The 52463-nt window shown below is 67.4% G+C and carries 55 protein-coding genes, 2 tRNA genes and 1 pseudogene (1 of these 58 running past the window's edge); 31 read left to right on the top strand and 27 right to left on the bottom strand.

All coding sequences use genetic code 11. The features are described 5' to 3' along the window. From ACLBV5_RS09550 to ACLBV5_RS09530, 5 genes and pseudogenes are all read left to right on the top strand, one after another. Positions 1 to 162 (top strand): annotated as a pseudogene (locus tag ACLBV5_RS09550) (DUF72 domain-containing protein); its annotated part reaches 246 nt to the left of the window's first position; the annotation flags it as partial. A 5-nt stretch (positions 163 to 167) separates the two neighbouring features. Next, complete coding sequence (locus ACLBV5_RS09545) at positions 168 to 1238, top strand: NAD(P)-dependent alcohol dehydrogenase (RefSeq protein ID WP_447605508.1); 1071 nt, start codon at positions 168 to 170, stop codon at positions 1236 to 1238. A gap of 102 nt (positions 1239 to 1340) precedes the next feature. Continuing rightward, positions 1341 to 2066 carry an acetoacetyl-CoA reductase gene (gene phbB, locus ACLBV5_RS09540; protein ID WP_025977742.1) on the top strand — a complete coding sequence of 242 codons (726 nt, stop codon included), beginning with the start codon at positions 1341 to 1343 and terminating at the stop codon, positions 2064 to 2066. Between the two features lie 48 nt (positions 2067 to 2114). Then, positions 2115 to 2957, top strand: coding sequence for a DUF4908 domain-containing protein (locus tag ACLBV5_RS09535; RefSeq protein ID WP_447605507.1), 843 nt, complete (start codon positions 2115 to 2117; stop codon positions 2955 to 2957). Between the two features lie 53 nt (positions 2958 to 3010). Continuing rightward, a complete protein-coding gene (locus ACLBV5_RS09530; RefSeq protein WP_447605506.1) occupies positions 3011 to 4033 on the top strand; it encodes an isopenicillin N synthase family dioxygenase in 1023 nt (340 codons plus the stop codon). Between the two features lie 177 nt (positions 4034 to 4210). On the opposite strand, the gene ACLBV5_RS09525 is transcribed toward ACLBV5_RS09530, so the two are convergent. From ACLBV5_RS09525 to ACLBV5_RS09515, 3 genes are all read right to left on the bottom strand, one after another. Continuing rightward, positions 4211 to 6103 carry a pilus assembly protein TadG-related protein gene (locus ACLBV5_RS09525; protein WP_447605505.1) on the bottom strand — a complete coding sequence of 631 codons (1893 nt, stop codon included), beginning with the start codon at positions 6101 to 6103 and terminating at the stop codon, positions 4211 to 4213. Between the two features lie 176 nt (positions 6104 to 6279). After that, positions 6280 to 6987 (bottom strand): monofunctional biosynthetic peptidoglycan transglycosylase, encoded by a 708-nt coding sequence (gene mtgA / locus ACLBV5_RS09520; protein WP_447605504.1) that lies wholly within the window; start codon positions 6985 to 6987, stop codon positions 6280 to 6282. Positions 6988 to 7027: 40 nt separating this feature from the next. Then, positions 7028 to 7993: a WD40 repeat domain-containing protein gene (locus ACLBV5_RS09515; RefSeq protein ID WP_025977747.1), complete on the bottom strand. Its 966-nt coding sequence runs from the start codon at positions 7991 to 7993 to the stop codon at positions 7028 to 7030. Positions 7994 to 8079: 86 nt separating this feature from the next. On the opposite strand from ACLBV5_RS09515, the gene ACLBV5_RS09510 reads away from it, so the two are divergent. Next, positions 8080 to 8772, top strand: a complete 693-nt coding sequence (locus ACLBV5_RS09510) for an alpha/beta fold hydrolase (RefSeq protein WP_447605503.1) — start codon at positions 8080 to 8082, stop codon at positions 8770 to 8772. 8 nt (positions 8773 to 8780) lie between these two features. Here ACLBV5_RS09510 and ACLBV5_RS09505 read toward each other — a convergent pair whose 3' ends face one another. From ACLBV5_RS09505 to ACLBV5_RS09480, 6 genes are all read right to left on the bottom strand, one after another. Then, positions 8781 to 9098, bottom strand: a complete 318-nt coding sequence (locus ACLBV5_RS09505) for a type II toxin-antitoxin system RelE/ParE family toxin (protein WP_447605502.1) — start codon at positions 9096 to 9098, stop codon at positions 8781 to 8783. After that, positions 9095 to 9334, bottom strand: a complete 240-nt coding sequence (locus tag ACLBV5_RS09500; protein WP_025977750.1) for a type II toxin-antitoxin system ParD family antitoxin — start codon at positions 9332 to 9334, stop codon at positions 9095 to 9097. The genes ACLBV5_RS09505 and ACLBV5_RS09500 overlap by 4 nt, the downstream gene beginning before the upstream one ends. 58 nt (positions 9335 to 9392) lie before the next feature. Continuing rightward, positions 9393 to 9605, bottom strand: a complete 213-nt coding sequence (locus ACLBV5_RS09495) for a DUF2093 domain-containing protein (protein WP_025977751.1) — start codon at positions 9603 to 9605, stop codon at positions 9393 to 9395. Continuing rightward, positions 9602 to 10696, bottom strand: a complete 1095-nt coding sequence (locus ACLBV5_RS09490) for a CobW family GTP-binding protein (protein WP_447605501.1) — start codon at positions 10694 to 10696, stop codon at positions 9602 to 9604. Before ACLBV5_RS09490 ends, ACLBV5_RS09495 begins: the two co-directional genes overlap by 4 nt. Positions 10697 to 10880: 184 nt before the next feature. Beyond that, positions 10881 to 11831: a cation diffusion facilitator family transporter gene (locus ACLBV5_RS09485; RefSeq protein ID WP_447605500.1), complete on the bottom strand. Its 951-nt coding sequence runs from the start codon at positions 11829 to 11831 to the stop codon at positions 10881 to 10883. A gap of 91 nt (positions 11832 to 11922) precedes the next feature. Further along, a complete protein-coding gene (locus ACLBV5_RS09480; protein WP_191743602.1) occupies positions 11923 to 12591 on the bottom strand; it encodes a hypothetical protein in 669 nt (222 codons plus the stop codon). 294 nt (positions 12592 to 12885) lie between these two features. On the opposite strand from ACLBV5_RS09480, the gene rplU reads away from it, so the two are divergent. The 11 genes from rplU to ptsN all read left to right on the top strand — a co-directional run bounded on the left by rplU (position 12886) and on the right by ptsN (position 20359). Beyond that, positions 12886 to 13374 (top strand): 50S ribosomal protein L21, encoded by a 489-nt coding sequence (gene rplU / locus ACLBV5_RS09475; protein ID WP_025977755.1) that lies wholly within the window; start codon positions 12886 to 12888, stop codon positions 13372 to 13374. Between the two features lie 96 nt (positions 13375 to 13470). Further along, a complete protein-coding gene (gene rpmA / locus ACLBV5_RS09470) occupies positions 13471 to 13755 on the top strand; it encodes a 50S ribosomal protein L27 (RefSeq protein WP_134581630.1) in 285 nt (94 codons plus the stop codon). 177 nt (positions 13756 to 13932) lie between these two features. Then, positions 13933 to 14466: a GNAT family N-acetyltransferase gene (locus tag ACLBV5_RS09465; RefSeq protein ID WP_447605499.1), complete on the top strand. Its 534-nt coding sequence runs from the start codon at positions 13933 to 13935 to the stop codon at positions 14464 to 14466. 124 nt (positions 14467 to 14590) lie between these two features. After that, a tRNA-Leu gene (locus ACLBV5_RS09460) sits at positions 14591 to 14677 on the top strand. Positions 14678 to 14851: 174 nt separating this feature from the next. After that, positions 14852 to 15466 carry a ribonuclease D gene (locus tag ACLBV5_RS09455; protein ID WP_447605498.1) on the top strand — a complete coding sequence of 205 codons (615 nt, stop codon included), beginning with the start codon at positions 14852 to 14854 and terminating at the stop codon, positions 15464 to 15466. 21 nt (positions 15467 to 15487) lie between these two features. Next, entirely contained in the window at positions 15488 to 16150 is a 663-nt protein-coding gene (lptC, locus tag ACLBV5_RS09450) for an LPS export ABC transporter periplasmic protein LptC (protein ID WP_025977759.1), read from the top strand. Further along, positions 16147 to 16644, top strand: a complete 498-nt coding sequence (locus ACLBV5_RS09445) for an LptA/OstA family protein (RefSeq protein ID WP_024354496.1) — start codon at positions 16147 to 16149, stop codon at positions 16642 to 16644. Before lptC ends, ACLBV5_RS09445 begins: the two co-directional genes overlap by 4 nt. Before the next feature lie 6 nt (positions 16645 to 16650). Next, positions 16651 to 17451: an LPS export ABC transporter ATP-binding protein gene (gene lptB, locus ACLBV5_RS09440; protein ID WP_447605497.1), complete on the top strand. Its 801-nt coding sequence runs from the start codon at positions 16651 to 16653 to the stop codon at positions 17449 to 17451. Between the two features lie 113 nt (positions 17452 to 17564). Beyond that, on the top strand, positions 17565 to 19091 hold the full coding sequence (gene rpoN / locus ACLBV5_RS09435; RefSeq protein ID WP_447605496.1) for an RNA polymerase factor sigma-54: 1527 nt from the start codon (positions 17565 to 17567) through the stop codon (positions 19089 to 19091). Between the two features lie 76 nt (positions 19092 to 19167). Beyond that, positions 19168 to 19815 carry a ribosome hibernation-promoting factor, HPF/YfiA family gene (gene hpf, locus ACLBV5_RS09430; RefSeq protein ID WP_025977763.1) on the top strand — a complete coding sequence of 216 codons (648 nt, stop codon included), beginning with the start codon at positions 19168 to 19170 and terminating at the stop codon, positions 19813 to 19815. Positions 19816 to 19894: 79 nt separating this feature from the next. Then, on the top strand, positions 19895 to 20359 hold the full coding sequence (ptsN, locus tag ACLBV5_RS09425; protein ID WP_025977764.1) for a PTS IIA-like nitrogen regulatory protein PtsN: 465 nt from the start codon (positions 19895 to 19897) through the stop codon (positions 20357 to 20359). Positions 20360 to 20412: 53 nt separating this feature from the next. On the opposite strand, the gene ACLBV5_RS09420 is transcribed toward ptsN, so the two are convergent. Then, positions 20413 to 20667 carry a DUF1150 family protein gene (locus tag ACLBV5_RS09420; RefSeq protein ID WP_003169641.1) on the bottom strand — a complete coding sequence of 85 codons (255 nt, stop codon included), beginning with the start codon at positions 20665 to 20667 and terminating at the stop codon, positions 20413 to 20415. A gap of 59 nt (positions 20668 to 20726) precedes the next feature. After that, positions 20727 to 21149 carry an Hsp20 family protein gene (locus ACLBV5_RS09415; protein ID WP_025977765.1) on the bottom strand — a complete coding sequence of 141 codons (423 nt, stop codon included), beginning with the start codon at positions 21147 to 21149 and terminating at the stop codon, positions 20727 to 20729. A 222-nt stretch (positions 21150 to 21371) separates the two neighbouring features. On the opposite strand from ACLBV5_RS09415, the gene ACLBV5_RS09410 reads away from it, so the two are divergent. Beyond that, positions 21372 to 22046 carry an OmpA family protein gene (locus ACLBV5_RS09410; protein ID WP_025977766.1) on the top strand — a complete coding sequence of 225 codons (675 nt, stop codon included), beginning with the start codon at positions 21372 to 21374 and terminating at the stop codon, positions 22044 to 22046. Between the two features lie 139 nt (positions 22047 to 22185). After that, positions 22186 to 22308 carry a hypothetical protein gene (locus tag ACLBV5_RS09405; protein WP_268750894.1) on the top strand — a complete coding sequence of 41 codons (123 nt, stop codon included), beginning with the start codon at positions 22186 to 22188 and terminating at the stop codon, positions 22306 to 22308. 10 nt (positions 22309 to 22318) lie between these two features. Here the strand turns inward: ACLBV5_RS09405 and ACLBV5_RS09400 are convergent, their stop codons facing one another. Beyond that, positions 22319 to 23635, bottom strand: a complete 1317-nt coding sequence (locus ACLBV5_RS09400; protein WP_447605495.1) for a UDP-glucose dehydrogenase family protein — start codon at positions 23633 to 23635, stop codon at positions 22319 to 22321. A 174-nt stretch (positions 23636 to 23809) separates the two neighbouring features. After that, a complete protein-coding gene (locus ACLBV5_RS09395; protein ID WP_064108297.1) occupies positions 23810 to 24964 on the bottom strand; it encodes an OmpA family protein in 1155 nt (384 codons plus the stop codon). A gap of 201 nt (positions 24965 to 25165) precedes the next feature. Here ACLBV5_RS09395 and ACLBV5_RS09390 point away from each other — a divergent pair, with 201 nt between their 5' ends. Further along, positions 25166 to 25312, top strand: coding sequence for a hypothetical protein (locus tag ACLBV5_RS09390; protein WP_447605494.1), 147 nt, complete (start codon positions 25166 to 25168; stop codon positions 25310 to 25312). Positions 25313 to 25385: 73 nt separating this feature from the next. Here ACLBV5_RS09390 and ACLBV5_RS09385 read toward each other — a convergent pair whose 3' ends face one another. From ACLBV5_RS09385 to otsB, 3 genes are read right to left on the bottom strand one after another with little or no spacing between them, the layout of a single operon-like run. Then, positions 25386 to 26762, bottom strand: a complete 1377-nt coding sequence (locus ACLBV5_RS09385; RefSeq protein ID WP_253121829.1) for an alpha,alpha-trehalose-phosphate synthase (UDP-forming) — start codon at positions 26760 to 26762, stop codon at positions 25386 to 25388. Beyond that, positions 26759 to 28543 carry a glycoside hydrolase family 15 protein gene (locus ACLBV5_RS09380; protein WP_447605493.1) on the bottom strand — a complete coding sequence of 595 codons (1785 nt, stop codon included), beginning with the start codon at positions 28541 to 28543 and terminating at the stop codon, positions 26759 to 26761. Before ACLBV5_RS09380 ends, ACLBV5_RS09385 begins: the two co-directional genes overlap by 4 nt. Beyond that, positions 28533 to 29318, bottom strand: a complete 786-nt coding sequence (otsB, locus tag ACLBV5_RS09375; RefSeq protein WP_253121839.1) for a trehalose-phosphatase — start codon at positions 29316 to 29318, stop codon at positions 28533 to 28535. The genes ACLBV5_RS09380 and otsB overlap by 11 nt, the downstream gene beginning before the upstream one ends. A gap of 203 nt (positions 29319 to 29521) precedes the next feature. On the opposite strand from otsB, the gene ACLBV5_RS09370 reads away from it, so the two are divergent. From ACLBV5_RS09370 to ACLBV5_RS09350, 5 genes are all read left to right on the top strand, one after another. Beyond that, positions 29522 to 30517: a KpsF/GutQ family sugar-phosphate isomerase gene (locus ACLBV5_RS09370; protein ID WP_025976611.1), complete on the top strand. Its 996-nt coding sequence runs from the start codon at positions 29522 to 29524 to the stop codon at positions 30515 to 30517. Next, positions 30517 to 31782 carry a glycosyltransferase family 4 protein gene (locus tag ACLBV5_RS09365; RefSeq protein WP_025976612.1) on the top strand — a complete coding sequence of 422 codons (1266 nt, stop codon included), beginning with the start codon at positions 30517 to 30519 and terminating at the stop codon, positions 31780 to 31782. Before ACLBV5_RS09370 ends, ACLBV5_RS09365 begins: the two co-directional genes overlap by 1 nt. 35 nt (positions 31783 to 31817) lie before the next feature. After that, positions 31818 to 32963, top strand: coding sequence for a polysaccharide biosynthesis/export family protein (locus tag ACLBV5_RS09360; RefSeq protein WP_312444692.1), 1146 nt, complete (start codon positions 31818 to 31820; stop codon positions 32961 to 32963). A 6-nt stretch (positions 32964 to 32969) separates the two neighbouring features. Next, the gene (locus ACLBV5_RS09355; protein ID WP_312444689.1) at positions 32970 to 33494 is read left to right on the top strand and encodes a hypothetical protein; all 525 of its coding nucleotides are present in this window, start codon (positions 32970 to 32972) and stop codon (positions 33492 to 33494) included. A gap of 115 nt (positions 33495 to 33609) precedes the next feature. Continuing rightward, positions 33610 to 34350, top strand: coding sequence for a class I SAM-dependent methyltransferase (locus ACLBV5_RS09350; protein WP_025976615.1), 741 nt, complete (start codon positions 33610 to 33612; stop codon positions 34348 to 34350). On the opposite strand, the gene ACLBV5_RS09345 is transcribed toward ACLBV5_RS09350, so the two are convergent. The 6 genes from ACLBV5_RS09345 to rpmH form a co-directional block, all read right to left on the bottom strand. After that, on the bottom strand, positions 34347 to 35348 hold the full coding sequence (locus ACLBV5_RS09345; RefSeq protein ID WP_447605492.1) for an LLM class flavin-dependent oxidoreductase: 1002 nt from the start codon (positions 35346 to 35348) through the stop codon (positions 34347 to 34349). The genes ACLBV5_RS09350 and ACLBV5_RS09345 overlap by 4 nt on opposite strands. Before the next feature lie 84 nt (positions 35349 to 35432). Then, positions 35433 to 35942, bottom strand: coding sequence for a DUF3617 domain-containing protein (locus ACLBV5_RS09340; protein ID WP_392354451.1), 510 nt, complete (start codon positions 35940 to 35942; stop codon positions 35433 to 35435). 75 nt (positions 35943 to 36017) lie between these two features. Beyond that, positions 36018 to 36686, bottom strand: coding sequence for a ribosome biogenesis GTP-binding protein YihA/YsxC (yihA, locus tag ACLBV5_RS09335; RefSeq protein WP_447605491.1), 669 nt, complete (start codon positions 36684 to 36686; stop codon positions 36018 to 36020). Between the two features lie 4 nt (positions 36687 to 36690). Further along, a complete protein-coding gene (gene yidC, locus ACLBV5_RS09330; protein ID WP_447605490.1) occupies positions 36691 to 38493 on the bottom strand; it encodes a membrane protein insertase YidC in 1803 nt (600 codons plus the stop codon). 5 nt (positions 38494 to 38498) lie between these two features. Next, positions 38499 to 38939: a ribonuclease P protein component gene (gene rnpA / locus ACLBV5_RS09325; RefSeq protein ID WP_025976620.1), complete on the bottom strand. Its 441-nt coding sequence runs from the start codon at positions 38937 to 38939 to the stop codon at positions 38499 to 38501. A gap of 34 nt (positions 38940 to 38973) precedes the next feature. Next, positions 38974 to 39108 (bottom strand): 50S ribosomal protein L34, encoded by a 135-nt coding sequence (gene rpmH / locus ACLBV5_RS09320; RefSeq protein ID WP_024354913.1) that lies wholly within the window; start codon positions 39106 to 39108, stop codon positions 38974 to 38976. Between the two features lie 179 nt (positions 39109 to 39287). Here rpmH and ACLBV5_RS09315 point away from each other — a divergent pair, with 179 nt between their 5' ends. The 3 genes from ACLBV5_RS09315 to ACLBV5_RS09305 all read left to right on the top strand — a co-directional run bounded on the left by ACLBV5_RS09315 (position 39288) and on the right by ACLBV5_RS09305 (position 42121). Beyond that, complete coding sequence (locus tag ACLBV5_RS09315; RefSeq protein WP_447605489.1) at positions 39288 to 40016, top strand: TVP38/TMEM64 family protein; 729 nt, start codon at positions 39288 to 39290, stop codon at positions 40014 to 40016. Continuing rightward, positions 40013 to 41473, top strand: a complete 1461-nt coding sequence (locus ACLBV5_RS09310; RefSeq protein ID WP_447605488.1) for a sensor histidine kinase — start codon at positions 40013 to 40015, stop codon at positions 41471 to 41473. Before ACLBV5_RS09315 ends, ACLBV5_RS09310 begins: the two co-directional genes overlap by 4 nt. Before the next feature lie 96 nt (positions 41474 to 41569). Beyond that, positions 41570 to 42121: a cell wall hydrolase gene (locus ACLBV5_RS09305; RefSeq protein WP_447605487.1), complete on the top strand. Its 552-nt coding sequence runs from the start codon at positions 41570 to 41572 to the stop codon at positions 42119 to 42121. A 75-nt stretch (positions 42122 to 42196) separates the two neighbouring features. Here ACLBV5_RS09305 and ACLBV5_RS09300 read toward each other — a convergent pair whose 3' ends face one another. From ACLBV5_RS09300 to ACLBV5_RS09290, 3 genes are all read right to left on the bottom strand, one after another. Further along, positions 42197 to 43240 (bottom strand): ribonucleotide-diphosphate reductase subunit beta, encoded by a 1044-nt coding sequence (locus ACLBV5_RS09300; protein ID WP_025976624.1) that lies wholly within the window; start codon positions 43238 to 43240, stop codon positions 42197 to 42199. Positions 43241 to 43409: 169 nt separating this feature from the next. Beyond that, the gene (locus ACLBV5_RS09295) at positions 43410 to 44729 is read right to left on the bottom strand and encodes an acetyl-CoA hydrolase/transferase family protein (RefSeq protein WP_447605486.1); all 1320 of its coding nucleotides are present in this window, start codon (positions 44727 to 44729) and stop codon (positions 43410 to 43412) included. 82 nt (positions 44730 to 44811) lie between these two features. Beyond that, positions 44812 to 45549 carry a phosphatase PAP2 family protein gene (locus tag ACLBV5_RS09290; RefSeq protein WP_447605485.1) on the bottom strand — a complete coding sequence of 246 codons (738 nt, stop codon included), beginning with the start codon at positions 45547 to 45549 and terminating at the stop codon, positions 44812 to 44814. Positions 45550 to 45802: 253 nt separating this feature from the next. Here ACLBV5_RS09290 and ACLBV5_RS09285 point away from each other — a divergent pair, with 253 nt between their 5' ends. Then, positions 45803 to 47686 (top strand): ribonucleoside-diphosphate reductase subunit alpha, encoded by a 1884-nt coding sequence (locus ACLBV5_RS09285; RefSeq protein WP_303705063.1) that lies wholly within the window; start codon positions 45803 to 45805, stop codon positions 47684 to 47686. 161 nt (positions 47687 to 47847) lie between these two features. Next, complete coding sequence (locus ACLBV5_RS09280; protein WP_025976628.1) at positions 47848 to 48711, top strand: lipid A-modifier LpxR family protein; 864 nt, start codon at positions 47848 to 47850, stop codon at positions 48709 to 48711. A gap of 13 nt (positions 48712 to 48724) precedes the next feature. Here the strand turns inward: ACLBV5_RS09280 and ACLBV5_RS09275 are convergent, their stop codons facing one another. After that, complete coding sequence (locus tag ACLBV5_RS09275; RefSeq protein ID WP_447605484.1) at positions 48725 to 50452, bottom strand: gamma-glutamyltransferase family protein; 1728 nt, start codon at positions 50450 to 50452, stop codon at positions 48725 to 48727. Positions 50453 to 50645: 193 nt separating this feature from the next. Here ACLBV5_RS09275 and ACLBV5_RS09270 point away from each other — a divergent pair. Then, positions 50646 to 50722: transfer RNA gene (locus ACLBV5_RS09270), tRNA-Arg, on the top strand. 970 nt (positions 50723 to 51692) lie between these two features. Here the strand turns inward: ACLBV5_RS09270 and ACLBV5_RS09265 are convergent. After that, entirely contained in the window at positions 51693 to 52145 is a 453-nt protein-coding gene (locus ACLBV5_RS09265) for a surface-adhesin E family protein (protein ID WP_155800718.1), read from the bottom strand. Positions 52146 to 52463 lie beyond the last annotated feature (318 nt).

The following is a 52463-nucleotide window of genomic DNA, read 5'->3' as shown; positions in this document are numbered from 1 at the left end:
GAGGACGAACCGACGGGCATGACCTCGGGCGAGTTGGACGCCGTGGCCAAACAGGCGCGCGGCTGGGCCGGGCGGGGGGACGTCTTCGCCTACTTCATTTCGGGGGCCAAGGTGCGGAACCCCGCGGCGGCCCAGGCGCTGATCGCCAAGTTGAAGGACTGAATCCCATGCCCATTCCCACACGCGCCTTCGCCGCCACCGCCGCCGACCAGCCGCTGAGCCCCTATAGCTTCGAACGGCGCGATCCGGGGCCGGACGACGTGGCGATCGAGATCAAATACTGCGGCGTCTGCCACTCGGACCTGCATGTGGTGAAGAACGACATGGGCGGGACGCGCTATCCCATCGTGCCGGGCCACGAGATCGCCGGGGTGGTGACGGCGGTGGGCGCGAACGTCACGCGCTTCAAGGAAGGCGACCGCGTCGGCGTCGGCTGCATGGTCGACAGCTGCCGCACCTGTTCGGCCTGCCGCGAGGGGCTGGAGCAGTATTGCGAACCGGGCATGACCCAGACCTACGGCTCGCGCGATCCGAAGGGCGCAGGCGTCGGCCAGACGATCACCCAGGGCGGCTATTCCGATCGCATCACCGTGGACCAGGCCTTTGTGCTGAAGATCCCTGACAGCCTGCCGCTGGATGCGGCGGCGCCGCTGTTGTGCGCCGGGGTGACCACCTGGTCGCCGCTGAAGACCTGGGGCGTGGGACCGGGGTCGAAGGTGGCGGTGATCGGCCTGGGCGGGCTGGGCCATATGGCGGTCAAACTGGCCGCCGCCCTGGGCGCCGAAGTGACGGTGCTGTCGACCTCGGACCGCAAGAAGGCCGACGCCGAGCGGATGGGCGCCCGGCATTTCCTGATCAACTCGGACGCCGACGCCATGAAGGCGGCGGCCGAGCAGTTCGACCTGATCATCAACACCGTCTCGGCCACGCATGAGATCGCCAGCCACGTCAATCTGCTGGCGCGCGACGGGACCATGGTCATGCTGGGGCTGACGACGGAGGGGCTGCCGGTCTTCGCCATGCCCCTGCTGTGGCGGCGCCGCCGCATCGCCGGCTCGCTGATCGGCGGAATCGGCGAGACGCAGGAGATGCTCGACTTCTGCGGCGAACACGGGATCGTGTGCGATATTGAAGTGATCGCCCCCGACCAGATCAACGAGGCTTATGAACGGATGGAGCGGTCGGACGTGCGCTATCGCTTCGTCATCGACATGGGCCGCCTGGCCGCGACGGCGTAACCCTGTCTTCTCGTTCGACGCGCGCCGCGCTAAGGCTGGCGTCCAAGGGAGGCGGACGGCGTCGCGCCCGCGACGGCCGCCGCACAGGATCAGGGAGACGTCATGACGCGTACCGCATTCGTCACCGGGGGCACCCGGGGCATCGGCAAGGCGATCGTTCAGCGACTGAAGGAAGACGGGCTGCAGGTCGCGGCCGGCTATTCCGGCAACACCGAGGCCGCAGAGGCCACCGCCCGCGAGCTGGGCGTCATGGTGGTGAAGGGCAACGTCGGCTCGTTCGAGGACTGCGAACGGGCGGTCAAGGAAGTGGAGGACCGCTTCGGCCCCATCGACGTGCTGGTCAACAACGCCGGCATCACCCGCGACGGCTTCTTCCACAAGATGAGCGCCGATCAGTGGTCCGACGTGATCCGCGTCAATATGGACAGCGTGTTCAACATGACGCGCCAAGTGATCAACGGCATGCGCGACCGGGGCTTCGGCCGCATCGTCAATATCTCCTCGATCAACGGGCAGAAGGGCCAGATCGGCCAGACCAACTATTCCGCCGCCAAGGCCGGGATGATCGGTTTCACCAAGGCGCTGGCGCTGGAAAACGCGCGCAAGGGCGTGACCGTCAACTGCATCGCGCCGGGCTATATCGACACCGAAATGGTGGGGGCGATGGACCAGAAGGTGCTGGACGCCATCGTGGCCCAGATTCCCGTCGGCCGCCTGGGCAAGGGCGAGGAGATCGCCGACATGGTGTCGTGGCTGTCGGGCGAGCGTGCCGGATATGTCACAGGGTGCACCCTGTCGCTCAACGGCGGGCAGTACCTGGTTGGATAAGCTGCGTTCGCCCAAAATCCGCCGTGCGGGCATATCACCTCTGAAGGCATGAGGTCTGCGGTCCAAGCCGTGGCGGAGAAGCCGCCTGTCGTCCTCGCGACGCCTCGTGTCGCGGGGAGCGTCTGCGCGCGCTCCTGGCGCCGTAGCGGGGCCACGGCCGGGCTGGCCGTCATCCTGGCCTGCGGCATGGCGCCGGGCGAAGCCGAGGCCCAGCTGCGCTCCAACGCCCAGGCCGAGCAAAGCCGGGCCATCCGCGACCAGTCGGTCATCCGCACCACCCCGCCGCCCGGACGCTATGTCTCCGAATCGGGGCAGGCCTTTGTGCTGGATCAGGCAGGGTCGCTGACCCTCCTGCGGTTCGAGCGTTCGACGGAGACCTGGGCCCTGCGCCCGTCCTCGGCGCCGCGCGGCGACACCATCTATCGCAACGACGCCGGCGATCAGGTGCTGCGCGTCACCGCCGGCGGCGGCATCACCGTCTATACGACGCGCGCGCCGGGCGGCTCGCCGGTGTCGCTGGCCGGGCCGCCGGTCAGCCTGGCCCCGCCCTCGCTGGGGCCGGTGCAGATGTTCAACCTGATGGCGCGCCGCAGCGGCCTGGTGTCCGAGGCCATGGGTCGGCTGGTCCGCATCAATGTGGACGGCCAGGAGTCCGAGGCCCTATGCATCGAGGCCCTGATCGTCACCACCGACGCCGTGGTGCGCATCGCCCGTTCGCCCAGCGCCCGCCCCTTCCTGGAGCGGCTGCGCAGCATCACCGTCGTCGAAGGGCAGCGGTCGTCGGTGACCTATTCCGGCGGCGACCTGCGCGTGGTGGTCGATCCGCGCCGGGGCATCGCCGGGCGGCCGTCCTCGGCCCGCGTCATCCGGGCCGTGATCCCGCAGGACTGACCTGGGACCAAAGGCCCAACCTCGCCATCTGCCCTTTCGCCTCCATTGGGCGTATGAGGGCGGCCATACTCACCATCACAGAGGCTGATTTCACAGTGACCTCTCCCCTCACCGCCGTCTCCGCCGAGGACCAGGCCAAGACCCGCGCCATCGTCCCGGTGTCGATGAAGGCCTATGACGCCGACTTCCAGGCCTTCTCGGACGCCCTGGGCGCCTCCTTTTCCCGCTACGGCTTCGCGGTCATCGCCGACCATGGCCTGGATCAGGGGCTGATCGACGCCGCCGTCAACGACGCCAAGGCCTTCTTCGCCCTGCCCGAAGACGTGAAGCGCCAGTATCATCAGCCCGGCGCCGGCGGCGCGCGCGGCCTGACCCCCTTCGGCGTCGAGGCGGCCAAGGGCGCCAAGGCGGTCGACCTGAAAGAGTTCTGGCACACCGGCCGCGAACTGCCCGCCGACCATCCCTATCGCCAATACATGCGCGACAACGTCTGGCCGACCGAGATCGAAGGCTTCCGCCAGCACGTCTATGGCCTGTACGAAGGTCTGGACGAACTGGGCCGCCGCATCCTGAAGGCCATCGCCCGCTATCTGAAGCTGGACGACGCCTATTTCGAGGACAAGGTCCAGCTGGGCAACAGCGTGCTGCGTCTGCTGCACTATCCGCCGATCCCGGCCGACGCCGAGGGCGTGCGCGCGGGCGCCCATGAGGACATCAACGTCATCACCCTGCTGCTGGGCGCCGAAGAGGCCGGGCTGCAGCTGAAGGACTCCGACGGCGAGTGGCTGGACATCGCGCCGCCGCCGGGCGCCCTGGTGGTCAACATCGGCGACATGCTGCAGCGGCTGGTCAACCACGTCCTGCCGTCGACGACGCACCGCGTGGTCAATCCGGCGCCCGAGCGTCGCGGCTTCGCCCGCTATTCGACGCCCTTCTTCCTGCACTTCAACCCGGACTTCCCGATCGAGACCCTGCCGTCGACGGTCACCCCGGAAAACCCGGACCGCTATGTCGGCAAGACTATCCTGGCCGAGGACTTCCTGACCGAGCGGCTCAAGGAAATCCGCCTGATCTGATTGGGGGAGGCGCGGGTATGACCGAGGTTTTTCCTCCCCATGCCCATGGGGAGGGGGACCGCGAAGCGGTGGAGGGGCGTCGCGACAGCCGAACCCAGCGGCCCCTCCGTCTCGGTCGCTGACGCGCCCGATCCACCTCCCTATTGCATGGGGAGGAGAAATCCGCCCCGCCCCGCCTTAGCGGGCGATGCGCAGGCGGGTGATGTCGCGGCCGATGGCGCGGAAGGCTTCCTTCAGATCGGCGCCGCTGTTGGCTTCGAAGAAGTGGGTTTGCTCACTGGTGGCGCACTGGCGCATCACGTCCAGAGCGCTGTCGACCACATTGGGCTTGCCGGTGTCGCTGCCCAGGTCGAAGCCGACCGTATAGACGACCACCCCCCTGGCCTGCATGGCCCGGCACAACTCGACCGACTGAATGAAGGGGTCGCCGTTGGAGGAGTTCAGGTTGATGTGGGTGTTCAGGCCGCCGCTGCCTGATCCCGCGTCCAGAGCGATGACGCCGTCCCGGAAGGGGGTGTTGAACTCGCCGTCGGTCATCAGGATGGCCACCTTCAGCGTCTCCGAAGGCGCGTATTCGCCGGGCTTGCCCGCCCCGTCGAACAGGGAGGCGAAGTTGGGCGACAGCATGTACCAGGCCCACCCGATGCCGATCTGGCCCGCCGTCGAGCCGCTTTTGCGCAACTGGTCGATCTTGGCCTTCAGGGTGGTGGCGCTGGCCGTCAGCGGGGTGATGGCGGCGCTGGGGCAGGCGTTGTCCGAGCCCAGATAGCTGCGGCCGACATAGGCGGTGGACGGCCGCGCCTCTGTATAGCGTTCGACGCCGACGCGCTCGCTGACGCAGGTGCTGGAGGGCAGCACGTTGATGTAGCCGTCCGCCGTGGAGAAAACGCGCCATTCGGCGCCGTCGCGCCCGTTCATCAGCTGACCGCCGCCGGAATAGGAGACGCCGCCCTTTGAGGTCTGGGCCAGACCCAGGCTGCGCGTCGAATTCAGAATCAGTTGCGATCCGCTGACGCTCGCGACGCGGAACCCCGCCTCGTTCAACTGGGCCAGGCCGCCCATGCTGGTCAGGCGGACATGGTCGTTCACCGAAAGGCCGTGACCGCCGACCGTGACCGTCAGGCCGCAGTCGCTGCGCACGCATTTGGCGACATAGGCCGATTTCGTCGTGCTGGTGGACGAGCCCTGATAACTGGAGGCTGCGCCGGACGCCGACAGCGTCCTGAGCTGGAACTGGTTGTTGGAGATCCTCGCCACCTCATAGGGAACGCCGTTCAGAGCGGGGATGTCCTGGACGTTCCACAGCACCACCCGGTCGCCGGTGGCGAAGCCGTGGCCGTTGGAGGTGATCGTCGTCGGCGAGGCCCGCGAAATGTTCGAGATGGTGCGCACCGTCCCGCTCACCCACGTCGCGGCCGTGACGGAACGGGTCGTGCTGTCCAGCGGCCCGCGCGCCTGCGCCGCCAGCGATCCGACGTTCACACCCGCAGCATAGGGGACCAGCGCCACCTTGGAGTAGAAGGGCGTCTGCTGATCCTGGACCACGATGTCGATCAGATCCTTGGCCGCCGCCTGCAGGTCCTGGAGCTTGGACGTCGGCGGGCAGTTGCGCGTGCAGTTGTCCATCGACCCGGTGATGTCCAGCGCCATCGCCACCTCGACGTTGCGCGAGGCGCGCAGGACTTCGGAGCGGCTGCCGACCGGCAGGTGGTCGTCCAGCAGCTTGCCGTAGGGCGGCAGGAAGATGTTGGCGACCAGCACCTTCACATTGACGCGCGCCTCGCCGGTGACGCGGTTGTTGGCCAGGACAAAGGTCGCGGTGTCGTCAGAGCCCGCCTGAAAATAGCGCGGCATATTGGCCTTCAGCGCGGCCATGCCGACCCGGTTGATATTGACGTTGTCGCTGTAGACCGAACGGGCGGCGGCCAGGGCGGCGGCGTCCAGCGCGTCCTGAAGCTCCGCCTTCACCTTGGAGGCCTGGTGCAGGTCGACGGCGCCCAGGGTGATCATCATCAGGATCGGCAGGGCGATGGCGAACATCAGGGCGACATTGCCCTGGGTCTGGCGCATCAGGCGGCGGACGAAGAGGCGAAGGCCTCGTCCTGCTCGTTTCAGACCGTGTTTCACCGTGAAATCCCGCCGTGTCGCGCGCGGACGCACCGGCCCGCAGTCGATCCCAGCATGACGCGGGTGCGTTAAGGCTTGGCCCCAAGTTCACGGTTAACGGCGGGTTGCCGCGGCTGGCGTCAGCGGCGGTCGACGCAGGCGTCCAGACCCTGCTGCCGCACCGTGCCCATGGCCGCCTGGATGCGCGCGGCGCGGCGGCGGACGTAGGGGCCGGAGTTGGCCGCCTTGTAGCGGCGCGGGCTGGGCAGGATGGCGGCCAGGCGGGCGGCCTCGCTGGCGGTCAGCTTGTCGGCGCTCTTGTTGAACCAGTGGCGCGAGGCGGCCTCGGCGCCATAGACGCCCGGCGCCCATTCGGCGACGTTCAGATACATCTCCATGATCCGCCGCTTGCCCCAGCCGATCTCGATCAGGCCGGTGTAGCCCGCCTCCAGGCCCTTACGGACCCAGTCGCGGCCGGGCCACAGGAAGACGTTCTTGGCGGTCTGCTGGCTGATGGTCGAAGCGCCGCGCCTCTTGTCCGAGCCGCGCTGTTCGGCGCGTTCGTTGGCCTCCATCGCCTTCTGGATGGCCTCGACGTCGAAGCCGTGGTGCTGGCAGAAACGGGCGTCCTCGGCGGCGATCACCGCCTCGACCAGACGCGGAGAGATCCGGTCCAGCGAGCGCCAGCGATAGTCCATGCCGTGCCCGGCGGCCGCCTGCTTGACCATCAGGATCGTCGCCAGCGGCGGCAGAAAGCGATGCACCGCCACCCCGGCCAGCGGGAACAGGGCCAGGATCAGCAACAGGGTCAGAAGCGGGCGGCGCTTGCGGTGTTTCGCGCGGGTCATGCCGTCATCCTGACTCAGCCAAGCTTCAGCGCAAGGCCGATCAGAGCGAGGCCACGCCCGCGTGGCCGTCCTCGTCCGCCCAGGCGATGCGGGCGGCGCCGGAACTCATGGCCAGGGCGGTGATGGGGGCGCCCTTGTCCTGCTTGACGAACTGAAGGCCGCGCCCGGCCGGATCGGCCCACCAGACGCGCCCGTCTTCCAGCCCCGCCGCCAGACGGCCGTGGGCGGGGGCGGCGGCGACCTGGGCGATCAGGGTCGTCTCGTCATAGCCGATCTCGGTCGCCTCGCGGCCCATCGGCCCGTTGGCGCCGACGAAGGGCCACAGCACCACCCCTTGCGCGCCCGAGGTGGCCAGCAGCTGCCCCTTGGCCAGGAAGGCGAAGCTCTTGATCTTGGACGGATAGCCGCCCATCCGCATGTTCTTCTGATCCTTCAGACGCCAACCGTGCAGTTGGTTGTCCTGCATCGCCGTGACGACGAAGGCGCCGTCGGTGGAGAAGCCGACCGCCAGGTGCGACCCGGCCCAGGCCAGCTTGGTCGGCTGCTGCTGCTCGATGCGGGCGTACCACAGCCAGGCGCCGCCATAGGTCGAGGCGGCGATACGGCGGCCCTTGGGGTCGAAGGCCACGCCCGAGACGGTGCGCTCGTGCTGGAACGCGCGGCGGAAAGCCACGTCCTTGCTGTCCAGCACGCTCAGCGTCCGGCCCGACGAGAAGGCGATCAGGCCGGACTCGGCCGAGGCGGCGACGGCGTCGATCCATTGGCCCTTGGTCTGGGCCAGCAGCACGGCCTCGCCCTCGCGGCTCCACACCAGCTTGCCGTCGTCGCCGCCGGTGACGATCCCCTCGCCCGAGGGGTGGACGCAGGCGCACAGGACGGCGCCGTCATGGACCTCGCTGCGGGCGCCGCTCTCGAACCGCACCGAGCCGTCGCCCAGGGCGAAGATCGCGCCGGTCTTGTCGAACAGGGCGGCGGTGACCTGGGCGTCGAAGGAGAAGGTCGTCATGGCGGCTCACGAAAAGCGAGAAAAGTCAGACCGGCCTCATAGCGTCCTGCGTCGCGTCTGTCGCGTGGCGGGTCTATGAGGATGGCATGACCCTGCTGCTCATTCCCGGCTTCATGGCCGATGCGACCCTGTGGGACGCCATGACGGACGACCTGGCCCCGTTCGGCCCGCTGGTCGCCACCGACCTCAGCCGGGGCGAGGATATCGAGAGCATGGCCGCCGCCATCCTGGCCGATGCGCCCGAGCGGTTCGTCGCCGTGGGCTTCTCCATGGGCGGCTATGTGGCGCGGGAGCTGGCGCGGATCGCGCCGGAGCGGGTCGAGGCCCTGATCCTGATCGCCACCTCGGCGCGCGGGGATACCGAAGAGCTGATCCGCCAGCGGCGCTCGGCCCTGAAGGCGCCGCCGAGGGCCTTCAAGGGGTTGAGCCGCCCGGCCATCGTCTCGTCCCTGCACCCTGATCTGGCGAACGACGAGGCGATGATCGCGCGGGTGCGCGACATGGGCTTGCGGCTGGGCGGCGAGGTGTTTCACCGCCAGTCGGCGATGGCGCGGGCGGGCGATCTGGAGCGGCTGGGCGAGATTGCTCAGCCGACGCTGATCGTGGCGGGGGATACTGATCGGCTGCGCAGCCGCGAGGAGGCGGAGGAACTGCGGCGGGGGATTTCCGGCTCGACGTTGGAGACCGTGACGCACAGCGGCCACATGATCCCGCTGGAACAGCCGAAGGCGCTGGCGCGGGTGATGACCGAGTGGCTGGCGGAACGATTGGCGTCCTAAGCCTGACTTTACGCTCGCATCCAGACCGGCAGGTCGCGCTCGCCATGCAGAACGCGCCACAGGTCGATGTGGTCTTCGCGTTCTACATAGAACAGCAGATAGGGATAATCGCGGACCCGCCAGCAGCGCAGTGCCGGCAAATCAAGCTCATGAGCATATCGAAGCGAACCGGAGGCCGGATGCCGCGCGACGTGGTTCAGAGCCTGTTCAAGCGCATCAACGAAAGCGCTGGCGACGACATCGCCCGCTGCCTCGAGATAGTATTCCAACGCCTCTTCGATATCGTGTGCGGCCTGTTCGCGCGGAATGACAGCCTTGGTCTTCACGCCGGGCGACGGCTGGCGATACGCGCTCTCAGGCTTTCGAAATAGGCTCCATCGGCCGGCCCGGTCGGGCCGGATTCAGCGCCGACTAACAACAGACTACGCAGCTTCTGCCGATCCCCGTCTTTGCGGATCAGATCACGGACATACTCGCTCGAGGAGCCATAACCTCGCTCCGCGACCTGTTCGTCGACGAAGGCCTTCATCGGATCGGGCAGCGAGATATTCATCGTGCTCATGCGGGGAGCCTACGCTGATGGCAAAAAATGGCAAGCGCGGCGGTGCGCCCGAAATAGCCTACGACTTCTGCGTCTCGACCCAGCGCTTCGTCATCAGTTCGCCGGACGCATAGGCCTCCTGAAGCTCGACGCTCCAGTAGTTGAGGGCCTCCAGCGGGATCGGCGCGCCCGAGACGGCGCAGCGGACGTGGTCGCCGTGCTGCACGATCTCGAACTCGGGCGTGCCGTAGATCAGCTTGGCTTCTGCGCGCGGGCGGGGCGGCGGGTTCATGCCGCGCAGGCCTCGAACCCGGCCTTGAGTTCGGCCTCGTTCAGGTCGCGGCCGATGAAGACGGCGCGGCTCCAGCGGCGCTCCTTCTCGCCCCAGGGCTGCTGAAGGTCGCCTTCCAGGATCATGTGCACGGCCTGGAAGACCAGACGGCGGTCCTCGCCCTGAACGTCGATGATGCCCTTGGCGCGCAGGATGTTCTGCCCCTGCTCGCCAAGCAGACGGTCGAGCCAGGCGGTGAATTTGGCGCCGTTCAGCGGACGGTCCAGCGTCAAGGAAACGCCCTTGATGTCGTCCTCGTGGGCGTGGCCGCGCGGGCCGTGCGCGTGATCGTGGTCATGGTCATGACCGCAATGCTCGTCGTGGACATGGTCCTCGGCATGGTCATGCCCGTGGCCGCAGTGTTCGTCGTGGACGTGGCCCTCGGCGCCGTGGGGCGGGTTCACGAAGTCCGGCTTGACCTCGAGGATGCGGTCCAGGTCGAAGGCGTGCAGGCCCAGCACCTGGTCCAGCGGCACGTTCGAGCGCTCGGCGCGGACGATGGGGGCCAGGGGGTTGAGCGCGCGCAGACGGGTCTCGACGGCGGCCAGTTGGGCCTCGTCCACCAGGTCGATCTTGTTCAGGATGATGCGGTCGGCGAAGGCGACCTGCTCGCGCGCCTCTTTAGAATCGTCCAGACGCGCCATGACGTGTTTGGCGTCGACCAGGGCGGTCACGCTGTCCAGCTGGGTCTTGGCCTTGACCTCGTCGTCGACGAAGAAGGTCTGGGCCACCGGGCCGGGGTCGGCCAGACCGGTGGTCTCGACGATGATGGCGTCGAAGGCCGGCTTGCCGGGACGCTGGCGCTTCATCAGGCCGTTGACCACGCGGATCAGGTCGCCGCGCACCGTGCAGCAGACGCAGCCGTTGTTCATCTCGAACACGTCCTCGTCGGCGCCGACCACCAGGTCGTTGTCGATGCCGACCTCGCCGAACTCATTGACGATGACGGCGTAGCGCTTGCCGTGGTCCTCGGTGAGGATGCGGTTCAGCAGGGTGGTCTTGCCGGCGCCGAGGTAGCCGGTGAGGACGGTCACGGGTGTCTTCTGGGTCATGGCTCGCTAGATGGCGCGTCGAAGGCGGAAATGGAAGACGTTCGACGCCCTCTCCTCCCCATGAAATGGGGAGGTGGATCGGCGGCGCAGCCGACGAGACGGAGGGGCCGCTTGGTTGCGCCGTCGCAAAGCCCCTCCACCGCTTCGCGGTCCCCCTCCCCATGACATGGGGAGGAAAGCAGGCTCAGCAGGCCGGACAATCGGGCAGGACGCCCGTTTCCAGTTGCAGCGTCGTGTGGCTGATGTCGAAGCGGCCGCGCGCCAGCCCTTGCGCCTCGGCCAGAAGGGCGTCGGGGTCCGGGCGGTCGTGGACCAGGTGGGCGGTCAGGGCGGCATCGGTAGTCGACAGGCCCCAGACGTGCAGGTCGTGCACCGCCGTCACCCCCGGCAGAGCCAGAAGCCCGCTGCGGATCTCGGCCACGTCCAGGCCGTTGGGCGCGGCGTCCAGCGCCAGGTTGACGGAGTCCTTCAGCAGACCCCAGGTGCCGATCATGATGACCGCGACGATGATCAGGCTGACCACGCCGTCGATCAGGGACCAGCCGGTGAACAGAATGACGACGCCGGCGATGACCACGCCCAGCGACACCCCGGCGTCCGCCATCATGTGCAGATAGGCGCCGCGCACGTTCAGGTCCTTGTGCTGGTCCTTCATGAACATCAGGGCGGTGCCCAGGTTGATGATGAAGCCGATCCCCGCCACGGCGATGATGACGCCCGAGGCGACCGGCGCCGGCTCGGCCAGACGGCGCACCGCCTCGAAGGCGATGGCCCCGCAGGCGAAGATCAGCAGCAGGGCGTTGCCCAGGGCCGCCAGCACCGTCGCCTTGCCGTAGCCGTAGGTGCGCCGGGCCCCTGCGGCGCGCCGGGCCAGCCAGGCCGCGCCGCCCGCCATGGCCAGGCCGAGGACGTCTGACAGGTTGTGCCCCGCATCCGCCATCAGGGCGGTAGAGTCGGCGATGAAGCCCGCCGTGAACTCGACAGCGACAAAGACCAGGTTGACGATCAGGCCGACGGCGTAGCGCCAGTCGCCGGTGTCGGTCGGGCCGTGATGATGGCCGCCGATGCCGTGGCCGTGGCCATGTGTATGGGCGTGGGAAGGACCGTCATGGTCGTGAGCATGATCGTGCGCCATGTCTCCTCCTCTAGGCCGGCGTCCGCGGCCCGGTCAATGCTCGCCAACCGCAAGTCATTGAATGTAAATATATAACCTATCAGACATCGGATCAGTGTTGATGCGTCAGCACCAGGAAGCCGATCAGGATCAGCGCCCCGCCCAGAATGGCGCCTTCATAGCGCGCCCACCGCTCCAGACGCAGGATGGAGTAGCCCGCCGTCGCCAGAGCCGCCAACAGGGTCATGCCCAGCACCGTCCCCGCCGCGAACACCAGCGTCAGAAGGCCTAGCGCCCAGAAGCCTTCGGTCGCCGAGGACAGATAGATGGGCAGAAGCACCTCGCCCGGGGTGACCGCCATCATCAGCACCAGCCCCAGGAAAGCCGCCCGATCAGATACGGCGGGTCCGGCCCCATCGCCCGCGTCCACCGCCGGGCCGCCGGCCGTCGCCGTACGCTTCAACGACGCCTTGGCCAGATAGAAGGCGCCGAACAGGAACAGCAGACCCGCCGACAGATGCGGCAGAAGCCCCTCCACCCAGCGGTTCAGCGCCAGACCCGCCGCCACGATCAGCGACCCGACCAGGGCCGTCGACGCGATGTGCGCCAGACCGGCCGTCACTACGGTCGTCATCACCCGCGCCACGCTCCAGCGCTGCGCCCGTCCGACCAGGACGAACGGCAGCCAGTGGGTCGGCAGGGCTGCGTGCAGGAAGGCCGCGACGAAGCCGCCGCCCAGAAGCGACAGCAGAACCGGCTCGGCGAGATCGGGAGAGGACATGGCCGCTCCCTTAGAGTGTTACCTTATAACAGTCGAGAAGAATCGGCGAAGAATCTTCGTCCGCGGCGCCACGTCGCGTCTTCTATATAGGGACCCAGGAGTCCCCCACGCGCTTGCATCGCCCGTGCATCAGGGCCACAGAGTCGGCTCGGAACCCGTTTCGGGCGGGTTTTGCCCCCTTGGGCGTCCGTTTCACGTTGACTCTTCCGTGACCATCCGTATATGTCGCCGCTCTTCGCCCGCAGGGTCTCCTGGCGGGCGCATCCATTTTTGCGTTCACGCTGAGGCTTCCTAATGTACGCGGTGATCAAGACCGGCGGAAAGCAGTACCGGGTTCAACCGGGCGATGTGATTGTTGTCGAGAAGATCGACGGCGACGCTGGCGCTGCCGTCAATTTCGGTGAAGTCCTCATGCTGGGCGGCGACAAGGGTGTTACGGTCGGCGCTCCGCTGATCGACGGCGCCGCTGTCGCAGCCACGCTGATCGAGACCCGCAAGGGCGAGAAGATCAAGATCTTCAAGAAGATCCGTCGTCAGGGCTATCGCCGCACGAACGGCCATCGCCAGATGGAATCGGTCCTGCGCATCACCGGCATCGAAGGCGCCGGCGAGAAGGCGAAGTGGGACGGCGCGGTCGACCTGATGACCAAGGCCGAGATCAACGCCCGCGCTCGCGGCCTGGCCCCGCGCGTCGAGGCTGTCGAAGCCGAAGCCCCGAAGGCCAAGAAGGCTCCGGCCAAGAAGGCCGCCAAGGCTGACGCCGCCGAAGGCGCCGAAGCCTAAGATTTTCACCGGCGCTGGATCAGCGCCTAGCAGAACAGATGGCGCGCTCAAGCAGCCCGAACGGGCGGTAGCGCACCAAGGAAGAGGAGCAGCAAGATGGCTCACAAGAAATCTGGCGGTTCGTCGCGTAACGGCCGCGACTCAGAGTCGAAACGCCTTGGCGTGAAGAAGTTCGGCGGCGAGCACGTGCTGGCCGGCAACATCCTCGTGCGTCAGCGCGGCACCAAGTTCCACCCGGGCACCAACGTCGGCCTGGGCCGCGACCACACCCTGTTCGCCACTGTGACCGGCGCCGTCCAGTTCACCACCAAACGTGGCGGCCGTTGTTACGTGTCGATTCTCCCGGCCAACGACGACGCCCAGGCGATGGCCGCCGAGTAACGCGAAGCCAGGACAGTATTTCCCCGGATCGCGTTGCTCTCGACAGCAGCCGATCCGGACCAAGGGAAAATATTCCGCGGGGAGTCTGGATCACCAGGCTCCCCGTTTGCGTTTCCCCGCCTCGAATGCCGCCCGAGCCCTCCAAGGAGGCGGCGCCGAAGACATCGAGGCCGAACCATGTGCGTGATCGAAACCTCTCCCGTCGTCGAGACGCGGCGCCTGCTGCTGCGCGCCCCCGGCGCCCAGGACGTGTCGCGGATCGCGGCCCTGGCCAACGACCACGACATCGCCCGCATGACCAAGCGGATGCCCCACCCCTTCGGCGTCGACCATGCCGAGGACTTCGTGCTGCAGGTGGCCTCCCAGGATCCGAAGAAGGCCAACACCTTCCTGATCGAGCACGAGGACCACGGCCCCGTGGGCGTCATCGGCATGTTCCACGACGCCGACGCCGTGCCGGAGACCGGCTATTGGATCGGACGCGAGTTCTGGGGCCGGGGTTATGCGACCGAGGCGCTGGAAGGCGCCCTGGTGTGGGCCTCGACACGGTGGCGGCGCCGCGCGCTGATGGCCGGCCACTTCGCCGATAACCCCGCCTCGGGCCGGGTGCTGGAAAAGGCGGGCTTCCTGTATACCGGCGAGACCCGTCCGGCCTTCAGCCGCGCGCGGGGCGAGAGCGCCGATACGCGGATGATGGTCTGGCTGGCCTGATAGTGCGCGGATTTCCCGGAGCTTTTGGTCAACGGCGCAGTTTTTTCACGAAACCGAAAAAAGCCTGTTGACCGCCCCGAGGCTCCCCCCTATTAGTCCGGCCCTCGGCGGGGCGACCCACCGGGCCCAGGTGGCGGAATTGGTAGACGCGCTGGCTTCAGGTGCCAGTGGCTTAACGGTCGTGGAAGTTCGAGTCTTCTCCTGGGCACCATTTCTCAAGCGGCGCTGTATCCGATAGGATGCGGCGCCGTTTGTCATTTCGGCCCTGATCTTCCCTCCCCGCGGCCGCGACGGCGAAGTCGAGCCCGAGTTCCGGCGCCTGTGTTCTGGCGGTGGCGCGCGGTTCGTCTATGTTGCGGCCTGAACGACGAACGAGTTTGCGCGCATGACGGTTTATTTCCACGAAGGCGACCTGCCCGACGGCCTGGACCTGGGCCCCGAGGTGGCGATCGATTCCGAGACGATGGGCCTGCGCTTCCGCCGCGATCCGCTGTGCGTGGTGCAGCTGTCGTCGGGCGACGGGAACGCCCACGTCGTGCGCCTGAACCGCCCGGTCTATGACTGCCCCAACCTGAAGCGGCTGCTGACCGATCCCAAGGTGCTGAAGATCTTCCACTTCGGCCGCTTCGACATCGGCATGTTCGAGCTGCACCTGGGCGTCGAGACGCGCCCGGTCTACTGCACCAAGATCGCGTCCAAGCTGGCGCGGACCTACACCGACCGCCACGGCCTGAAGGACGTGTCGCGCGAACTGGCGGGGATCGAGATGTCCAAGGCGCAGCAGAGCTCGGACTGGGGCTCGGCCGAACTGAGCCAGGCGCAGCTGGACTACGCCGCCTCGGACGTTCTTCACCTGCACGTCATCATGAACCGGCTGAACGAGATGCTGGTCCGCGAGGGCCGCATGGAGCTGGCCCAGGCCTGCTTCGACTTCCTGCCCATGCGTTCGCGCCTCGACCTGGCCGGTTGGGACGAGATCGACATCTTCGCCCACGCCTAAAGGATCGGACCCGAGACGCCGATGAGCGAGCCCGACGTCCAGGACGAGCAGAAGCGCGCCGACGAGGCGCGCGTCGCCCGCGCCGGCGAACGCTGGCGCACGCGCTCGCGACGGGTGAGGCTGTATCGGCGCGTGCTGCCGATCGTCATCGTGATGCTGGCGGGCGGCGCCCTGACCTGGACCGTGTTCCGCACCGTCATGTCCGGGGTCGAGCGCAAGGCCAGCGAAAGCCGCGAGATCCGGCTGGATAATCCGATGTTCCACGGCCAGGACGCGCAAGGGCGCTCCTTCGTGATCGGCGCCCAGGGCGCGGTGCGCGACCCGGCCACCGGCCATTTCCGCCTGGTCGGCCCCCTGCTGCGGCTGAACCTGGGGGCGCGCAAGACGACGGAGCTGAGCGCGGACGGCGGCACCTATATCGAGACCCAGCGCAAGGTCGTCATCGGCCCGAACGTGAAGATCTCGGACGGCGGCACCGGCTGGGAGCTGACCACGCCCGAAGCCGTGGTCGACACCGACACCGGGGTGGTCACCGGCGACAAGGGGGTGCAGGGTCGCGGCCCCCTTGGAAGCATCGATGCTTCGTCTTATGCGATCTATGATCAGGGCCAGAGGGTCGTCTTCAACGGCCAGGGCGAAAACAAGGTAACCGGGACGATCAATCCCGCCGGAGCCGACCGATGAAACTGTCCAAGTCCAAGCTGACGATCGCAGGCGCCGCCCTGCTGACCGCCCTGATGCTGCCCGCCGTTTCGGGGGCCCAGAACGCCAGCACCCGCGCCGACGCCAGCCGCCAGCCGGTCCAGTACGGCGCCGACAGCGGCGAGTATACGCCCGACGGCTTCTCGCTGCGCGGCCGGGCCGAGGTGACGCAGGGCGGCAACCGTCTGCGGGCCGACGCCATCCGGGGCTTTACGTCCAATGGCGACCTGAACCGCATCGAGGCCAGCGGCGGCGTCTACTTCGTCACCCCCGACCAGAGCATGAAGGGCGACCGCGCCGTCTACACCCTGAACGACGGCAACGTCGTGGTGACCGGCGACGTCATCCTGACCCAGGGCAAGAGCGTGCTGACCGGCAGCCGTCTGGTCTACAACGTCCGCACCGAGACGGCGCGCATCGAGGGCGGCGGCGGCAACGGCCGCGTCCAGGGCGTCTTCTACCCGCAAGGGAACTGAGGCGGCGTGGCGCGCAAGGAACTCTCCGCCCTGAACCTGGACGCGCCGGTCGTCGAACCGACGGCGACGGCGGTCGAGGACGCGCGCCCGACAGGCCTGCGGGTCGAGCACATCGCCCGCAGCTTCGGCCAGCGGCAGGTGGTGCGCGACGTCTCCCTGAACGTCCAGCGCGGCGAGGTCTGCGGCCTGCTGGGGCCCAACGGGGCGGGCAAGACGACCTGCTTCTACATGATCACCGGCCTGATCCCCGCCGACAGCGGCTCGATCTGGCTGGACAACGAGGACATCACCCGGCAGCCGATGTACCAGCGGGCCCGCATGGGTCTGGGCTATCTGGCGCAGGAAGCCTCCATCTTTCGCGGCATGACGGTCGAGCAGAACGTCAAGGCCGTGGTCGAACTGCGCGAGAAGACCGCCGCCGGCGCGCGCGACGAAACGTCCCGCCTGCTGGAGGAGCTGCGCATCGACCACCTGCGCCACGCCCCGGCCACCGGCCTGTCCGGCGGCGAGCGGCGCCGCGTCGAGATCGCCCGCGCCCTGGCCGCGCGCCCCAGCTTCATGCTGCTGGACGAGCCGTTCGCCGGCATCGATCCGCTGGCCATCGCCGATATCCGCCAGGTGATCCGCTATCTGTCGAGCCAGGGCATCGGCGTGCTGATCACCGACCACAATGTGCGCGAGACGCTGGACATCATCGACCGCGTTTCGATCATCTCGTCGGGCGCGGTCCTGTTCGAGGGCACGGCGGACGAAGCCGTCGCCGACGCCGAGGTGCGCCGCGTCTATCTGGGCGAGATGTACGGCTGAGACGCCGCGAGGCGCCCCCGGCTGCGGCGCCTGATCACCGCCCGTTAACGGCTCTGCCCCATCATCCCCAGCAAGAAGCGGGCCACTTGGTGCGCAGGCGGGGTTGAAGCGACGTGATTGGTCAGAGGCTGGAGGTCAGGCAGGGGCAGGGGCTGGTCATCACGCCCCAGCTGCAGCAGGCGATCAAGCTGCTGCAACTGTCGAACCTGGAGCTGGAGGCCTTCGTCGAGGCCGAGCTGGAACGCAATCCCCTGCTGCAACGCGACGAGGCTGACGCCGGAGGGGACAGCGCCCCAGACTCCGCGAGCGACGCCGTCACCGACGCCGCCTCGGACCACGGCGGCGAGGCGGAACTGAGTTTCGTCGAGGGGTCCGACGCCCACGCCCAGAACATGGACGCCGCCTCGGACGATCTGTACGGCGACGCCGCGCCTGGCGAACGGGTCAGCGACCGTCAGGAGGACGGCGCCGCCCAGCCCGGCCTGAACGACTGGTCCCGCACGGGGGCCGGCGGCATGGCTGACGGCGAAGAGCGCGAGCGCCCCGATCATCGCGACCTGACCCTGTGGGAGCATCTGCAGGCCCAGGCCTCGGCGGCGGGCCTGTCGGCGGCCGACCACGGCATCGCCCTGACCCTGATCGACGCCACGGACGAAGGCGGTTATCTGCGCGCCGATCTGGCCGAGATCGCCGAGCGGCTGGGCGTGGACGTCGCCCGCGTGGAAGCGGTTCTGAGCGTCTGCCACGGCTTCGAGCCGACGGGGGTGATGGCCCGTTCGATCGCCGAATGCCTGACGATGCAACTGGTCGAGCGCAACCGTTTCGATCCGGCGATGGCGGCCCTGCTGGAGAACCTTGAGCTGCTGGCGCGGCGCGACCTGACCGCCCTGCGCAAGGCGTGCGGCGTCGACGGCGAAGATCTGGCCGAGATGGTCGCCGAGCTGAAGGGCCTGACGCCGCGTCCCGGCGCCGGGTTCGGCGGGGAACCGGCGCAGACGGTCGTGCCCGACGTTCATGTGCGCCCCGACCCGGCCGGCGGCTGGCGGGTCGAGCTGAACGCCGACACCCTGCCCCGGCTGCTGATGGACAAGCGCTATCATGCGGTGATCGCGGCGGGCGCCCGGTCCGACACGGAGAAGACCTTCGTCGCCGACTGCGCCGCCCAGGCCAGCTGGCTGGTCAAGTCGCTGGATCAGCGCGCCAAGACCATCCTCAAGGTCTCGTCGGAGATCGTGCGCCAGCAGGACGCCTTCCTGGCCTTCGGCGTCGAGTTCCTGCGTCCGCTGACGCTGAAGACGGTGGCGGAAGCCATCGAGATGCACGAGTCCACCGTCAGCCGCGTCACCTCGAACAAATACGTCTCCACCCCGCGCGGGGTGTTCGAGCTGAAGTTCTTCTTCACCGCCGCCATCCAGTCCAGCGACGGCGGCGCCGCACATTCGGCCGAAGCGGTCCGTCGCCGGATAAAGACCATGATCGACGCCGAGGACGCGGACGGCGAGGTGCTGAGCGACGATCGGATCGTCGAAATCCTCAATGAGGCCGGCATCGACATCGCCCGGCGCACGGTCGCCAAGTACCGGGAAACCTTGAAAATTCCGTCGTCCGTCCAGCGCCGTCGCCTGCTCAAGACCGCCTGATCACGCCCCCGCCAAGCTTCACCACAAATCGGTGATCGACGTTGACACCAAACGCGGTCCGTCGCGTTGTAGGGCTATGCAGATACAAGTCAGCGGCAAACAAGTGGATGTCGGCGAAGCGCTAGGCTCGCGCATCTCCCAGGAACTCGAAGAGGGCATCGGCAAATATTTCGCCCGCGGCGCCCAGGACGCCGAGGTCGTGGTCTCCAAAGACCGCCATGGTTTCCGCGTAGACTGCTGGGTGCGTCTGGCTTCGGGCCAATCGCTGGTGACGACCGGTTTCGGCGGCGACGCCCAGGCCGCTTTCTCCGACAGTCTGGACAAGCTGGAGAAACGGGTCCGCCGCTATAAGCGCCGCCTGAAGGATCACCATATCGGTCCCAAGGGCCTGTCGCCCGAAAAGACCGAGGACGCGGCGCGCGAAGTCGCCGCCCTGACCATCTTCCGCGATCCCGATTCGGTCGAGGATGAAGAGTTCGGCGACGCGGGCCGCCCGGACGAGCCGCCTCCGGTGGGCATGGTGATCGCCGAGACCCAGTCCGAGATTCGCACCCTGACCGTGGGACGCGCCGTGGCCGAACTGGACATGACCGGCTATCCCCTGGTGATGTTCCGCAACGCCGCCCACGGCGGCTTGGCCGTGGTCTATCGCCGCCCTGACGGCAATGTGGGCTGGATCGACCCGGAGCGTACGGTGAACGGCGCGGTCAAACGGGTCGGCTGAAACACTTCCTATGGAAGGGCGAAGGCGCTATTAGGCCCTCGCCCTTCCGCACATGTCGGGTACCGTTTTCGGGGTAGTCATGGACATTGCTGATTTGCTGTCGCCGGACGGGATCGTCCTGCGAGGCGGCGCCTCATCCAAACGTCAGGCGCTGCACGCCGTCGCCGAGGCCTTCGCCAGCGCGACGGGAATGGACGCCGAGCGCGCCTTCGAGGCCCTGCTGGAACGCGAAGCCCTCGGCTCGACCGGCCTGGGATCCGGCGTCGCCGTGCCGCACGCCCGCATCAAGGGGCTGGAGCAGGTGTGCGCCGTCTTCGTCCGTCTGGATACGCCGGTCGCCTATGAATCGCTGGACGATCGTCCGGTCGATCTGCTGTTCGCCCTGTTTGCGCCGACGGATGCCGGGGCCGAGCACCTGCGCGCCCTGGCGGCGGTGTCGCGCGCCCTGCGCTCGCCGGAGCTGCGCGAGCAACTGCGCCAAGCGCGCACCGTGGACGCCATTCGCGCCCTGTTCGTCAAGGACGTGTCCAAGACGGCCGCCTGACCGGCCAAAAGGCGCGGCGCCCGGCGGCCCGCGCCTTTATTCTTCCAGCAAAATCAATGGACCGAGACCGGCTCCAGTTCGTGCGCGACGGCGGCGGCGAAGGCGGTTTCGCGATCCAGCATGACGGCCAGACGCTCCCCGTCGGCGCCGTGCACCGCGTACAGGATCTGGTCCGGGTCGATCTCGATGTCCGCCGCCGGCTCGACGTGGGCGTCGGCCATCACGTCCGAGGCGCGGATGGCGCGGACGTAGACGAGATCGGGGGCGCCGAAACCGGCGAAGTCCTTCTTGGTCATGATGGGCGTCATAAGACCGCCTCCTTACGCTTGACTGAACGCCCGGAAAGCCGAGCGGTTCGACGGCTTTTTCAGCCCGTCGTGGTGATGGGGATGCGCCGCACCAGCTTTTCCTGTTCCGGGCGGATCAGGTCGACGTGCAACAGGCCGTGCTCCAGCTGCGCGCCGGAAATCTCCAGCCCGTCGGCCAGGACGAAGCTGCGCACGAAGCCGCGCGCGGCGATCCCGCGATGCAGGAAGGCCTGAGGGTCGCGGCCTGCATCCTCGCGCTTGCCGGTGATGGTCAGCTGGCGCCCCTCGACGGTGACGGACAGATCGTCGGGCGTGAAACCGGCCACCGCCAGCGTGATGCGGACGGCCGCCTCGCCGATCTGTTCGACGTTATAGGGCGGATAGCTCTCGCCTGCCGCCTTGGCGGCGCGGTCGATCAGGGCTCGGGTTTGGTCGAAGCCCAGCAGGAAGGGGCTGTCGAACAGCAAGGCGCGGGTGGTCATGGGGTCCTCATGGGAAAGCGACCTCGGCCGTCCGGCGCCTCCCGCGATCGGCAAAGCGCCTGGCCGCTGTTACAGATGGGGGGCCGGGGCCGCGCGGTCAACGCTCGCCGCAGTCGCAACCGCTGTGAAAACCGCGCCGGTTCCGTTCATGACGGGTACAGATTGGAACCTTCACCATATGGCGGCGTTCCTGCGACCGGATCACTATCGAAAGGATCACCTATGCGCGCCAAGCTTGCCGTCACAGGCCTGAGCATCGCCGCCCTGCTGGGCGCCGCCGCCTGCACCACCACTGACCCCTACAGCTCTGCGCCGCGTCGCAACAACACCGGCACGGGCGCCATCGCCGGGGCCGTCGGCGGCGCCCTGCTGGGCTATCTGACCAACACCTCCAGCGGCGAACAGGGCCGCAAGAACGCGCTGATCGGCGCGGGCGTCGGCGCCCTGGCCGGGGCCGGCGTGGGCCAATACATGGACCGCCAGCAGCGCGCGCTGGAAGCCGAGCTGTCGGGCACCGGCGTCGGCGTGGCGCGCCAGGGCGACAACCTGGTCCTGCGCATGCCGTCGGACGTGACCTTCGCGTCCAGCCAGTCGTCGCTGGACGCCCGCTTCCTGCCGGTGCTGGACGACGTGGCCCGCGTGCTGAACGAGTATGACCGGTCGATGGTCGACGTCATCGGCCACACCGACTCCTCGGGCGGTGATGCGATCAACCAGCCCCTGTCGGAGCGCCGGGCGTCGTCCGTCGCCTCCTATCTGATCGACCGCGGCGTGATGCGCGAGCGCCTCTACGTCGCCGGCATGAGCGCCCGCAATCCGATCGCCTCCAACGATACGGTCCAGGGCAAGGCGCAGAACCGCCGGGTCGAAATCCTGATCCGTCCGTTCACCGGCTGATCCCGACGCCGGGTTGAGGATGCAGGGCGGCCCTTGAACCGGGCCGCCCTTTTTCTTTGAACCGCCTTGCCCCAAGCCGGTTCGCCTATTGCGGTTCCCTGTCCGCGCGGCTTTGGTGTCCGCGGTCAGGGAGCTTCACATGGATGACGACGCGGCGGGTCGGGCGCTGGGCAGGGCGTTGAGGCTTGGCGCCACAGCGGCGTTCGCCGCCGTGGTCACCGCCGCCGTCGTCATCGCGGCGGGACGGGCCCTGTTCTTCTAGAAGCCGTTGATCAGGCGGCGTGGTCGGGTCGGCCGATCGACGTATAGCGGAAGCCCCGCGCCTTCATGTCGTCCGGGCGATAGACGTTGCGCAGATCGACCATGACCGGCTGCTTCAACAGCAGCTTGACCCGGTCCAGATCCAGCGCGCGGAACTGGTTCCATTCGGTCAGGATCACCGCCACGTCGGCGCCCTCGACCGCGTCATAGGGGCCGCTCTTGAAGACGACGCCGTCCAGAAGCTTGGCGGCCTCCTCCATGCCCTCGGGGTCGAACGCCTGAACCGTCGCCCCGCGCGCGATCAGGGCCGGCGCGACATCCAGGGACGGCGCATCGCGCATGTCGTCGGTGTTCGGCTTGAAGGTCAGGCCCAGCAGGGCGACCGTCCGCCCCTTCAGATCGCCGCCCAGCGCCTCGGCCACGCGGTCGGCCATCGCCTTCTTGCGGGCGTCGTTGATGGCCACCGTCGCCTCGATGAGGCGAATCGGCGAGCCGGCGTCGGTCGCCGTGCGCACCAGGGCCAGGGTGTCCTTGGGAAAGCACGACCCGCCATAGCCCGGCCCGGCGTGCAGGAATTTCGAGCCGATGCGATTGTCCAGACCGATGCCCCGGGCCACCTGCTGCACATCGGCGCCGACCGCCTCGCACAGGTCGGCGACTTCATTGATGAAGGTGATCTTCATCGCCAGGAAGGCGTTGGCCGCGTATTTGATCAGCTCGGACGTGCGGCGGCCCGTGAACATGATCGGCGTCTCGTTCAGGTTCAGCGGGCGATAGAGTTCGGCCATGACGGCGCGGGCGCGCTCGTTGTCCGTGCCGACGACGACGCGGTCGGGGCGCTTGAAGTCGCCGATCGCGGCGCCTTCGCGCAGGAATTCGGGATTGGAGACGACGGCGAAGTCGGCGTCGGGACGGCGTTCGCGGATGATGCGCTCGATCTCGCCGCCGGTGCCGACCGGGACGGTCGACTTGGTCACCACTACCGTGAAGCCCTGCATCAGATCGGCGATCTCTTCGGCCGCCGCATAGACGTAGGACAGGTCCGCGTGGCCGTCGCCGCGCCGCGAGGGGGTGCCGACGGCGATGAAGACGGCGTCGGCCCTGCGGATGGCCTCGGCGCCGTCCGTGGCGAAGGACAGGCGCCCGTCCTTGACGTTGGTCGCCACCAGATCGTCCAGGCCCGGCTCATAGATGGGCATGATGTTCTGGTGCAGGCGGTCGATCTTGGAGGCGTCCTTGTCGACGCAGGTCACCGTGTGGCCGAAATCGGCGAAACAGGCCCCAGACACCAGGCCGACATAGCCCGTTCCGATCATGGCGACGCGCATCAAAGCACTCCTCTAGAAGTCGTCCTCAGCAGATAGCCGTCGATGAAGACAGGCGCCAGCAAGGGCGGCTTTGGCGCAAAGAAAAAGGACGATCGGCCCCTGCGGGCTGACCGTCCTTGATCTTATCGACGCTTCTTGGTCGCGGGGGCCGGGATGAACCGGCCCCCTTGAGCCTTAGAAGTTGATGTCGACGGTGGCGCGGCGGTTCAGCGGCTCGCGCACGCCGTCGCCGGTGGCCTTGGCCGGGGCGGTTTCGCCCTTGCCGTCCAGCGAGATCACGCCGCCGTTGACGCCTTGAGCGACCAGGGCGTCAGCCACGGTGCGCGCACGGCGGTTGGACAGGCCCATGTTGTAGGCCGCGTTGCCCGAGGTGTCGGTGTGGCCGACCACCAGCACGCGCGTCGGAGCGCCCGACTTGGCGTAGTTGGCGGCTTGCGTCACCACCGAGCGGGCTTCCGCCGTCAGGTCCGAACGGTCGAAGTCGAAGTAGACCACGAACTGACGGGCAGCCGGCTTGGCCGGAGGCGGCGGAGGCGGCGGCGGGGGCGGGGGCGGGGGAGGCGGCGGGGGCGGCGGCGGCGGGGGCGGCGGCGGCGGGGCGACCGGCTCGGCGCCGAACGCATAGCGCAGGCCCAGCGTCACGGTGTGCGACTGGTCATAGTCGCCCGCCAGGGTGCCGAACGGAATGGCTCCCGTGCCCGAGGTGCGGGTGTCGAACTCCATGTCGCCCGTCAGGTAACGGTACGTCAGGTCGACGTTGGCGCGGTCCGAGACGGCCCAGGCCAGACCGGCGATCGCCTGGGCGGCGAACTTGGTCGAGCTGTCGTCAGCGCCGAAGGTCACGCCCGGCGTCTGACGCAGGCGGCCGACGGTGTCGGTGTTGACGCGGTTGACGCCCACGCCCAGGCCGACGAACGGACGCAGGGTCCAGTCCGGCGTGCCGAAGTCATAGATGACGTTGGCCATCAGGGTGGTCGACGTGATGTCGCCTTCCGGCGAGTGGCACGGACCGGTGGCCGGCGTCAGGTTGCACAGGCCCTGCGGACCCGAGACGGCGCGCACGGTGCCGATGTCGCCCGAGCGGTAGCCGCCTTCGAGTTCAGCGCGCCAGTTCGGGTTGAAACGGTAGCCCAGGCGAGCAAAAGCCGCCCAGCCGTCGTTGACTTCCCAGTTCCAGTTGTGGCCGGTCGCCGAGGCTTCCGTATTGATGTCGTCGATGATGTGGTAGCCGGCGTCGATCGCGCCGTACCAGCCATCGGGCTCAGCCGATGCAGCGCCGGCTGCGAACAGCCCGGCCGCAGCGACACTGGCCAGAAGTTTCAGCTTCATGGTGTCCTCACACTCCTTAGTTAATCCGATAGCCGACACGTATCCCGCGAAGGCGCTCCAAACCCGAACGACGTTGCAGTGCGGCAGTTCCCTCTTCTAGCGCTGATTGTGGCGACTGTGGCGCCGTTTCAACACAAAAAGCCATTCCCGCCCCGGGGTTAGACAACAGAGCTTCACTGTCTGGACCAAGCTGAACGAGCGATGAACCTGCCGACGCTCGGACAGATTATCTGCGGGGTCATAACCGGCGTCGGCGATGAATTCCACAGCATCCCGCCACAGATCGTTCAAGGCCAGACGTTCAGGACGCTCAATCGCCACGACCTGCCCTCTGCATCCGCCGCTTAAAGGGTCATAGCCAGAGGAGTTCGCCGCATTGCCGCCCCGCCGCACCGCGCAAATGAGGCGTTGCGCTGCACGCCTAGCTCTCTGCCAGCAGAGCGCGCACGAACTGATCGCGCCAGTGGGCGACGTCGGTGTCGCGGACAACCTGCATCAGCGCCTTCCACTTTCGAATGCGCTCTTCCCGGGGCATGGTCAGGGCCTTGTGGATGGCGTCGGACAGTTCTTCACGGCTGAAGGGGTTGACCAGCAGGGCCTCGCCCATCTGTTCAGCGGCGCCGGCGAAGCGGGACAGGATTAGCACCCCGGGATCGTCGGGGTTTTGGGCCGCGACGTATTCCTTGGCCACCAGGTTCATGCCGTCCCGCAGCGGAGTCACCAGCCCGACCCGGGCGGCGCGATAGATGCCCGCCAGCTGGTCGCGTCGGAAGGTCCGGTTCAGATAGCGGATCGGCTGCCAGTCCATGTCGGCGTAGGCGCCGTTGATGCGTCCGGCCAGGGCGTCCAGCCGCGCCCGGATGTCCTGGTAGGTATCCACGTCGTCGCGCGAGATCGGCGTCACCTGCAGCAGGAAGACATCGCCGCGCATCGACGGATTGTCTTCCAGGAATTGCTCATAGCCAAGCAGGCGCTGTTCCAGCCCCTTTGAATAGTCAAGCCGGTCCACCCCCACGATCATGGAGCGGAAGGCGGCGCTGGCCGCGATCCGGTCATAGGTCTTCTGGCCCAGCAGGGAATCGCGCGCCGCCAAGAAACCGTCCACGTCGATGCCGATCGGAAAGACGCCGAGTTGGACGCTGCGGTCGAAGGCTTCGACCCGGCCGCCGGGTCCGACCACGCCCTTGGCCTCGACCTCGACGTAGCGCTGGAACAGCTCCATCCACTCGCGGGTCTGGAAGCCCAGCAGGTCGAAATGGAACATGGATTTCACCAGCCGGCGGTGATGCGGCAGGGTGACGAGCAGTTGCCGCGCAGGCCAGGGCGTATGCAGGAAGAAGCCGATGCGGTTCTTCACGCCCAGCCGGCGCAGGTCCCGCGCCATCGGAATCATGTGGTAGTCGTGAATCCAGATCACGTCGTCGGGCTGGAGCAGGGGCTGCAGCACCTCGGCGAAACGGCGGTTGGTGCGCTCATAACCCTCGCCATAGGACCGCTCATAGGCGGTCAGGTCGACGCGGTGGTGGAACAGCGGCCACAGGGTCTTGTTGGCGTAGCCGTTGTAATATTCATCGACATCCTGCGGCTCCAGATCGACGGTGGCCACCGTGACGCCGGCGCGGTCTTCGATGTTGAGCTCGCCGGTGAACCGCTCCACGGTCTCGCCCGACCAGCCGAACCACAGCCCCTCATATTTCCGCAGCGCCGCCGATAGGGCCATGGCCAGCCCGCCCGCAGAGCCCGCCGCCGGGTCTTTCGGCGCGGAGACGCGATTGGAGACGACGATCAGGCGGCTCATCGGGCGTCCTGCCACGAACGACTGAGCAGGACCGCGCAGTTGATGATCCCGACCAGGGAATAGGTCTGAGGGTAGTTGCCCCACAGCTCGCCGTCCTGGATCGAAATGTCCTCGCTGAGCAGGCCCGCATGGGTGCGGCGGCTGAGCATCTCCTCGAAGATGACGCGCGCCTCCTCGACCCGGCCGTTCAGCGCCAGCGCCTCGATGTACCAGAAGGTGCAGAAGTTGAAGGCGGTCTCCGGCTCGCCAAAGTCGTCCGGGTGGATGTAGCGGAACAGATAGGGACCGCGCTTCAGGTCGCGCTCGATCGCCTCGAAGGTCTTCACCTGGCGCGGATCGCGGGCGTCGAGGAAGCCCAGGTCGGTCATCTGCAGCAGGGCGGCGTCCAGTTCCGTCCCGCCGAAGCTGGCGGCGAAGCGACCCTCGTCGGGCAGATAGGCCTCGGCCTCGATGCGCTCGCGGATGACGCGCGCCCGCTCGCGCCACACCTCCCAGCGGTCGTTCAGGCCCAGGTGATGCGCCGCGCGGGCCAGGCGGTCGCAGGCCGCCCAGCACATGACCGAGGAATAGGTGTGCACGCGGGCGATGGTGCGGAACTCCCACAGGCCGGCGTCGACCTGATCGTGCATGGCGAAGGCGCGGTCGCCGACCTTTTCCAAAGCGCGGAAATCCTCGACCGTGCCGGGACGCAGCAGGCGCTGATCGAAGAAGGCCTGGACCAGGGGCAGGACGATCTGGCCATAGACGTCATGCTGAAGATGCTCATGCGCCTGATTGCCGACGCGCACCGGCTTCATGCCGCGATAGCCTTCCACGCTGTCGACGATGCGTTCGACGATGGCGGGCTCCAGCCCCACGCCATAGACCGGCTGTACATGGCCGCCCGCCGAGGCGTCGACCAGATTGCGCAGATAGCCGAGGTAGTTCTCCAAGATGTCCACCGCGCCCAGCCGGTTCAGCGCCCGCACCGTGTAATAGGCGTCGCGGATCCAGCAGTAGCGATAGTCCCAGTTGCGCCCGCTCTCGGGGAACTCGGGCACCGAGGTGGTCATGGCGGCGACGATGGCGCCGGTCTCTTCATAGACGCACAGCTTCAGGGTGATGGCGGCGCGGATCACCGCCTCCTGCCAGTCCAGCGGCAGATAGAGGGTGCGGGTCCAGTGCTTCCAGTGGGCGATGGTCAGGTCCAGCGCCGCATTGACGCCCGCCAGCACCGCCTGATCGTAGCCTTCGTCCGGGCCGAGGAAAAAGGCCATCTCTTCTTCCAGGCGGAAGGTGCGCTCGTTCAGAACATGGCTGACGGGACAGTTGGTGGTCAGGCGCAGGGTCACGTCGCTGCACAGATAGCGGATGTGATTGGAGCCGGAAGTCCGCTCAGCCGCGCGCGCGCCCCAGTCCGCCGAGGGGCGCAGCCGCACGGTGATGCGCGGCGAGCCCGACAGGGGCCGCACCACCCGCGCAAAGGCGGTCGGCCGATAGATGCGCGAGTGCTTCAGATGGCGGGGGCAGAAGTCGATGATCTCGACGGCGGCGCCGTCCGCGGCCGTCATGACCGTGCGCAGAACGGCTGTGTTGCGAACATAGGCCTGTTCGACCGAGGCCAGGCCCTCCAGCTCGATGGCCCAGAAGCCGTGCTCTGGCGCCTCGCCGTCCATCAGGGCGGAAAAGACCGGGTCGTCGTCGATCCGCGGCGCGCAGGCCCAGACAAAGCGGCCGCGCCGCTCGACCAGGGCGCTGACGGAGCAGTTGCCGATGGGGGCGAGGTCGAGGTCAGGCTTCATGGCGAGCCTCCTTGTGAGCGTCTGCGGCGACGGCTTCCAACCAGTCGAGAACGTCGGCGACATCGGCCAGTTGATAGCGGGCGGCGGTTGGCCGCGACGGCCCGACCAGCACGCCGAACCCGCCCAGGTCCTGCGCCGCCTCGAACCCGGCCTCGTCGGTCAGATCGTCGCCGACCATGACGGGCGTCGCGCCGAGGAAGGGCGGTTCCTGCATGAAGGCGCGAACCGCCGTGCCCTTGTCCGCCCCGGGGGTCTTCAGCTCCAGCACCATGGAGCCCGGCTGCAGGGTCAGGCCCGTTGACGCCGCAAGATCGGTCGCCAGCCGCGTCGCCGCGTCGCCCTCCTCCGGAGCCTGGCGGAAGTGCAAACCCGCCGACAGGCTTTTATCCTCGACCAGGACGCCGGGACGGGCGGCGGCGAAGGCGTGGAAGGCCTGCAGCGCCTGCTTGATCGCCGGGGACGGATCCGCGCGCAACAGGGCGCCGTCGTCGCGTCGGCGTTCCAGGCCATGCACGCCCGAAGCGGCGCGCGCGGCGCCGTCGCTGATCCGGTCGATCTCCGCAAGCGTGCGGCCGCTAACGACGGCCGCGCGTCCCTGCAGGGCCTGCGTCAGCCGGGTCAACACCGCCGTGCGGCGCGCGTCCGGCCCGACGGCGTCGGGCGTCGGCGCAAGGGGGGCGAGGACCCCGTCGAGGTCGAGAAACAGGGCTGCGCTGGGCAAGCAGACGGGCGGGTGAGGCAGGCGCGGGGGAGCGGCCCCCTGAGCATCGGACATCAGGCTGAGGTTTCGACTTTCCCATTAGTGAGATCGTCACAACGCGCGAGCACCGCAAAGGTTGTAAAAGATTCTCAACGGGCTGGATCGAAACGTTTTGTCCGGTGCTTTTCCGACCACGCCATTGTGTAGAGCAGCTTATTGGGGCAATTCCGGCTGCTGTACGAAGAGCCGCAGAAGCGGCCCCGGCGCCTGGAACCGTGATGACCGCCCTCTCCGCTCCTTCTACTCCCGAACAGCTCGCCGCCATGTCAGACCGCGCCCGCGAGGTCGTGCGCCTGAACATAGAGGCGCTGGAGGCGCTGGAGCGGTCGCTGGATTCCTCGATCGCGCGGGCGGCCGACGTCATCCTGTCGCGGCCGGGCTATGTCGTGGTCACCGGCATGGGTAAGTCCGGACACATCGGCGGCAAGATCGCCGCCACCCTGGCCTCGACCGGCACCAACTCGTTCTTCGTCCATCCGGCCGAGATGAGCCACGGCGACCTGGGGATGCTGCGCCCGGACACCACGCTTCTGGCCCTGTCCAACTCGGGCGAGAGCCGCGAACTGCGCGATCCGCTGATCTTCTGCGCGCGCAACGACATTCCGGTGATCGGCCTCACCCAGAGGCCGCAGAGCTTCCTGGGCCGCCACTCCGACGTCTGCCTGACCATGCCCAAGGTGGCCGAGGCCTGCCCCAACGGCCTGGCGCCGACGACTTCGACTCTGATGTCGCTGGCGATGGGCGACGCCCTGGCGATGGTGCTGATGGACCGGCGCGGCTTCACGCGGGAGGATTTCGGCCTGCACCATCCGGGCGGCTCGCTGGGCATGAGCCTGCAGACCGTGCGCGAATGGATGGGCGACAACGCCGCCGCCCCCGCCAGCGTGCCGCTGGACGCTGATTTCAGAACCGTCGTCTCGGCCATCACCGAGGGGCGCAAGGGCGCGGTCGCCGTGCTGGCGCCGGACGGCTCTTTGGCCGGGATGATCACCGACGGCGACGTGCGCCGCGCTTTCACCAACGACATCACGGCCCTGCACGCTGAAGACATCATGAGCCGCAGCCCGATCACGGTCGATCCTCAGGCCCGGATGAGCGACGTGGTCGATCTGTTGAGCGCCAACAAGATCAGCAATCTGTTCGTCATCGATGAGCGGCGCCCCGTCGCCATCATCCACATCGCCGAGCTGATGCAGGCGGGATACGTCTCCTGATGGTGCAGGACGTGCTCTTCGACGCCAGTCGATTGCTCAGCCGGACCGAACGCAGCGCGCCGACCGGCGTGGACCGGGTCTGTCTGGCCTATGCCGAATGGCTGATCGAGCATCCCGTCTATCGGATGACGCCGGTGCGGGCGCGCAAGGACCAGCTGGCGCGCGTCGACAACGACTGGTTCCGTCAGCGCCTGACCGAGCTGCGGACGCGCTGGACCGGCCCCGGCGCGGTGTCCGAACTGAACGGCGAGGCCCGCAGGCTGTTCGACGCCCTGAACTCGCCCGACAACGGCGCCTCGGTGATCGGCCACGTTCCTGAGGAGAACCCGCAACTTCGCAAGAAGCCGAAGCGGGTGTGGAAACAGTATTTCCGGTCGCGCCGCATCGCCGCCCCGCCCTCGGCCCGCGCCTATATCAACGTCGGCCACACCAGTCTGAACACGCCGGACATCCTGACGTCGCTGGCGGACGGCGGCATCGAACGGATCATCATGGTCCACGACCTGATCCCGGTGACCCACCCCGAGTTCTGCCGCCCCGGCGACGGGGCCAAGCATGAGCGGCGCATGCAGAATGTCCTGCGCCACGCCTCGCGCATCCTCGTCAACTCCCACTACACGGCGGACGAACTGAAACGGTTCGCCGCCCGATCCAACCTGGCCGCCCCGCCGATCGAGGTCGCCCACCTGGGGCTGGAGCGCACCTTCGACAGCCGCACCGCCATCACGGCCGCCCGCCCCTACTTCCTGCACGTCGGCACGATCGAGGCCCGCAAGAACCTGGCCTTCCTGCTGACGGTCTGGCGGCGCCTTCAGGAGACGATGGGCGACGAGACGCCGCGTCTGGTCCTGGTCGGGCGTTACGGCTGGGAGAATGAGGCGGTGCTGGACCATCTGCAGCGCTCGCCCAATCTGCGGGGCCTGGTGCATCAGGCCGAAAACCTGCCCGACTGCGCCCTGTCTGCGCTGATGCGCGGCGCCCGGGCCATGGTGGCGCCGTCGTCGGTCGAAGGGTTCGACCTGCCCGCCGTCGAGGCCAGCGCCATGGGCGTGCCCCTGATCGCCTCCGACATCGCCGCCCACCGCGAACTGGTGCCCCACGCCCGCCTGATCGACCCGCTGGACGGGCTGGGCTGGCTCAGCGCGCTGGAGGACTGGACCCGCAACCCGCCCGTCGCCCCGCCCTATTGCGCCCCGGACTGGGCGCGCCATTTCAATGTCGTTCAGGAACGGGTGCTGTCTTCCTCTGGCGGCGCGACCGCCTGAAGGGTAAGCATCTGATGAAATTGAACAGAGGCCCCATGACCAGAACCGCCGCCAGCCTGCTCATCGTCGCCCTTCTGGCCGGGTGCTCCACCCTGCCGCGCGACGGGCCGTCCGGGCGCAATGTCGTTCAGGGCGCCTCGTCGCCCGAACGCGCCGGCGACTACGCCCTGATCGATCTGGATTTCGCCCTGAGCGAACGTCTCAAGGCCGCGCCGCCGCCGTCCTTCTCGACCCTGGCCCTGGCGTCGTCGGACGCCCCGACCGACGTGATCGGCGTCGGCGACACCCTGGCCGTGAGCATCTTCGAGCCCGGCGGCGCCCTGTTCGGGGGCGGCTCCAACAACGCGGGATCCAGCGGCAACCAGACCCTGCCGCCGCTGGTCGTCAACCGCAACGGCGCCGTGCCGATCCCCTTCGCGGGCGAGGTCAATGTTCAGGGGCTGACGCCGACGCAAGCCTCGGCCGCCGTGCGCCGCGCCCTGATCGGCAAGGTGGCCAATCCGCAGGTGATCGTCACCATCGCCGGCAATACGTCCAACGCCGTCACCGTGTTGGGCGAGGTCCGCAATCCGGGCCGCCAACCGCTGACGAGCAACCACAACCGCATTCTGGACGTGATCGCCGCTGCGGGCGGCCCGTCGCGGTCGCTGTATGACATCGACGTTCGGATTCAGCGCGACGGCAAGACCTACGCCGCGCCGATGTCCGTCGTGACGACCGAGTTCAATGAAAACGTGCGCCTACAGCGCGGCGATCAAGTTAATCTGGTCTACAAGCCCCGTCGCTTCAGCTCCTTCGGCGCCTTCAACGCCGTGGCGCGCAGCGAGCTGCCGTCCGGGCCCCTAACCCTGGCTGAAGCGCTCAGCGGCGTCGGCGGGCTGGACTCCAACCTGGCCAACGCCCGGTCGGTGCTGGTCTTCCGCTTCGAGCGGCCGGAGGTCGCCCAGGCCCTGGGCATTCAGCAGGCCCCCACCTCGCGCGGGGTGCCGGTGGTCTACCGTCTGAACCTCAACGAGGGCGAGGGCTTCTTCATCGCCAGCAACTTCCAGATGCAGCCAGACGACGTCATCTACGCCCCGCGCGCCGGAGCCGCAGAGATGCGCAAATTCTTCGAGTTCGTGCAGAGCATCACACGCGTCGTCTACGACGTCTCGGTGACCAGCACGCTGAACCTCGACTAAGGCGCGATGTTCGGCCGTCCTCGGCGTCGTCAAGAGGCGGCCCCCGCGGTCGCGCATCCAACCGGTGCGGGTGAAGACGAAGCCGACGACGGTCTGCGCGCCATCCTGGAGCAGATCGCCGAAGTAGAAGCGATCGCCGTCGCCATCTATGCGCGCCACGGCCTGCCGGATCGATTGGGCCACTATCGGCGACGCCGAGGCGAGGACGATTGGGCGCTGATCGGCGAACATCTGACGCCGACGGAAAAATGGGACATGATCAGCGGTCCCTCCGACGAAGGCGAATGGCGCTTCGCCACCCTGGCAGGGCTTGGCGCACGGTCCGACAACGCCGAGGTGCGCCGCGCCGCCGCTATCCTCGCGGCATGCCAGGGCCTGCGCGCGCGCCTGAACGAGCGCGCGCCGATATCGGCCCAGGACTTGGCCGACGCCATGCGCCTCGGCGCCGCCTGCGGCCGCACGACAGCCTCCGGCGACGCCTCGATCAAGGGCCCCACGCCCCTATGCTTCCTGCCTCCGTCGGACATCTAGAGCGCGCGTACAGACGGACATTGACAGCCTTGGCGAGGCTCGCGTTACTTGCACTCTGACTAAGGATAACCGCGACTGGACGACCTCTTTTTCAACACTAGGAAGCGAGCCTAAGATGCCTGATCTCAGCTGGAATACTTCGCTTTGGGGCGACAACTACGGCTGGGAGGAGGCGGGTGAAGAATGGAGCGTTCCTTGGGGAGGCAGCGAAGCCCAATGGTATGGCTCGCTATTCCCCCGGCTCCACCGGCTGCTTCCTGCTTCCAGCATCCTAGAGATCGCGCCGGGTTACGGTCGCTGGACGCGTTTCCTGCTCCCCAACTGCGAACGCTACCTCGGCATCGATCTGAACGCGTCCTGCGTCGAAGCCTGTCGCAACAGATTTTCCAATGCTTCACACGCCCGCTTTGAGAGCAACGACGGCCTGTCGCTCGCCGCCGCCCCAGACGCATCGTTCGATGTCGTCTTCTCGTTCGACTCGCTGGTCCACGCAGAAATAGACGTCCTGCAAGCCTATGTCGCCGAGATCCTCCGTAAACTGAAGCCCGGCGGCACGGCCTTCATTCATCATTCCAACTATGCCCAGTCTCAACTCGTCGAGGGCCAGAACGACCATAGTCGGGCGCATTCCGTCTCCGCCTCAGCGGTCGCGGACCTCGTTTCCGTCCATGGCGGTCAGATGGTGGTGCAGGAAGTGGTCACCTGGATCGACGCGGCGCTTCTGGATTGTCTGACCATGTTCCGCAGGCCGGCAGGGCAGGCCGAAGTTCCAGCGCCCGTGCACCTGTCGAACCCTTATTTCGCAGATGAAGCCAGGCTCATCGCGCATTTCCAGGCGCCCTACTCCGCTATCTAGGGCAATCGCCCGGTTCGCCCTGCCGCCTCGGCCAGAAGCTCCAGCGATCGTATCCGCGCGGCCGGGTCCCAAATCTGGCTGGTGAGCATCAGTTCGTCGGCCCCGGTTTGGGCGATGAAGACGTCAAGGGCGGCCCGGGCCGTCGCCGGAGCGCCGACGGCCGAACAGGCCAGAGCCGCGTCGATCATGCCGCGCGCGGCCCCGTCCAGACGCTCGTAATAGCCCTCGACCGGGGGCGGCAACTTGCCGGGGCGGCCGGTTCTCAGGTTGACGAAAGCCTGCTGGACCGAGGTGAACAACAGGCGCGCCGCCTCGTCCGTCTCGGCCACGAAGGCGTTATAGCCCAGCATGACGTAGGGCTTGTCCAGATGCGGCGATGGACGGAAGGTTTGCCGATAGATGTCGATGGCCCGCATCATCTCGCCGGGCGCGAAATGACTGGCGAAGGCGTAGGGCAGGCCCAGATGCGCCGCCAGTTGGGCGCCATAGGTCGAGGAGCCCAGAATCCAGATCGGCACGTCCTGCCCCTCGCCCGGATTGGCGATGATGCGCTGATCGGCCGTGGCGGGCGCGAACCACTGCATCAGCTCCATCACATCCTGCGGGAAGGCGTCGTGGTCGCCCTGAAGCGTCCGGCGCAGGGCCCGCGCTGTCGCCTGATCCGAGCCCGGCGCGCGCCCCAGTCCCAGGTCGATGCGGCCGGGATATAGCGCGTTCAAGGTGCCGAACTGCTCGGCGATGACCAGCGGGGCGTGGTTGGGCAGCATGACGCCCCCGGCCCCGACGCGGATGGTCTTGGTCGCCGCCGCCACTGCGCCGATCACCACCGAGGTCGCCGCGCTGGCGATGCCCGGCATGTTGTGATGCTCGGCCAGCCAGTAGCGATTGTAGCCCAGCCGTTCGGCGTGGCGGGCCAGATCGATGGTGTTGGCGAGCGCCTGGCCCACGTCGGAGCCTTCGGGGACGGGGGCGAGGTCGAGAACGGACAAAGGGATCATCCGACCGATATGGGGCCGCTTCGCAGCGGCGCCATGTCCGCCCGGACAATCGGCCTCTTTTGCCAGGCGCCGGCCCGCGAGCGATTACTGACCGGCGGGGCAGTCGCCGATGCGCTCGGCCGTCATGGTGACCTTGGTCTGGGCCATCTGGGGCGTCGGCGCCGGGTTCATCCTGGTCGTCACTTCGGTCACGTAGCGGCTGTTGAAGTCGCCGGTGACGCGGATGGTGGAGTCAGCCTTCATATTGCCCGGCAGGGCGCAGGTCGACGTGGCGACCATAGCGTCGCCCTGGCGCGCGAAGGGCTGGGTCGTGCAGTCGGCGCCCGGCTGCTGGGCATTGGCGGGAGCCTCCAACTTGGCTTCCTTGATGCAGACATCCTGCGGCGCCATGGCCGCGCCGCCGGGCATGCCTTCCATCGCCGTGGACACGCGCCACAGGCCGGGCTTGGGCGCGTCGAGCGTCGCAGGCGCGGCGGCGGTCGAGGCGGTCTCAGCTCCATCAGCAGCCGGAGCTTCGGCCTTGTTGTTGTTTCCGCAGGCCGACAGACCCATTAGGCAGGCGACGGCGACGCCGCCGATGATCGCTGAACGCATGGCGCGCTCCCCTCTCGTTAAGAACCGAGCGGATAACGCGGGTCTAGCTTAACGGTTCATACCGCCGCGAGCGGTTCAGTCCAGGGTGACGCCCGTGGTGCGCATGATCTCGGCGCGCAGTTCGGGCAGACCGAAGCCCTTTTCCGACGACGTGACAGCCACGTGCGGATAGGCGGCCGGGCGTTTGGCGATGGCCTTCAGCGTCGCGGCCTGGACCCTCGCGGCTTCGCCCGCCTTCAGCTTGTCGGCCTTGGTCAGGACGATCTGATAGGAGACGGCCGACAGGTCCAGGGCGTCCAACGCCTCGTCATCGACCTTCTTCAGGCCGTGACGGCTGTCGATCAGCAGATAGACGCGTTTCAGCGTCACCCGGCCGCGCAGGTAGTCGCGGCCCAGGTCCTGGAACTTCTTAACCGTCGTTTTCGACGCCTTGGCCCAGCCGTAGCCGGGCAGGTCGACCAGACGCATCCGACCGTCCAGATCGAAGAAGTTGACCTCGCGCGTGCGGCCCGGCTCGTTCGAGGCGCGCGCCAGCTTGTGCATGCCGACCAGGCCGTTGATCAGGCTGGACTTGCCGACGTTCGAGCGGCCGGCGAAGGCGATCTCGGGCAGGTCCGGCGTCGGCAACTGCTCGATCTTGGCGCAGCCCATGATGAAGGTCGCGGGGCGCGCGAACAGGATGCGCGCCGCCTCGATCTCGGCGTCGGCGTATTCGCCGACCTTGGGCTCGTCAGAAGCGTCCAAACGATCAGGCCTTCTTGAAACGGGCGATGAAGCTGTCGATCGGGTTCTCGGCCCCGAAGCGATGCATGATCACATATTGCTGGATGATCGACAGGACGTTGTTCCAGGCCCAGTAGATCAGCAGGCCGGCCGCGAACGGGGCCATGATGAAGGTGAAGACGATCGGCATCAGGGCGAAGATCTGACGCTGCATCGGGTCCTGCGCCGGCGGGTTCATCGCCATCTGCAGCCACATGGTGAAGCCATAGACCAGCGGCAGGACGCCCAGGTGCAGCGGGCCGTTCAGGATGCCGCCCAGCACCGGCAGGGTGGCCGGGTCCCACGGCACGGCGCCGAACAGGTTCCACACGGTCGAGGGGTCGCGCGCGGACAGGTCGCGGATCCAGCCGAAGAAGGGGGCGTGACGCATTTCGATGGTCACGAACAGCACCTTGTACAGGGCGTAGAAGACCGGGATCTGCACCACCATCGGCAGACAGCCCGCCAGCGGATTGATCTTCTCCCGCTGATAAAGGGCCATCATCTCCTGCTGCTGCTTCTGCGGGTCGGAACCGTGCTTCTTCTTGATCTCCTCCATCTTGGGCTGGAGGGTCCGCATCTTGGACAGGCTCTCGTAGGACTTGTTGGCCAGCGGGAAGAGGACCAGCTTGACCACGACCGTCAGGGCCAGGATGGCCAGGCCGAAGTTGCCCAGCACGCCGTAGAAGAACTCCACCACGGTGAAGATCGGGCGCGTCAGGAACCAGAACATGCCCCAGTCGATGGCGTAGACGAAACGCGGCAGGCCCAGCGATTCCTCATAGCCCTTCAGCACCTCGGCGCGCTTGGCGCCGGCGAACAGGCGCTGGGTCTCTTCGATCTGGCGGCCCGGCTGGATCGTGCGGGTGGCGCCCAGCATGGCGGCTTCGTGGACGTTCATGCCGTCGGCGTCGCGCACCGAGAAGCGGCCTTCGATGGCTTCGTCCTGGGTCGGGATGAGGGCCGCCAGCCAGTATTTGTCGGTGATGCCCATCCAGCCGCCGACCGAATCCTTCTGGATGCGCGGCTTCTTGGCCCAGTCCTTGTACTTGACCTGTTCGGTGGTGAATTTGCCGTCCGAACCGAAGGCGCCGATGGCCCCCTCGTGCAGGATCATCTGCTTGCCGAGGTCGACCGGGACGCCCTGGCGCTCGACGCGGCCGTAGGGGGCGATGGCGATGGCCTGGGTTCCCAGGTTGGCCACCGTGTCCTTGACCGTGAACATATACTGCTCGTCGATCGAGACGAGGCGGGTGAAGCGCAGGCCCGAACCATTGTCCCAGGTCAGTTCGACCGGGGTGGTCGGCGTCAGGGTCTCGCCCTTGGTCAGGCGCCAGACGGTGTTGGGGCCGGGCACGCCGCCGGCGACGTTCGGGCCGCTCCAGCCGAACTGGGCGAAATAGGCGTGCTCCATGCCCTGCGGGCGGAACAGCTCGACCGGCGGCGAACTCTTGTCCAGCGTCTCGCGGTAGTCGGTCAGATAGAGGTCGTCGATGCGCGCGCCCTGCAGCGACAGCGAGCCCTTCAGCTTCGGCGTCTGGATCGGCACGCGGGCGACGGCGCCCAGGGCCTGGCCCCGGTCCTTGATGAAGACGCCCGGCGCGGGGCCCGTCGGCGTCAGGCCGGCGTCGGCCGAAGCCTCGCGCGCCTTCTGCTGCTCGGCGGCGACGATCTGCGCCTGACGGCGGCTCTCGGCCTGCGGGCGCATCACCATGAAGTAGTAGACGCCCATGATCAGGGCCGCGCACACGAAGAAGATGATGGTGTTGCGCGAATTCTGGGTCTGCATCGAAATCAGCGGTCCTGGTCGGCGGGGCGCGGGCTGGTGGCGGCGCGGGTCGGTGTCGAGGCGGTCGAAACGGCCCGGTCTCCCATATCGGAAGCCGCGCGCGGGGTTGCGAGCCTTGTAAGGGCCGATTTCACATCGTCAAGCAAGCGGTCCCAGTCGCGGTCCGCCGTCCCCATGCGGGCGATGAACACATAGTCGCATCCCGCTCGCCCGTGCAGCGGCGTCAGCAGGCGCGCGGCCTCGCGCAGACGGCGCTTGGCGCGGTTGCGCACGACGGCGCCGCCGATCTTGCGGGTGGCGGTGAATCCAAGGCGCACCGAAGGGTCCCCGTCGGCGCGGTCCAGCTGCTGGACCACCACGGCGCCGCGGGCCTGGGAAACGCCTTTGGCGGCCGCCAGAAACTGGGGCCGCCTCAACAGGCGATCGATTTTCATCAGATCGGTCATGCGCCCCGCCCTGAAGGGAAATGGGCGCGTGACGTCAGGCCGTCAGGCGCTTGCGGCCCTTGGCGCGGCGACGCGCGACAATCTTTTGGCCGTTCGCGGTGGCCATCCGCGAACGGAAGCCGTGACGGCGCTTGCGCACGAGTCGCGACGGCTGATAGGTCCGCTTCACGGTCGGCTCCGGGTTACTGGGGTTGGCGACAGACACAAGCGTCAGCCGCGAGAGAGGCGGGCGTATAAGCGGCGACAGGACGGGAGTCAACGCCACAGCCGCTTTTCCGTGCGCTCGACAGACGCGCACGACGGCTGGAAATCCGCTAGGGATGCAGAAGAAAGAGGATGGAGCGCGGTTTGGACCGGGTCAAAAGATTTCTGCCCCTGGCCGTGCTGTTGGCCGCCGCCGCCCTGATCTTCGGCATGGGCTGGAATCGCTATCTGTCGCTGGACACGCTGCGCGAGCATGGCGCAACGCTGGAGGCCCTGGTCGCCGGACATTATCTGCTGGCCCTGGGCGCCCTGATGCTGATCTTCGCCCTGCTGACGGCCAGCGTGGTGCCGGGTGTGGTCTTCATCACCGTGACGGCGGGCTATCTGTTCGGGCCATGGGTCGGGGGCGTGGCCACCGCCTTCGCCGCCACCGTCGGCGCCCTGGCCGTCTATTATGTCGGACGCACGGCTCTGGGCGATTCCCTGCGCCGCCGCGCCGCCGCCGATACGGGCCTGCTCAACAAAGTCTGCGCGGGGGTCGACAAGGACACCTTCTGGTATGTGCTGATCGCCCGTCTGGTCGTCACCGTGCCGTTTCACATGATCAATGTGGCGGCGGGCGTGATGGCGGCCCCCCTGCGCCCCTACGTCATCGCCACCTTCGTCGGCCTGCTGCCCGCCCACATCATCTATTGCTGGATCGGCGACAGCCTGCATGAGGTGCTGATCACCAATCCTACCCCCGACATCCGCAGCCTGTTCGCCGAGTTCTTCTGGCCCCTGATGGGCGTGGCCTTCCTGTCGATGCTGCTGCCCCTGCTGCTCAGGCTGGGCCAGACGCTGCGCGGCCGCCGCCGCACGGAGGCGTCATGACGGCGGGCGAGATGCAGTCCCATGCGCCCGAGGTCACGCCGGTGACGGAACGGCCCGAGCCGCGCCGCCGGTTCGCCCTGCCGTCGCCGGACGGCCTGTCGGTGCGGCTGCTGGTGCTGACGGTCGTCTTCACCCTGTCGGTCGTCGGCCTGATCATCGTGCCCAGCGCCGCCTCCTTCCAGGAGCGGTGGCTGATGGACCGGCTGCAGGCGGCGGAACTGGCCTCGGTCGGAGTCGAGGCCCTGCCCTATTCGGCTGTCGAGGACACGACGGCGGAGCAACTGCTCAGCATCGGCGGAGTGCAGTCGGTCGTGGTCGGCGAGCAGGGCGTGCGCCGCCTGCTGCTGCAGGCCCCCAACCTGCCGCGCGCGCCCGAGCTGATCGACCTGCGCCAGCGCAATATCGGGGCGCGGCTGCTGGACCCGTGGAAGACCCTGTTCGGCCACCCCGACCGCTCGCTGCGGGTGCAGGCGGCGCCGCGTTATCGCTCGGGCGACCTGATCGAGATCCTGGCCCCGGCCCAGCCGCTCAAGAAGGAGCTGGCGACCTTCCTGCGCAACAACCTGGCCGTGGCCCTGCTGATCGCGGCGGTGGCGGGCGGTCTGCTGTACGCCGCCCTGTCCTATCTGGTGCTGCAGCCGCTGGGCCGCGTCACGCGCTCGATCGAACGCTTCGCCGCCGATCCCGAAAGCCCGGCCGAACCGCCGTCCAGCCGTCGCGACGAGATCGGCCGGGTCGAGCGCGAACTGGCCCGGATGCAGGAGGAGGTGCGCCAGTCGCTGCGCTCGCGCGCCCGCCTGGCGGCGCTGGGCGAGGCGGTGGCCAAGATCAATCACGACCTGCGCAACATGCTGACCTCGGCCCAGATGGCGTCTGAGCGGCTGTCGACCTCGTCCGACCCGCTGGTGGCGATCGCCCTGCCCCGGCTGGAGCGGGCGCTGGGGCGCGCTTCGACTCTGGCGCGCAACGTTCTGGCCTATGGCAAGACCGAAGAGCCCGAGCCCCAGCGTCAGAAGATGTTGCTGGCCCGCGCCGTGGCCGCCGCCGCCGAGGACGCCGGGCTGGAGCCGGACCGAGTGAAACTGGTGCGCGACCTGCCCGCCCGCTTCACCGTCAACGCCGACCCGGACCAACTTCACCGCATCCTGGTCAATCTGATGCGCAACGCCCGTCAGGCCATCGAGGCGAATCCAGAGAACGGGGGCAAGGGCGCCATCACTGTGAGCGCCGCGACCGAAGGGGCTGAGGCCGCCATCCTCATCGCCGATGACGGACCCGGCATCCCGCCGCGCCTGGCCGAGCGCCTGTTCGAGCCCTTCGTCAGCGGCAGCAAGGCGGACGGCACGGGGCTGGGCCTGACCATTTCGCGCGAACTGGCGGCGAACCACGGCGGCTCGCTGACGCTGGTCGACACCGGGCCGTGGGGCGCGCGGTTCGAACTGCGCCTGCCGATGTGACCGGCAGCCAAACCTGCCCGTAAAGCGTTGTTCCCCTGAAGCCTCGGAAACGCCAAGCTTGCCGCGTTCCGTCGCCGCGTCCGAAGGAGATTTTCGATGATTCGCTTTTCCGCCCCGCGAAGCGCCGCGCCGGTTCTGTCCCAGACCTTGGCCTTGACCCTGGGGCTGGCAGCCCTGGCTGCGCCCGCCGGCGCCCAGACCACGACGCCCCGCGCCGACCCGCCTCAAGCCCAAAGCTCAGCTCAAGCCCAGAGCTCAGCTCAAGCCCAGTCACGCGACCCCGTCGCCGAAATGCTGACCAAGGGCGAGCGCTACCGCCGCGCGCCTGATTCCAAGCAGGACCCCGACGAACTGCGTCAGACCCAGGCCCTGAACGCCGAAATCGTCGCCCAGAACGACCTGGCCGAGAATGAGGACCGCGCCAATCAGGCCGCACAGGCCGAGGCCCAGCGGCGCTGGCAGGCCGAGCTTAATCAGACGGAGGCCGACGCCCGCGCCGCCCGTGAACGCCACGAGGCCGATCTGCGCGCCGCCGGGGAAGCCCAGGCCCGCTATGACCGAGAGATGGCCGACTGGCGCGCCACCGTCGCCGCCTGCGAACGCGGCGACCGCGCCCGCTGCAACGCCGGGCGTCAGGGGCCGAACTAGGCCCTCCGCAACAAAAAAAGGCGCCGCCGACCTTGCGTCAGCGGCGCCCTTTTTACTTAGCCAACGCGGGCTGGATCAGGCCTCAGCGCTGTGCGTGCGGCGCTTCATCATATTGTCGAAGCTGTCCCAGACGCCGTCGGCGCCGTGCCACGACCCTTGCGTCGCCGCCTTGGAGTATTCGGTGGCGCGCGCCTCGAAGAAGTTGGCGTGCTCCACGCCGCTGAGCAGCGACTGCAGCCACGGCAGCGGGTTCTCGGTCACGCCGTAAACCTCGGGCAGGTTCAGCTGGCGCAGGCGCCAGTCGGCGATGAAGCGGATGTAGGCCTTGATGTCGTCGGGCGTCATGCCGTTCACCGGGCCCATTTCGAAGGCCAGGTCGATGAACTTGTCCTCCATCTGGATCACCGTCTTGCAGCAGTCCACGATGTCGTCGGCCACGGCCTTGGTGACGGCGCCCGTCTCCTTGTTGAAGGCGTGGTACAGCTTGATGATGCCTTCGCAGTGCAGGCTCTCGTCGCGCACCGACCAGGACACGATCTGGCCCATGCCCTTCATCTTGGACTGGCGCGGGAAGTTCATCAGCATGGCGAAGCTGGCGAACAGCTGAAGGCCTTCCGAGAAGCCCCCGAACATGGCCAGGGTGCGGCAGATGTCGGCGTCGCTGTCGACCCCGAACTGGCCCATGTAGTCGTGCTTGTCCTTCATGGCCTCGTATTCCATGAAGGCGCCGAACTCGCTGTCCGGCATGCCGATGGTCTCGAGCAGAAGGGCGTAGGCCGCGATATGGATGGTCTCCATATTGGCGAAGGCGGCCAGCATCATCTTCACTTCGGTCGGTTTGAACACCCGGCCGTAGCGCTCCATGTAGTTGTCCTGCACCTCGATGTCCGCCTGGGTGAAGAAGCGGAAGATCTGGGTCAGCAGGTTGCGCTCGCCGTCGTTCAGATTGGCGGCCCAGTCCTTGACGTCCTCGCCCATCGGGACTTCCTCGGGCATCCAGTGGACCTGCTGCTGCTTCTTCCACATGTCGAAGGCCCACGGATAGCGGAAGGGCTTATAGGCGGCCGAAGGGGTCAGCAGGCCGGGCATGTCGGGACGAATGATAGCGGGGGCGTTCATCGAAAAAGACCTGTCGCGAATCCAGGAGAGGGCGCCCGCACCATGCGTCCCCCGGCGCGTCCGAACAAGGGATGATGCGCACATCTAGCGATCACTTTTCGCACGACCGCTAGATGTGGTGTTTGAATGGCAGGAAACTGGGGAGGAAGATGGGGACGGTTTGTTAAACCTAGAGCAGGCCCATCGCCCTGGCCTCGCGCTCCAGCCCTTCGCGGAACTCCGGCGCGGCCAGGCCGATCAGGGCGCGGGCGCGGGCGTCGTCGGTCAGCCCCTTCAGATTGACGGCCCCATGCTCGGTGACGACGTAGTGGATGTCGTTGCGGGGCGTCGTCGCCGGACCGTCCAGCCGCGCCACGATGCGCGAGGCGGTCCCCTTCGCCGCCGTCGAATGGCAGGCGATGATCGACTTGCCGCCCTTTGACGCCGTCGCGCCGCGCACGAAATCCAGTTGCCCGCCCGCCGCCGTATACTGCCGCCCGTTCAGATATTCCGAGCAGCAGGCGCCGAACAGGTCGATCTGAAGGGTGGCGTTGACCGACACCATCCGATCGTTGCGGGCGATGACGGCCGGGTCGTTCACATAGTCGACCGGATAGGCTTCGACAGCCGGGTTCTCGTGCAGGAACTCATAGGTCGAACGGTCGCCCATGGAGAAGGTGAAGACAGTCTTGCCCGGATGCAGGGTCTTGCGCGCATTGGTGACCACGCCCGCCTTCATCAGCTCGACCAGACCGGGCGTCAGCATCTCGGTGTGGACGCCCAGATCGAGATGGTCGTGCAGGGCCGCGCACACAGCGTCCGGCAGGGCGCCGATGCCCATCTGCAACGTCGCCCCATCCTCGACCAGCCCCGCGATCAGGGCGCCGATGGCGCGATCCTGCGGCTGCTGCGGCGCCTTGCCCGCCTCCAGCAGGGGCGCGGCATGTTCGACCAGGGCCGCGACCTGAGAAATGTGGACGCGGCAGTCGCCGAACACGCGCGGCATTTGCGGATTGACCTCCAGGATCACCCGCTGCGCGCTCTGCGACACGGCCAGGGCGTAGTCGGTATTGGTCCCGAAACTGAAATACCCTTCGGCGTCCATCGGCGAGACGGTCGCCAGCAGGGTGTCGACGCCGATCTCCTGCGTCAGCAACCGAGGCGCCTGCTGAAAGCCGGTCGGCACGAACCAGACGGCGCGGCGGCCCTCCTCGATCGCGCGCGCCTCCAGCTTCCGTTCGATGGCGCCGTGGAACAGGCTGTGCGGGCGGATGCGGTCGGTCAGTTCGTAGCGCATCACCGTCTCGCCCGCGATGGCGGTGGACAGCAGGTAGTAGAGGTTGATGTCGCCGACCTGCCGCGCCTCGGCCCGCTCGGCCAGCGCCTTCAGCAGGGCCGGCGGCTGGCCGACGCCCAGGGCCATGGCGACCTTGGCGCCCGACGGTATCAGGGCGGCCGCCGCCTCGGGCGTTGTCAGCCGTTCGGCGTAGAGGGCGGCGAAATCGGTCATGGGCAACTCCTGAAACGTCGTCCGTCTTTATCCGTCAGCTGCGCGCCGTCGCGGCGCTAGACCTTGGTCTAAGGGCGGGCGATCAGGGCGCGTCCTGAAGCGGCGCGTCGTGCAGGCGCTGGCGGCGCTCGGCGGCATAGGCGAACAGCCACAGCGCCATCGACCAGGCGGCGCCCACGCTCCAGCCCGCAAACACGTCCGAGGCCCAGTGCGCGCCCAGATAGATGCGCGTCAGCCCGATCAGAAGGGCGATCACCACCGCACAGCCCAGCACATAGGCCTTCAGCCTCCGGCGCGGAAAGGCCCGCGTCAGCATGACGCCCAGCGTCAGATAGAAGACCGTCGACAGCAGGGCGTGACCGGAGGGGAAGCTGGCGTTCAGCGTATCGACCGCCTGATAGATCTGCGGCGGCCGCTCGCGCTCGAACAGCGCTTTCAGCCCCTCGCTCAAGGCCACCCCGCCCGCCAGGCCGACCACCAGCATCAGCGCCGACAGCCGCTTCTTCATGATCAGCAGGAAGCCGATGGCGATGATCGCGAACAGCGTCAAAACCGATATGCCGCCCAATGACGTCAGGTCCGCCGCCGCCTCGTGCAGCCACCACGGCCCCCAGGGGCGGCCGGGATCGTCGGCGAAGGGCCGGACCGCCGCCAGCACCGCCTGATCGAAGGCCTGGCCGTCCGCCTCGCGCATGTCGTCGGCCACCTCGATGAAGGTCAGCACCCCCAGGGCGACGACCAGCATGGCGGCCACAGCGGCGATTTCAGTGCGCGCGACACGCAGGGCGCGGGTCAGAAAGGCGGTGGGATGCGGAGCCATGGGGCGCTAACGGCGAAGCTGGAGGGACGTTCCCTGCCTGATAGATTTCCACAACCTTTGGATAAACACCCCCAGCAGGCAGCAAATGCCCGCGCGGCGCTGACGAATCACTGGACGAAATTCCTGCCTGTGCGTGTCACCTAGGTTCGCCAAAAAAAAATCACTTGGCCTGCGACGTTAATGCCGATTTAGTCACTTCCGGACAGGGTACCCACTACATCTAGTGGTTTCCAAGCAAGAGCGGGATAGCGAGATGGCTGGCGGCGAAGCGTTGCAGACAACGGAATTCTCTCAGGTTTCCCCGGCTCCGATCGAGCTGAAGCCGGACCTGAAGGTGGTGGGCGGCTTGAAGCTGGACCGCTCGCGCGACGCCCTGCTGACCGATTTCGGCAAGAAAACGCTGGAAGACCGCTACCTGCTGGCGGGCGAAAGCTACCAGGACATGTTCGCCCGCGTCGCCACGGCCTATGCCGACGACGCCGAGCACGCCCAGCGCGTCTATGACTATATGTCCAAGCTGTGGTTCATGCCGGCGACGCCCGTCCTGTCGAACGGCGGAGCCGATCGCGGCCTGCCGATCTCCTGCTTCCTGAACGCGGTCAACGACAGCCTGGACGGCATCCAGAACGTCTGGAACGAGAACGTCTCCCTGGCCTCCAACGGCGGCGGCATCGGCACCTATTGGGGCGGCGTCCGCTCCATCGGCGAGAAGGTCAAGGGCGCGGGCCAGACCTCGGGCATCATCCCCTTCATCCGCGTGATGGATTCGCTGACCCTGGCGATTTCGCAAGGGTCCCTGCGTCGCGGCTCGGCCGCCGTCTATCTGGACGTGCACCACCCGGAGATCGAAGAGTTCCTCGAGATCCGTAAACCCTCGGGCGACTTCAACCGGCGCTCGCTGAACCTGCACCACGGCATCAACATCACCGACGCCTTCATGGAAGCGGTGCGGGACGGCAAGAGCTTCGACCTGATCTCGCCCAAGACCGGCGAGGTGCGCAAAACCGTCGACGCCCGCAACCTGTGGACCAAGATCCTGGAAATCCGGATGCAGACGGGCGAGCCCTATCTGATCTTCTCGGACACGGTGAACCGGCAGATGCCGCAGCACCAGAAGGACCTGGGCCTGTCGGTCAAGCAGTCCAACCTGTGCTCGGAAATCATGCTGCACACGGGCCTGGACCATAAGGGCGTCGAGCGCACCGCCGTGTGCTGTCTGTCGTCGGTCAACGCCGAGACCTTCCTGGAGTGGCGCGAAGAGCCCCGCTTCATCGAGGACATCATGCGCTTCCTCGACAATGTGCTCGAGGACTTCATCACCCGCGCCCCGTCGTCGATGGCCGCCGCCGTCTATTCGGCCCAGCGCGAGCGTTCGGTGGGCCTGGGCCTGATGGGCTTCCACTCCTTCCTGCAGGCGCAGGGCGTGGCCTTTGAATCGGCCATGGCCAAGAGCTGGAACATGCGTCTGTTCAAGCACCTGCGCCGCGAGGCCGACAAGGCCAGCCGCACCCTGGCCGAGGAGAAGGGCCCCTGCCTCGACGCCGCCGAGCGCGGCGTCATGGAGCGCTTCTCGCACAAGCTGGCCATCGCCCCGACCGCCTCGATCTCGATCATCTGCGGCGGGACCTCGGCGGGCATCGAGCCGATCCCGGCCAACATCTACACCCACAAGACCCTGTCGGGCTCCTTCGCGGTCAAGAACCCCTATCTGCAGAAGCTGCTGGGCGAGAAGGGCATCGACACCGAGGCCGTCTGGTCGTCGATCCTTGAGCACGAAGGCTCGGTCCAGCACCTGGACGCCCTCAACGACGAAGAGAAGGCCGTGTTCAAGACCGCCTTCGAACTGGACCAGCGCTGGGTCATCGAACTGGCCGCCGACCGCACCGGCGACATCTGCCAGGCGCAGTCGCTGAACCTGTTCATCCCCGGCGACGTCAACAAGTGGGACCTCCACATGCTGCACTGGTCGGCGTGGGAGCGGGGCCTGAAGTCGCTCTATTATCTGCGCTCCAAGTCGGTGCAGCGCGCCGCCTTCGCCGGCGCCGAGGACAAGGTCGAAGCCGAGATCGATCCCAACCAGCCGGACCTCTTCTCCGTCACCCGCATCGACTACGACGAGTGTCTGGCCTGCCAGTAAGGCAAGCCTTAGCCATCATCGCCATCGCCTTTCAGCCGCCCGGGGGAACCCTCTCCGGGCGGCTTCGTTCGTTTGACTAGGATTAAGGCGCAAAAGAGTCCGTTGCGGTTCCCCGGCGTTCGTGCACAGTGGAACCGTTAACGGGTCGGGAGGGACCGTTGATGCGGCGCATGGCATGGGCAGGACTGACGATCGGGGCGGCGACAGTCGTCTCCATGCCCGTTTCCGCCCTGCCGCAGATGGAAGCCGACGGCCCCATCGTCGCGCGCGGCGGCGAGGCGGTCCGGTTCGAGGACGCCGCCGCCCTGGCCGACAGCCGCCTGCCCTTCTCGGCTGAGCCTGAGGCGGCCTTCGGCGCCCCGGTCCAGATCAACACCGCCTCTCGTTTCAGCGCTGACGCCGGCCAACTGCGGCAAGAGGCCTGGTTCGCGGGCGACGGCTTCACCGACCGTCTGCGGATCACGACCACCGGCGAGCTGCGCCACGCCGACGGCTCGCCCGCGCCGCCCCGCGCCCTGGACCCCGTCGCCTTCTCGGGCGAGAGCTATGACGTCACCTACACGCGCGGCTGGACCGCGGCCAGCGGCCGCACCGCCTCGGGGCTGGAAGTGTCCCTGACGCCGCACGCGGGCTTCGGCGTCGGCAGCGACGGCCCGTCGGCCGAGGCCGGGGCCACCCTGCGCATCGGCGAGAATCTGGACCGGCTGGCCCCCAACGGCGACGAAGCGTTCGGCGACCGCCCGCGCTGGTATCTCTACGCCGCAGGCTCCAAGCGGGCGGTCGGCTACAACTTCGCCCGCACGCGCGACGGCGAATTCGCCGGTTCAGGCGTGACCCAGGACGCCGGCACCTATCTCGGCGACGCCTCGATCGGCGTGGCCTATCGCCGGGGCGCCATCCAGAGCTCCTTCGGCGTGGTCTACCGCGAAATCGAAGCCAAGGGCCTGCGCGGCTATCAGGGCATCAACACCGACGTGTCGGAAGGCTTGGTGGCCTTCCAATTGACGATCCGCCCGCCGCGCTAGGCTCCTCCTCCTCCTACTGCGTCCGCGCCACGCCCTCGCGGCGGCTGTCGGCCGCTCCGTCCCAGCGGCCGTCCCGCCACAGCCCGCCATGCAGACCCGAGGTCTCGGTCGTGTTGGGCCTCAACTCCACGCCGCGCGCCGCCATCCCTTCGCGCACCGCCTCTGGGAAGCCCTCGGTGTCGGCGCCGAAGCCGTCGCCCTTGGCCACCAGGTTCGGCAGGTCGAACGCCTGCTGCAGCGGCAGGCCCCAGGCCAGGGCGCCGATCAGGGCCTTGGCGTTATAGGCCAGGATCGACGAACCGCCCGGCGAGCCCAGTAGGCCCACCAGCCGCCCCTCGCGATCCAGGATCAGGGCCGGCGACATCGACGAGCGCGGCCGCTTGTTCGCCGCCACGGCGTTAGCCGCAGGCGTGCCGTCCGACGCCGTCGGAACCATCGAGAAATCGGTCAGCTGATTGTTCAGGAAGAAGCCGCCCGCCATCCGGCCCGAGCCGAACAGGCTCTCGACCGTGGTGGTCATGCTGACGGCGTTGCCTTGCGCGTCCACCACGACCAGGTGCGACGTCCCCGCCGGTTCGCGCGTGGCGTCCGCGCCGACGTTCGGCGCCCCCGCCGGCACGCCGTAGGGCGCCGCGCCCCGCAAGGCCGGCGCCAGCGCCGCCCGCTCCGCCACATAGGCCGGGGCCAGCAGACCCGCCACCGGCACGCTGACGAAGGCCGGATCGCCGAAATAGCGGTCGCGGTCCGCGTACATCAGCCGCTGCAGCTGGCCAAAGGCGGCCCAGGCCTCGGGGCTGTCAGGGCCCTTGTCGATATCCGGCGTCCGCTCAGCCATCGCCAGCAACTCCAGGATGGAGGCCCCGCTGGACGGCGGCGGCGGCACGCAGATGGTGTAGATCTTATAGGGACCGCACACGGCCTCGCGCACCAGAGGGCGATAGCCGGCGACGTCGGCCGTGGTCAGGGCGCCGGGACGCGGTCCCGCCTGCACCGCCGCCACAATAGCCTCGGCCAGCGGCCCCTGTTGCAAGGCCGCGGCGCCGTCCCGCGCGATCCGGCGCACCGTCTCGGCATAGGCGGGATTGCGCAGGACATCACCCGCCTGATAGCGCGTCCCGTCCGGCTTGGTGAAATACTCGCTCGCCCAGCGGGTCTTCGCCTGAGGCGCGTCGCTGTTGATCATGCCCGCCAGCCGCTCGCTGACGACAAAGCCGTCCTGCGCCAGTTTCTCGGCGTCGCCGAACAGCTCCGACCAGGCCAGGGCTCCGTGCTGCTTCTGCGCCAGGGCCAGCATGGGCACCACGCCCGGCGCCCCGGTCGAGCGCCCGCTCAACACCGCATCGACAAAGGCCAGCGGCTGGCCGTTCTCATAGAAGAGTTCAGGCGTGGCGGCCGCCGGCGCCGTCTCGCGCCCGTCATAGACGGTCACGGCCCCGCTCTGCCCATCATAGAACATCATGAAGGCGCCGCCGCCCAGGCCCGACGACTGCGGCTCGGCCAGACCCAGCACCGCCTGCACGGCCACGGCCGCATCCACGGCCGACCCGCCGCGCGCCAGCACCTTCATCCCCGCCTCGACCGCCAGGGGATTGGCCGCCGACACGAACGGCCCGCGCGCGATGGTCTGGCTTGCCTGCGCCTGCGCCTGCGCTCCCGGCGCGACGCCAGCGTCCAGCGCAGACGTGGCGCACCCGCCCAGCAACAGGGCCGCAGCCGCCGTCCCGGCGATCAACGCCGACATTCTGCGGGCAGGACGGAAGGTGAAAAATGGCAAGGCGCGCACGCAATTTCTCCAGCACGTTGCAGGGCGCCTTATGCCTAGGCCCCACGCCCCCTCAGGCCAACCCTGCATTTTCTCAAGTTTTTCTTAGAAAACCGACTTGCCAGCCCGGAAGCGACCCGCTAGATACCCGGCCCTGCCCGCAAGGCGGTGCGCACCCGTAGCTCAGCTGGATAGAGCACCAGACTACGAATCTGGGGGTCAGGAGTTCGAATCTCTTCGGGTGCGCCACTTTGAACATTTGTGTGTTTTTCGCTGTCCGACAGCTGAGCGATGGCAGGGCCTTGTCAGAAGGCGGCTTTAATCGACCCGGAGCCAGACGCGCTTATGCGACCGTCGGCGCAGGCTGACGGCGCCCGACAGCCGGCGACCGGCAGTCTTGTAATCCGTGATGTAGAAAAAGGCCGACACGTCCGCCAGGATGGCGCCGCCTCAGGTCGACGCCAGCTTCACAGCAAGTCTGGAAGAGGAAAGATGGCGCGCCGCCCTGGACGAAGCTGAGAACTATTCCGCCATGGTCGGCTGGGCAGCTTGAGCTGAATGTCTGCATTCTGGTCGGAAGCCATGGTCGCAAACCGACCCATTGCGGACGTTTGCGAATTAAATCTAGGACGGCTGATGATCATCGCCTTGATGTTTTTCGCTCTCAGTCAATCGCCACCACCTGCCCCAGCGCGGCCTGAACCCGGCGTTTGTGATTTATCCGAGCGTGATCCAGCGACTGGATCTCGGCTTTGGTGCCCTGCTGAGCTCCTGGGGCGAGTGCCACGAAACCTGATGGCTACGATGCCCATCGAGGGAACGGGCAAGGGGTGGGCGCTGTTGAAATGCGACCTCGGTGAAGGTGGCGTGACGACGGCGTGCGGTCTTGTCGACGAGTCGCAGCCGGGGTCTTCGTTCGGCGCATGGGCAACACGCGTTCAGCTCAGAGCGACTGCGCAGGTACGCGGTGGCAGTTTCCCCCAAGCGGGCGATAGCTACTACGCCTTTGCTCGATGGGAAGTTCGCTAAAGTCGAGGCCGTGACCAGATCGTGAGCAATCCGGGCGAGGTCCTTACTTACGACGACTTTGGCCGGCTCGCACCTACCGCGTCAATTCGCCGACCAACGGGGGACACGGCCGGTAAACGGGGCATCGCTGAAATATGTAAAGAGATTCGGGCGAGACACCCGAGCATTCAAGAGCGCTTCGGATGTTGAGTCACGTGGCAGGAATGTTGCGATACATTCGGAACAAGCTCAGCGCTGTGGCCCAGCTAATGTCGCCGTCTTTGACAAACTCGTTGGTGCATACGGCTTTCAAGATCAAGCTCTCTGTCGGTTTATCGCCGGAGGCTACTGCGGGACCAGCCAAGTCGGACCGCGTCACCAACTGGCCGCCGCCATCATACCAAACGACGGAAAGCGGCTTTGTCGTGCGGGCTTCGCAATCATACTCAGCTAGCGACAAGGCGTAGTCCATTCCCGAAACAGTCAAAGGAAGCATCATCGCCGTCCAAGCGGTCGCTCTGCCATCGGAGTGAACCACGGTGGACATTTCTACTGCGGTCGCTTTGGTGCTGCTGACTTCCACAAGCCTCCAATCGCTCGCCCAAGCGATGCCAGAAGCCGATGATAGAGCTGCTGCGATCGTCAAAACCTGTTTCGCTTTCACTCGGCGACCACTCTGGCTGCAAATTCCATCGTGGATTTATAGCGACTGACTGAACCGATGTCTGCTTTCCACCCCTAGTCGTCGTTCGCCGTGTCTGCTGTCGGGCACGATCGGCTAGGACCGCTTCCGGCACCTGACGTTAAGGCCGAAATCGACCCTTAGCGGACTCCTAACCGTCATGTAACTAACCACCACCGACAGCTGACTGGACATGACGATTGACGTGACCCCCTGAAACTCCTCCAGGAATAGCTAGAGTCCGCCCTAACGAAGGACGGACAGAATGAAGCGATCAAGGTTCACGGAAGAGCAGATCAT

Source organism: Brevundimonas sp. M1A4_2e, from assembly GCF_053345555.1.
This window is presented reverse-complemented; position numbering and strand designations above follow the sequence as displayed.

Excerpts from the sequence above, each read along its gene's own strand:
- ACLBV5_RS09545 (WP_447605508.1), top strand. The coding sequence starts at position 168 with ATGCCCATTCCCACACGCGCCTTCGCCGCCACCGCCGCCGACCAGCCG.
- phbB (WP_025977742.1), top strand. The coding sequence starts at position 1,341 with ATGACGCGTACCGCATTCGTCACCGGGGGCACCCGGGGCATCGGCAAG.
- ACLBV5_RS09535 (WP_447605507.1), top strand. The coding sequence starts at position 2,115 with ATGAGGTCTGCGGTCCAAGCCGTGGCGGAGAAGCCGCCTGTCGTCCTC.
- ACLBV5_RS09530 (WP_447605506.1), top strand. The coding sequence starts at position 3,011 with ATGAGGGCGGCCATACTCACCATCACAGAGGCTGATTTCACAGTGACC.
- ACLBV5_RS09525 (WP_447605505.1), bottom strand. The coding sequence starts at position 6,103 with ATGCGCCAGACCCAGGGCAATGTCGCCCTGATGTTCGCCATCGCCCTG.
- mtgA (WP_447605504.1), bottom strand. The coding sequence starts at position 6,987 with ATGACCCGCGCGAAACACCGCAAGCGCCGCCCGCTTCTGACCCTGTTG.
- ACLBV5_RS09515 (WP_025977747.1), bottom strand. The coding sequence starts at position 7,993 with ATGACGACCTTCTCCTTCGACGCCCAGGTCACCGCCGCCCTGTTCGAC.
- ACLBV5_RS09510 (WP_447605503.1), top strand. The coding sequence starts at position 8,080 with ATGACCCTGCTGCTCATTCCCGGCTTCATGGCCGATGCGACCCTGTGG.
- ACLBV5_RS09500 (WP_025977750.1), bottom strand. The coding sequence starts at position 9,334 with ATGAGCACGATGAATATCTCGCTGCCCGATCCGATGAAGGCCTTCGTC.
- ACLBV5_RS09495 (WP_025977751.1), bottom strand. The coding sequence starts at position 9,605 with ATGAACCCGCCGCCCCGCCCGCGCGCAGAAGCCAAGCTGATCTACGGC.
- ACLBV5_RS09490 (WP_447605501.1), bottom strand. The coding sequence starts at position 10,696 with ATGACCCAGAAGACACCCGTGACCGTCCTCACCGGCTACCTCGGCGCC.
- ACLBV5_RS09485 (WP_447605500.1), bottom strand. The coding sequence starts at position 11,831 with ATGGCGCACGATCATGCTCACGACCATGACGGTCCTTCCCACGCCCAT.
- ACLBV5_RS09480 (WP_191743602.1), bottom strand. The coding sequence starts at position 12,591 with ATGTCCTCTCCCGATCTCGCCGAGCCGGTTCTGCTGTCGCTTCTGGGC.
- rplU (WP_025977755.1), top strand. The coding sequence starts at position 12,886 with ATGTACGCGGTGATCAAGACCGGCGGAAAGCAGTACCGGGTTCAACCG.
- rpmA (WP_134581630.1), top strand. The coding sequence starts at position 13,471 with ATGGCTCACAAGAAATCTGGCGGTTCGTCGCGTAACGGCCGCGACTCA.
- ACLBV5_RS09465 (WP_447605499.1), top strand. The coding sequence starts at position 13,933 with ATGTGCGTGATCGAAACCTCTCCCGTCGTCGAGACGCGGCGCCTGCTG.
- ACLBV5_RS09455 (WP_447605498.1), top strand. The coding sequence starts at position 14,852 with ATGACGGTTTATTTCCACGAAGGCGACCTGCCCGACGGCCTGGACCTG.
- lptC (WP_025977759.1), top strand. The coding sequence starts at position 15,488 with ATGAGCGAGCCCGACGTCCAGGACGAGCAGAAGCGCGCCGACGAGGCG.
- ACLBV5_RS09445 (WP_024354496.1), top strand. The coding sequence starts at position 16,147 with ATGAAACTGTCCAAGTCCAAGCTGACGATCGCAGGCGCCGCCCTGCTG.
- hpf (WP_025977763.1), top strand. The coding sequence starts at position 19,168 with ATGCAGATACAAGTCAGCGGCAAACAAGTGGATGTCGGCGAAGCGCTA.
- ptsN (WP_025977764.1), top strand. The coding sequence starts at position 19,895 with ATGGACATTGCTGATTTGCTGTCGCCGGACGGGATCGTCCTGCGAGGC.
- ACLBV5_RS09420 (WP_003169641.1), bottom strand. The coding sequence starts at position 20,667 with ATGACGCCCATCATGACCAAGAAGGACTTCGCCGGTTTCGGCGCCCCC.
- ACLBV5_RS09415 (WP_025977765.1), bottom strand. The coding sequence starts at position 21,149 with ATGACCACCCGCGCCTTGCTGTTCGACAGCCCCTTCCTGCTGGGCTTC.
- ACLBV5_RS09410 (WP_025977766.1), top strand. The coding sequence starts at position 21,372 with ATGCGCGCCAAGCTTGCCGTCACAGGCCTGAGCATCGCCGCCCTGCTG.
- ACLBV5_RS09405 (WP_268750894.1), top strand. The coding sequence starts at position 22,186 with ATGGATGACGACGCGGCGGGTCGGGCGCTGGGCAGGGCGTTGAGGCTT.
- ACLBV5_RS09400 (WP_447605495.1), bottom strand. The coding sequence starts at position 23,635 with ATGCGCGTCGCCATGATCGGAACGGGCTATGTCGGCCTGGTGTCTGGG.
- ACLBV5_RS09395 (WP_064108297.1), bottom strand. The coding sequence starts at position 24,964 with ATGAAGCTGAAACTTCTGGCCAGTGTCGCTGCGGCCGGGCTGTTCGCA.
- ACLBV5_RS09390 (WP_447605494.1), top strand. The coding sequence starts at position 25,166 with ATGAACCTGCCGACGCTCGGACAGATTATCTGCGGGGTCATAACCGGC.
- ACLBV5_RS09385 (WP_253121829.1), bottom strand. The coding sequence starts at position 26,762 with ATGAGCCGCCTGATCGTCGTCTCCAATCGCGTCTCCGCGCCGAAAGAC.
- ACLBV5_RS09380 (WP_447605493.1), bottom strand. The coding sequence starts at position 28,543 with ATGAAGCCTGACCTCGACCTCGCCCCCATCGGCAACTGCTCCGTCAGC.
- otsB (WP_253121839.1), bottom strand. The coding sequence starts at position 29,318 with ATGTCCGATGCTCAGGGGGCCGCTCCCCCGCGCCTGCCTCACCCGCCC.
- ACLBV5_RS09370 (WP_025976611.1), top strand. The coding sequence starts at position 29,522 with ATGACCGCCCTCTCCGCTCCTTCTACTCCCGAACAGCTCGCCGCCATG.
- ACLBV5_RS09365 (WP_025976612.1), top strand. The coding sequence starts at position 30,517 with ATGGTGCAGGACGTGCTCTTCGACGCCAGTCGATTGCTCAGCCGGACC.
- ACLBV5_RS09360 (WP_312444692.1), top strand. The coding sequence starts at position 31,818 with ATGACCAGAACCGCCGCCAGCCTGCTCATCGTCGCCCTTCTGGCCGGG.
- ACLBV5_RS09355 (WP_312444689.1), top strand. The coding sequence starts at position 32,970 with ATGTTCGGCCGTCCTCGGCGTCGTCAAGAGGCGGCCCCCGCGGTCGCG.
- ACLBV5_RS09350 (WP_025976615.1), top strand. The coding sequence starts at position 33,610 with ATGCCTGATCTCAGCTGGAATACTTCGCTTTGGGGCGACAACTACGGC.
- ACLBV5_RS09345 (WP_447605492.1), bottom strand. The coding sequence starts at position 35,348 with ATGATCCCTTTGTCCGTTCTCGACCTCGCCCCCGTCCCCGAAGGCTCC.
- ACLBV5_RS09340 (WP_392354451.1), bottom strand. The coding sequence starts at position 35,942 with ATGCGTTCAGCGATCATCGGCGGCGTCGCCGTCGCCTGCCTAATGGGT.
- yidC (WP_447605490.1), bottom strand. The coding sequence starts at position 38,493 with ATGCAGACCCAGAATTCGCGCAACACCATCATCTTCTTCGTGTGCGCG.
- rnpA (WP_025976620.1), bottom strand. The coding sequence starts at position 38,939 with ATGACCGATCTGATGAAAATCGATCGCCTGTTGAGGCGGCCCCAGTTT.
- ACLBV5_RS09310 (WP_447605488.1), top strand. The coding sequence starts at position 40,013 with ATGACGGCGGGCGAGATGCAGTCCCATGCGCCCGAGGTCACGCCGGTG.
- ACLBV5_RS09305 (WP_447605487.1), top strand. The coding sequence starts at position 41,570 with ATGATTCGCTTTTCCGCCCCGCGAAGCGCCGCGCCGGTTCTGTCCCAG.
- ACLBV5_RS09300 (WP_025976624.1), bottom strand. The coding sequence starts at position 43,240 with ATGAACGCCCCCGCTATCATTCGTCCCGACATGCCCGGCCTGCTGACC.
- ACLBV5_RS09295 (WP_447605486.1), bottom strand. The coding sequence starts at position 44,729 with ATGACCGATTTCGCCGCCCTCTACGCCGAACGGCTGACAACGCCCGAG.
- ACLBV5_RS09290 (WP_447605485.1), bottom strand. The coding sequence starts at position 45,549 with ATGGCTCCGCATCCCACCGCCTTTCTGACCCGCGCCCTGCGTGTCGCG.
- ACLBV5_RS09285 (WP_303705063.1), top strand. The coding sequence starts at position 45,803 with ATGGCTGGCGGCGAAGCGTTGCAGACAACGGAATTCTCTCAGGTTTCC.
- ACLBV5_RS09280 (WP_025976628.1), top strand. The coding sequence starts at position 47,848 with ATGCGGCGCATGGCATGGGCAGGACTGACGATCGGGGCGGCGACAGTC.
- ACLBV5_RS09275 (WP_447605484.1), bottom strand. The coding sequence starts at position 50,452 with ATGTCGGCGTTGATCGCCGGGACGGCGGCTGCGGCCCTGTTGCTGGGC.